Source organism: Streptomyces sp. NPDC088725, assembly GCF_044751305.1.
Taxonomy (GTDB): domain Bacteria; phylum Actinomycetota; class Actinomycetes; order Streptomycetales; family Streptomycetaceae; genus Streptomyces.
The window spans coordinates 558,275-614,213 of the sequence record NZ_JBIVLO010000005.1 but is presented as its reverse complement, the minus strand read 5'-3'; the positions used below and the strand labels follow the sequence as shown (position 1 = coordinate 614,213).

Annotated in this window: 52 protein-coding genes, 1 tRNA gene, 1 pseudogene and 1 riboswitch (2 of these 55 cut by a window edge); of the genes and pseudogenes, 22 read left to right on the top strand and 32 right to left on the bottom strand. The window is 70.2% G+C overall.

Annotated elements, in window-relative coordinates; translation table 11 throughout:
• Positions 1 to 910, bottom strand: the 5' portion of a protein-coding gene (locus ACIP6N_RS16155; protein WP_401816095.1) for a 5-(carboxyamino)imidazole ribonucleotide synthase. It extends 230 nt beyond the left edge of the window; 910 of the gene's 1,140 nt are visible here — the first part of the coding sequence; its start codon is at positions 908 to 910; the stop codon falls past the left edge of the window.
• Positions 911 to 1,035: 125 nt separating this feature from the next.
• On the opposite strand from ACIP6N_RS16155, the gene ACIP6N_RS16150 reads away from it, so the two are divergent.
• Positions 1,036 to 1,539 carry a GtrA family protein gene (locus ACIP6N_RS16150; RefSeq protein ID WP_401816247.1) on the top strand — a complete coding sequence of 168 codons (504 nt, stop codon included), beginning with the start codon at positions 1,036 to 1,038 and terminating at the stop codon, positions 1,537 to 1,539.
• A gap of 309 nt (positions 1,540 to 1,848) precedes the next feature.
• On the opposite strand, the gene ACIP6N_RS16145 is transcribed toward ACIP6N_RS16150, so the two are convergent.
• Together ACIP6N_RS16145 and ACIP6N_RS16140 are read right to left on the bottom strand one after the other, a co-directional pair.
• Positions 1,849 to 3,123 (bottom strand): ATP-binding protein, encoded by a 1,275-nt coding sequence (locus ACIP6N_RS16145; protein ID WP_401816093.1) that lies wholly within the window; start codon positions 3,121 to 3,123, stop codon positions 1,849 to 1,851.
• Between the two features lie 6 nt (positions 3,124 to 3,129).
• Positions 3,130 to 3,807: a response regulator transcription factor gene (locus ACIP6N_RS16140; protein WP_401816091.1), complete on the bottom strand. Its 678-nt coding sequence runs from the start codon at positions 3,805 to 3,807 to the stop codon at positions 3,130 to 3,132.
• A 249-nt stretch (positions 3,808 to 4,056) separates the two neighbouring features.
• Between ACIP6N_RS16140 and ACIP6N_RS16135 the strand changes: the two genes are divergently transcribed.
• A complete protein-coding gene (locus tag ACIP6N_RS16135) occupies positions 4,057 to 5,607 on the top strand; it encodes a peptide MFS transporter (RefSeq protein WP_401816090.1) in 1,551 nt (516 codons plus the stop codon).
• Between the two features lie 112 nt (positions 5,608 to 5,719).
• Here ACIP6N_RS16135 and ACIP6N_RS16130 read toward each other — a convergent pair whose 3' ends face one another.
• Both ACIP6N_RS16130 and ACIP6N_RS16125 read right to left on the bottom strand, forming a co-directional pair.
• Positions 5,720 to 6,247: an ATP-binding protein gene (locus ACIP6N_RS16130; protein ID WP_401816089.1), complete on the bottom strand. Its 528-nt coding sequence runs from the start codon at positions 6,245 to 6,247 to the stop codon at positions 5,720 to 5,722.
• A gap of 235 nt (positions 6,248 to 6,482) precedes the next feature.
• Complete coding sequence (locus ACIP6N_RS16125; RefSeq protein WP_401816088.1) at positions 6,483 to 6,851, bottom strand: STAS domain-containing protein; 369 nt, start codon at positions 6,849 to 6,851, stop codon at positions 6,483 to 6,485.
• Between the two features lie 254 nt (positions 6,852 to 7,105).
• Here ACIP6N_RS16125 and ACIP6N_RS16120 point away from each other — a divergent pair, with 254 nt between their 5' ends.
• Complete coding sequence (locus tag ACIP6N_RS16120) at positions 7,106 to 8,011, top strand: RNA polymerase sigma factor SigF (RefSeq protein WP_401816087.1); 906 nt, start codon at positions 7,106 to 7,108, stop codon at positions 8,009 to 8,011.
• A 119-nt stretch (positions 8,012 to 8,130) separates the two neighbouring features.
• Here ACIP6N_RS16120 and ACIP6N_RS16115 read toward each other — a convergent pair whose 3' ends face one another.
• Positions 8,131 to 8,463, bottom strand: coding sequence for an SH3 domain-containing protein (locus ACIP6N_RS16115; RefSeq protein ID WP_401816085.1), 333 nt, complete (start codon positions 8,461 to 8,463; stop codon positions 8,131 to 8,133).
• Between the two features lie 243 nt (positions 8,464 to 8,706).
• The gene (locus tag ACIP6N_RS16110; protein ID WP_401816084.1) at positions 8,707 to 9,144 is read right to left on the bottom strand and encodes a signal peptidase I; all 438 of its coding nucleotides are present in this window, start codon (positions 9,142 to 9,144) and stop codon (positions 8,707 to 8,709) included.
• 117 nt (positions 9,145 to 9,261) lie between these two features.
• Between ACIP6N_RS16110 and ACIP6N_RS16105 the strand changes: the two genes are divergently transcribed.
• Positions 9,262 to 10,560 carry a cytochrome P450 gene (locus tag ACIP6N_RS16105; RefSeq protein WP_401816083.1) on the top strand — a complete coding sequence of 433 codons (1,299 nt, stop codon included), beginning with the start codon at positions 9,262 to 9,264 and terminating at the stop codon, positions 10,558 to 10,560.
• Here ACIP6N_RS16105 and ACIP6N_RS16100 read toward each other — a convergent pair.
• From ACIP6N_RS16100 to hutU, 5 genes are all read right to left on the bottom strand, one after another.
• Positions 10,541 to 11,101 carry a GNAT family N-acetyltransferase gene (locus ACIP6N_RS16100; protein ID WP_401816082.1) on the bottom strand — a complete coding sequence of 187 codons (561 nt, stop codon included), beginning with the start codon at positions 11,099 to 11,101 and terminating at the stop codon, positions 10,541 to 10,543. The two genes, ACIP6N_RS16105 and ACIP6N_RS16100, sit on opposite strands and share 20 nt — an antisense overlap.
• Before the next feature lie 82 nt (positions 11,102 to 11,183).
• A complete protein-coding gene (hutI, locus tag ACIP6N_RS16095) occupies positions 11,184 to 12,356 on the bottom strand; it encodes an imidazolonepropionase (RefSeq protein WP_401816080.1) in 1,173 nt (390 codons plus the stop codon).
• A 134-nt stretch (positions 12,357 to 12,490) separates the two neighbouring features.
• Positions 12,491 to 14,014 (bottom strand): formimidoylglutamate deiminase, encoded by a 1,524-nt coding sequence (locus ACIP6N_RS16090; RefSeq protein ID WP_401816079.1) that lies wholly within the window; start codon positions 14,012 to 14,014, stop codon positions 12,491 to 12,493.
• Positions 14,011 to 15,306 carry an allantoate amidohydrolase gene (locus tag ACIP6N_RS16085; protein ID WP_401816245.1) on the bottom strand — a complete coding sequence of 432 codons (1,296 nt, stop codon included), beginning with the start codon at positions 15,304 to 15,306 and terminating at the stop codon, positions 14,011 to 14,013. The genes ACIP6N_RS16090 and ACIP6N_RS16085 overlap by 4 nt, the downstream gene beginning before the upstream one ends.
• Before the next feature lie 125 nt (positions 15,307 to 15,431).
• Entirely contained in the window at positions 15,432 to 17,150 is a 1,719-nt protein-coding gene (hutU, locus tag ACIP6N_RS16080; RefSeq protein ID WP_401816077.1) for a urocanate hydratase, read from the bottom strand.
• A 173-nt stretch (positions 17,151 to 17,323) separates the two neighbouring features.
• On the opposite strand from hutU, the gene ACIP6N_RS16075 reads away from it, so the two are divergent.
• A complete protein-coding gene (locus tag ACIP6N_RS16075) occupies positions 17,324 to 18,724 on the top strand; it encodes a diaminopimelate decarboxylase (protein WP_401816076.1) in 1,401 nt (466 codons plus the stop codon).
• A 54-nt stretch (positions 18,725 to 18,778) separates the two neighbouring features.
• Here ACIP6N_RS16075 and ACIP6N_RS16070 read toward each other — a convergent pair whose 3' ends face one another.
• From ACIP6N_RS16070 to ACIP6N_RS16060, 3 genes are all read right to left on the bottom strand, one after another.
• Positions 18,779 to 19,345 (bottom strand): hypothetical protein, encoded by a 567-nt coding sequence (locus ACIP6N_RS16070; protein ID WP_401816242.1) that lies wholly within the window; start codon positions 19,343 to 19,345, stop codon positions 18,779 to 18,781.
• Positions 19,346 to 19,432: 87 nt separating this feature from the next.
• Positions 19,433 to 20,269 (bottom strand): MurR/RpiR family transcriptional regulator, encoded by an 837-nt coding sequence (locus ACIP6N_RS16065; protein ID WP_401816074.1) that lies wholly within the window; start codon positions 20,267 to 20,269, stop codon positions 19,433 to 19,435.
• The gene (locus tag ACIP6N_RS16060) at positions 20,266 to 20,607 is read right to left on the bottom strand and encodes a hypothetical protein (RefSeq protein ID WP_401816072.1); all 342 of its coding nucleotides are present in this window, start codon (positions 20,605 to 20,607) and stop codon (positions 20,266 to 20,268) included. Before ACIP6N_RS16060 ends, ACIP6N_RS16065 begins: the two co-directional genes overlap by 4 nt.
• 161 nt (positions 20,608 to 20,768) lie before the next feature.
• Between ACIP6N_RS16060 and ACIP6N_RS16055 the strand changes: the two genes are divergently transcribed.
• The 4 genes from ACIP6N_RS16055 to ACIP6N_RS16040 all read left to right on the top strand — a co-directional run bounded on the left by ACIP6N_RS16055 (position 20,769) and on the right by ACIP6N_RS16040 (position 24,461).
• On the top strand, positions 20,769 to 21,938 hold the full coding sequence (locus tag ACIP6N_RS16055) for an ABC transporter ATP-binding protein (protein WP_401816070.1): 1,170 nt from the start codon (positions 20,769 to 20,771) through the stop codon (positions 21,936 to 21,938).
• A complete protein-coding gene (locus ACIP6N_RS16050) occupies positions 21,935 to 22,600 on the top strand; it encodes an ABC transporter permease (protein ID WP_401816068.1) in 666 nt (221 codons plus the stop codon). The genes ACIP6N_RS16055 and ACIP6N_RS16050 overlap by 4 nt, the downstream gene beginning before the upstream one ends.
• A 6-nt stretch (positions 22,601 to 22,606) precedes the next feature.
• Positions 22,607 to 23,272: an ABC transporter permease gene (locus ACIP6N_RS16045; protein ID WP_401816067.1), complete on the top strand. Its 666-nt coding sequence runs from the start codon at positions 22,607 to 22,609 to the stop codon at positions 23,270 to 23,272.
• 184 nt (positions 23,273 to 23,456) lie between these two features.
• Positions 23,457 to 24,461, top strand: coding sequence for an ABC transporter substrate-binding protein (locus tag ACIP6N_RS16040; protein WP_401816066.1), 1,005 nt, complete (start codon positions 23,457 to 23,459; stop codon positions 24,459 to 24,461).
• 302 nt (positions 24,462 to 24,763) lie between these two features.
• Here ACIP6N_RS16040 and ACIP6N_RS16035 read toward each other — a convergent pair whose 3' ends face one another.
• Positions 24,764 to 26,161, bottom strand: a complete 1,398-nt coding sequence (locus ACIP6N_RS16035) for a cystathionine beta-synthase (protein WP_401816064.1) — start codon at positions 26,159 to 26,161, stop codon at positions 24,764 to 24,766.
• Positions 26,162 to 26,302: 141 nt separating this feature from the next.
• Here ACIP6N_RS16035 and ACIP6N_RS16030 point away from each other — a divergent pair, with 141 nt between their 5' ends.
• The 3 genes from ACIP6N_RS16030 (at position 26,303) to ACIP6N_RS16020 (ending at position 29,813) form a co-directional block, all read left to right on the top strand.
• Entirely contained in the window at positions 26,303 to 27,292 is a 990-nt protein-coding gene (locus ACIP6N_RS16030) for an SGNH/GDSL hydrolase family protein (protein ID WP_401816241.1), read from the top strand.
• A 169-nt stretch (positions 27,293 to 27,461) separates the two neighbouring features.
• Positions 27,462 to 28,682 (top strand): acetyl-CoA C-acetyltransferase, encoded by a 1,221-nt coding sequence (locus ACIP6N_RS16025; protein ID WP_401816063.1) that lies wholly within the window; start codon positions 27,462 to 27,464, stop codon positions 28,680 to 28,682.
• A 243-nt stretch (positions 28,683 to 28,925) separates the two neighbouring features.
• Positions 28,926 to 29,813 carry a hypothetical protein gene (locus tag ACIP6N_RS16020; RefSeq protein ID WP_401816239.1) on the top strand — a complete coding sequence of 296 codons (888 nt, stop codon included), beginning with the start codon at positions 28,926 to 28,928 and terminating at the stop codon, positions 29,811 to 29,813.
• On the opposite strand, the gene ACIP6N_RS16015 is transcribed toward ACIP6N_RS16020, so the two are convergent.
• A complete protein-coding gene (locus ACIP6N_RS16015) occupies positions 29,797 to 30,129 on the bottom strand; it encodes a hypothetical protein (protein ID WP_401816062.1) in 333 nt (110 codons plus the stop codon). The two genes, ACIP6N_RS16020 and ACIP6N_RS16015, sit on opposite strands and share 17 nt — an antisense overlap.
• Positions 30,130 to 30,254: 125 nt before the next feature.
• A complete protein-coding gene (locus tag ACIP6N_RS16010; RefSeq protein ID WP_401816060.1) occupies positions 30,255 to 31,136 on the bottom strand; it encodes a Bax inhibitor-1/YccA family protein in 882 nt (293 codons plus the stop codon).
• 133 nt (positions 31,137 to 31,269) lie between these two features.
• Between ACIP6N_RS16010 and ACIP6N_RS16005 the strand changes: the two genes are divergently transcribed.
• Positions 31,270 to 31,602: an HAD family hydrolase gene (locus ACIP6N_RS16005; protein ID WP_401816238.1), complete on the top strand. Its 333-nt coding sequence runs from the start codon at positions 31,270 to 31,272 to the stop codon at positions 31,600 to 31,602.
• A 3-nt stretch (positions 31,603 to 31,605) separates the two neighbouring features.
• Here the strand turns inward: ACIP6N_RS16005 and ACIP6N_RS16000 are convergent.
• Positions 31,606 to 31,692 (bottom strand) — tRNA-Leu (locus ACIP6N_RS16000).
• A 426-nt stretch (positions 31,693 to 32,118) separates the two neighbouring features.
• On the opposite strand from ACIP6N_RS16000, the gene ACIP6N_RS15995 reads away from it, so the two are divergent.
• Positions 32,119 to 32,907 (top strand): ABC transporter ATP-binding protein, encoded by a 789-nt coding sequence (locus ACIP6N_RS15995; protein WP_401816058.1) that lies wholly within the window; start codon positions 32,119 to 32,121, stop codon positions 32,905 to 32,907.
• 83 nt (positions 32,908 to 32,990) lie between these two features.
• The gene (locus ACIP6N_RS15990) at positions 32,991 to 35,534 is read left to right on the top strand and encodes an ABC transporter permease (RefSeq protein ID WP_401816056.1); all 2,544 of its coding nucleotides are present in this window, start codon (positions 32,991 to 32,993) and stop codon (positions 35,532 to 35,534) included.
• A 72-nt stretch (positions 35,535 to 35,606) separates the two neighbouring features.
• On the opposite strand, the gene ACIP6N_RS15985 is transcribed toward ACIP6N_RS15990, so the two are convergent.
• Both ACIP6N_RS15985 and ACIP6N_RS15980 read right to left on the bottom strand, forming a co-directional pair.
• Entirely contained in the window at positions 35,607 to 36,902 is a 1,296-nt protein-coding gene (locus ACIP6N_RS15985) for a class I SAM-dependent methyltransferase (protein ID WP_401816054.1), read from the bottom strand.
• Positions 36,903 to 37,506: 604 nt separating this feature from the next.
• Entirely contained in the window at positions 37,507 to 38,925 is a 1,419-nt protein-coding gene (locus ACIP6N_RS15980) for an NAD(P)/FAD-dependent oxidoreductase (protein ID WP_401816052.1), read from the bottom strand.
• Positions 38,926 to 39,632: 707 nt separating this feature from the next.
• Here ACIP6N_RS15980 and ACIP6N_RS15975 point away from each other — a divergent pair.
• From ACIP6N_RS15975 to ACIP6N_RS15960, 4 genes and pseudogenes are all read left to right on the top strand, one after another.
• A complete protein-coding gene (locus ACIP6N_RS15975) occupies positions 39,633 to 40,070 on the top strand; it encodes a VOC family protein (RefSeq protein WP_401816050.1) in 438 nt (145 codons plus the stop codon).
• A 185-nt stretch (positions 40,071 to 40,255) separates the two neighbouring features.
• Complete coding sequence (gene hemC, locus ACIP6N_RS15970) at positions 40,256 to 41,242, top strand: hydroxymethylbilane synthase (RefSeq protein ID WP_401816048.1); 987 nt, start codon at positions 40,256 to 40,258, stop codon at positions 41,240 to 41,242.
• Positions 41,243 to 41,282: 40 nt separating this feature from the next.
• A pseudogene (locus tag ACIP6N_RS15965) lies at positions 41,283 to 41,429 on the top strand (transcriptional regulator); the annotation flags it as partial.
• A gap of 713 nt (positions 41,430 to 42,142) precedes the next feature.
• The gene (locus ACIP6N_RS15960; RefSeq protein WP_401816046.1) at positions 42,143 to 42,388 is read left to right on the top strand and encodes a CGNR zinc finger domain-containing protein; all 246 of its coding nucleotides are present in this window, start codon (positions 42,143 to 42,145) and stop codon (positions 42,386 to 42,388) included.
• 101 nt (positions 42,389 to 42,489) lie between these two features.
• Here ACIP6N_RS15960 and ACIP6N_RS15955 read toward each other — a convergent pair whose 3' ends face one another.
• The 8 genes from ACIP6N_RS15955 to ACIP6N_RS15920 all read right to left on the bottom strand — a co-directional run bounded on the left by ACIP6N_RS15955 (position 42,490) and on the right by ACIP6N_RS15920 (position 50,401).
• On the bottom strand, positions 42,490 to 43,440 hold the full coding sequence (locus ACIP6N_RS15955) for an exopolyphosphatase (RefSeq protein WP_401816044.1): 951 nt from the start codon (positions 43,438 to 43,440) through the stop codon (positions 42,490 to 42,492).
• Entirely contained in the window at positions 43,437 to 43,985 is a 549-nt protein-coding gene (locus ACIP6N_RS15950; protein WP_401816042.1) for a DUF501 domain-containing protein, read from the bottom strand. The genes ACIP6N_RS15955 and ACIP6N_RS15950 overlap by 4 nt, the downstream gene beginning before the upstream one ends.
• A gap of 85 nt (positions 43,986 to 44,070) precedes the next feature.
• Positions 44,071 to 44,580, bottom strand: a complete 510-nt coding sequence (locus ACIP6N_RS15945) for a septum formation initiator family protein (protein ID WP_401816040.1) — start codon at positions 44,578 to 44,580, stop codon at positions 44,071 to 44,073.
• A gap of 204 nt (positions 44,581 to 44,784) precedes the next feature.
• A complete protein-coding gene (gene eno / locus ACIP6N_RS15940) occupies positions 44,785 to 46,077 on the bottom strand; it encodes a phosphopyruvate hydratase (RefSeq protein WP_401816038.1) in 1,293 nt (430 codons plus the stop codon).
• A 272-nt stretch (positions 46,078 to 46,349) separates the two neighbouring features.
• Positions 46,350 to 47,033, bottom strand: coding sequence for a transglycosylase family protein (locus tag ACIP6N_RS15935; RefSeq protein ID WP_401816036.1), 684 nt, complete (start codon positions 47,031 to 47,033; stop codon positions 46,350 to 46,352).
• A 3-nt stretch (positions 47,034 to 47,036) separates the two neighbouring features.
• Positions 47,037 to 47,212: riboswitch (cyclic di-AMP (ydaO/yuaA leader) on the bottom strand.
• A 276-nt stretch (positions 47,213 to 47,488) separates the two neighbouring features.
• Complete coding sequence (locus tag ACIP6N_RS15930) at positions 47,489 to 48,508, bottom strand: transglycosylase family protein (RefSeq protein ID WP_401816034.1); 1,020 nt, start codon at positions 48,506 to 48,508, stop codon at positions 47,489 to 47,491.
• A gap of 212 nt (positions 48,509 to 48,720) precedes the next feature.
• Positions 48,721 to 49,986, bottom strand: coding sequence for a cytochrome P450 (locus tag ACIP6N_RS15925; RefSeq protein WP_401816032.1), 1,266 nt, complete (start codon positions 49,984 to 49,986; stop codon positions 48,721 to 48,723).
• An 88-nt stretch (positions 49,987 to 50,074) separates the two neighbouring features.
• Complete coding sequence (locus tag ACIP6N_RS15920; protein ID WP_401816030.1) at positions 50,075 to 50,401, bottom strand: hypothetical protein; 327 nt, start codon at positions 50,399 to 50,401, stop codon at positions 50,075 to 50,077.
• 201 nt (positions 50,402 to 50,602) lie between these two features.
• Between ACIP6N_RS15920 and ACIP6N_RS15915 the strand changes: the two genes are divergently transcribed.
• Positions 50,603 to 51,448, top strand: a complete 846-nt coding sequence (locus ACIP6N_RS15915) for a helix-turn-helix domain-containing protein (protein WP_401816028.1) — start codon at positions 50,603 to 50,605, stop codon at positions 51,446 to 51,448.
• Between the two features lie 67 nt (positions 51,449 to 51,515).
• On the opposite strand, the gene ACIP6N_RS15910 is transcribed toward ACIP6N_RS15915, so the two are convergent.
• Together ACIP6N_RS15910 and ACIP6N_RS15905 are read right to left on the bottom strand one after the other, a co-directional pair.
• A complete protein-coding gene (locus ACIP6N_RS15910) occupies positions 51,516 to 52,535 on the bottom strand; it encodes a nucleoside triphosphate pyrophosphohydrolase (protein WP_401816026.1) in 1,020 nt (339 codons plus the stop codon).
• An 82-nt stretch (positions 52,536 to 52,617) separates the two neighbouring features.
• Positions 52,618 to 53,277: a SurA N-terminal domain-containing protein gene (locus tag ACIP6N_RS15905; RefSeq protein ID WP_401816024.1), complete on the bottom strand. Its 660-nt coding sequence runs from the start codon at positions 53,275 to 53,277 to the stop codon at positions 52,618 to 52,620.
• Positions 53,278 to 53,663: 386 nt separating this feature from the next.
• Here ACIP6N_RS15905 and ACIP6N_RS15900 point away from each other — a divergent pair, with 386 nt between their 5' ends.
• Positions 53,664 to 54,818 (top strand): acyltransferase family protein, encoded by a 1,155-nt coding sequence (locus ACIP6N_RS15900; protein ID WP_401816022.1) that lies wholly within the window; start codon positions 53,664 to 53,666, stop codon positions 54,816 to 54,818.
• On the opposite strand, the gene ACIP6N_RS15895 is transcribed toward ACIP6N_RS15900, so the two are convergent.
• Entirely contained in the window at positions 54,815 to 55,276 is a 462-nt protein-coding gene (locus tag ACIP6N_RS15895) for a GtrA family protein (protein WP_401816236.1), read from the bottom strand. The two genes, ACIP6N_RS15900 and ACIP6N_RS15895, sit on opposite strands and share 4 nt — an antisense overlap.
• A 411-nt stretch (positions 55,277 to 55,687) precedes the next feature.
• Between ACIP6N_RS15895 and ACIP6N_RS15890 the strand changes: the two genes are divergently transcribed.
• Positions 55,688 to 55,939: the 5' portion of a class I SAM-dependent methyltransferase gene (locus tag ACIP6N_RS15890; RefSeq protein WP_401816020.1), read on the top strand. 684 nt of this gene lie beyond the right edge of the window; only the first 252 of its 936 coding nucleotides appear in the window; it begins with the start codon at positions 55,688 to 55,690; its stop codon lies off the right edge, out of view.

Genomic DNA, 55,939 nt, shown 5'->3' with positions numbered 1-55,939 from the left:
CGCGCGGGCGCGGGTCGCCGAGCGGCAGGTCGAGGACGGCCCGTACGTGGTTGGCGAACTGCGAGGTGATCGCGCCGTCCTGCGTCCAGTGGCCGGAGTTGTGCGGGCGCATGGCCAGTTCGTTGACGAGGATGCGGCCGTCGGCGGTCTCGAAGAGTTCGACGGCGAGATGGCCGACGACGCCGAGTTCGGAGGCTATGCGCAGGGCGAGCTGCTGGGCCTCGGCGGACAGGTCCTCCGAGAGGCCGGGCGCGGGCGCGATCACCGTGTCGCAGACGCCGTTGACCTGCTGCGATTCGACGACGGGGTAGACGACGGCCTGGCCGTGCGGGGAACGGACGACGTTCGCCGCCAGCTCCCGTACGAAGTCGACCTTCTCCTCGGCGAGGACCGGGACCCCGGCGCGGAAGGGCTCCTCGGCGTCCGCCTCGGAGCGTACGAACCAGACGCCCTTGCCGTCGTAGCCGCCGCGCACCGTCTTGAGGATGACGGGGAAGCCGCCCACCTCCGCCGCGAAGGCCACGGCGTCGGCGGGATCGCTCACGATGCGGTGGCGCGGGCAGGGAGCGCCCAGCTCGGTGAGCCTGGCCCGCATCACGCCCTTGTCCTGGGCGTGGACGAGCGCGTCTGGCCCCGGCCGGACGGGGATGCCGTCCGCCTCCAGGGCCCGCAGGTGCTCGATCGGCACATGCTCGTGGTCGAAAGTGATCACATCGCAGTCGCGGGCGAAAGCGCGCAGGGTCTCCAGATCGCGATAGTCGCCGACGACGACATCGTTGACCACCTGCGCCGCCGAGTCCTGCGGGGTGTCACTGAGCAGCTTGAATCTCAGGCCGAGGGGGATGCCCGCCTCGTGGGTCATACGGGCGAGCTGACCGCCGCCGACCATGCCGACTACCGGGAACGTCACGCTCCCAGGGTATCCGCAGGCCACCGGAGGCCACCCCCTGCCCGGCACGGCTCTCCGGGGGCGGGCCCGGAAGGCGCTGGTTAGCATGGGTGAACATGACACCGACCGATCGGGCTGACAGACGGATGAGCGAACGAGGCGCGGCGCGCACGCGGCTGAACGGGCTCGTACGCGAAGCGGCCAAGTTCGGCGCGGTGGGTGGCGCCGGGGTGCTGGTCAACCTGCTGGTCTTCAATGTCGTGCGGCACGTCACCGGCATCCCCGTGGTGCGGGCGAGCGTCCTGGCGACGATCGTCTCGATCGTCTTCAACTACATCGGCTTCCGGTACTTCACCTACCGGGACCGCGACAAGAGCCGCCGCACCCGGGAGCTGTCGCTCTTCCTGCTGTTCAGCGCCGTCGGTCTGGTGATCGAGAACGGGATTCTCTACACCGCGACGTACGGCTTCGGCTGGGACACCCCGCTCCAGAGCAACGTGTTCAAGTTCGCCGGCATCGGGATAGCGACGCTCTTCCGCTTCTGGTCGTACCGCTCGTGGGTGTTCCAGGCGCTGCCCGTCCCGGCGTCCGGAGAACCGCTCCCGGAGGACCGCGACGCCCAGTCGGTGCGGCGCGGTCCTTCCCGCTGACCGCACCCGCCCACGGGCGGTGGCCGAGTGGACCGAGCAGACAGGGCCGGAGCCATGGCACCCGCGGAGGGAAGGGGGCCGTGGAGAGGCCATGTCCAGAACGTAAAGCGTTACTTTGCGGCGCGGACACCACCGGCCCGGTGTCCACCACGCGTCAACGCGCCGAAAATAATGCAGTGGCGGACACGGCCTCTCCACGGACCCCGGCACCAACAGCAAGCACAACGCACAACACCCCGCCGGACACCACCCCGCACCCTTCCGGCTCCGCACCCGTCCGGCGCCCGACGCCACTCGTCGCGGCACACCTCAGCGGACCGGCCGCTCCGGCGGTGTCAGCCCCTTGCGGCTGTGTGCCTCCCGGCTGAGGAAGAGCGCGAAGACCGGCGGATGCTGCTGGAGCAGTTCGAGCCTGCCGCCGTCCGCCTCCGCGAGATCGCGGGCGACCGCGAGCCCGATCCCGGTGGAGTTGCGGCCGCTGATGGAACGCTCGAAGATCCGCGCCCCGAGGTCCGCGGGGACGCCGGGGCCCTCGTCGGTCACCTCGATGACCGCCTGGTTGCCGGTCACGCGGGTGCGCAGGGCGACCGTACCGCCACCGTGCATCAGTGAGTTCTCGATCAGCGCGGCCAGCACCTGGGCGACGGCGCCCGGGGTGGCGACGGCCCGCATCTCGGGCCGCCCCGAGCAGACGATCGCCCGTCCCGCGCTGCGGTAGGCGGGGCGCCACTCCTCGATCTGCTGCTTGACGACCTCGTCGAGATCGAAGCCGACGGCGGAGCCGGTACGGGGATCGCGGGCGTTGGTGAGCAGCCGCTCCACCACGTCGGTCAGCCGCTCCACCTGCGTCAGGGCGATGGTCGCCTCTTCCCTGACGGTGTCCAGGTCGTCGGTGACGGTGATCTCCTCCAGCCGCATGGACAGCGCGGTCAGCGGCGTACGGAGCTGGTGCGAGGCGTCCGCGGCGAGCCGCCGCTCGGCGGTGAGCATCCGCGCGATGCGCTCGGCGCTGGAGTCCAGGACGTCCGCGACCCGGTCCAGCTCGGGGACCGCGTACCGCTTGTGGCGGGGGCGCGGGTCGCCGGAGCCGAGGCGCTCCGCGGTCTCGGCGAGGTCGGTGAGCGGGGAGGCCAGCTTGTTGGCCTGCCGTACGGCGAGCAGCACGGCGGCGACGACGGCGAGCAGGGCGACCGCGCCGATGATCAGCAGCGTGCGGACGACTTCGCGGTTGATGGACGAGCCGCGTTCCTCGACGGTGACCGTCTCGCCCTCGGCGCCTTCCGCGACCCCGCGGATGACGCTGCCGGTGGGGCGGGTGCCGATCTCGACGTTGCCCCTGCCCGGCATCTCGATACGGGCGTACCGCTCCGTGGAGATCTGTTTGGACAGGATCCCCGAGGTGATGTGCTCGCCGCCGAGCAGCCTGCTGTCGACGATGCTCATCAGCCGCAGCGCCTCGGAGTCGACACTCTCCTGGGCGCTGGTGGTGATGGTGCGGGTCTCGACGATGACGAGGGACACGCCGAACACGGCGATGACGACGAGCACCACGGCGAGCGTGGACTGGATCAGGCGACGACGCAAGGCGCGCTAGCTCTTCTCGAAGCGGAAGCCGACGCCTCGTACGGTGGCGATGTAGCGGGGGTTGGCCGCGTCGTCGCCGAGCTTCTTGCGCAACCAGGAGATGTGCATGTCGAGGGTCTTGGTGGACGACCACCAGGTGGTGTCCCAGACCTCGCGCATCAGCTGGTCGCGGGTGACGACCCGGCCCGCGTCCCGGACCAGGACCCGCAGCAGGTCGAACTCCTTGGCCGTGAGCTGTAGTTCCTCCTCGCCCATCCAGGCGCGGTGCGACTCGACGTCGATCCGTACGCCGTGGGTGGCGGGGGCGGGGGACGATTCCGTGGCGCCGCGCCGGAGCAGGGCCCGTACCCGGGCGAGCAGTTCGGCGAGCCGGAAGGGCTTGGTCACGTAGTCGTCGGCGCCGGCGTCGAGGCCGACGACGGTGTCCACCTCGTCGGCGCGCGCGGTCAGCACCAGGATCGGCACCGCATGGCCCTCGGCGCGCAGCCTGCGGGCGACTTCGAGGCCGTCCATACCGGGCAGGCCCAGGTCGAGTACGACAAGGTCGATGGAGCCCTGGAGTCCGGCGTCCAGGGCGGTGGGGCCGTCTTCGCGGACCTCGACCTCGTACCCCTCCCGACGCAGGGCGCGAGCCAGCGGCTCCGAGATGGAAGCGTCGTCCTCTGCGAGCAGTACACGGGTCATGGACTGATGGTAGTCCGCGCCGGGCATGCCTCGGGCGGCGATCGCCCAAGCCTGCGAGTCATCGGTCAGATCCCGTGAACGACCTTGGAAGCCAAGTAACCCATTCTATCGCTACCTGTGATCCATCTCTCAAGTCCTTTCATATAGGGCGCTGTTGTGCCGTATGGTGCTAGGACGCCTGCATTACCTCTTAATGGCCTTTGGCACGCAAGAAGCCGAAGGCCGGTTTTATGTAAGGATCGACCTCCCATGGCGTCCAGCCTGACAACGGAATCACCCAGCGCCCCCGAGCCCGGCCCCGGCTCGGGCTCCGGCACCGGCACCGAGAAGACCTTCTTCGGGCAGCCGCGCGGCCTGGCCACGCTCTTCATGACCGAGATGTGGGAGCGCTTCAGCTTCTACGGCATGAGAGCGCTGCTCACCCTGTACCTGATCTCCGGCGGCCCCGACAGCTCGCACGGGCTTCAGGGAGGCGGTCTGGGACTGACCCTGGCCTCGGCCACGGCCATCTACTCCATCTACCTGTCCATGGTCTATCTGCTGGCCATGCCGGGCGGCTGGCTCGCGGACAGGCTCTGGGGGCCGCGCAAGACCGTCGCCGTCGGGGCGGGCATCATCATGCTGGGCCACCTGAGCCTGGCGGTGCCGGGCTCAGGGATGTTCTTCGTCGGTCTGGCGCTGGTGGCGCTCGGCTCGGGTCTGCTGAAGGCCAACATCTCCACGATGGTCGGCCATCTGTACAAGGGCCCGAACGACCCGCGCCGTGACGGCGGCTTCACGCTCTTCTACATGGGCATCAACATCGGTGCCTTCTTCGCTCCGCTGGTCATCGGAACCGTCGGTGAGAAGTACAGCTGGCACCTCGGCTTCGCTCTCGCCGCCGCCGGCATGGCGCTCGGCCTGATCCAGTTCCTGATCGGTACGAAGCACCTGAGCCCGGAGTCCAGCGTCGTCCCGACCCCGCTTTCCCGCGAGGAGCGCGTCGCCTGGCTGCGCAAGGGCTTGAGCTGGCTGATCGTCGCCGCGGCCTTCTACGGCATCGTCGGCATCAGCGGTCACTTCACCCCCAACTGGGCGCTGATCCCGCTGACCGTGGCGGGGCTCGTGATACCGGCCGGGGTGCTGATCCGCATCAAGCGCGACAAGGACCTGTCACCGGGCGAGCAGAACAAGATGACGGGATACATCTGGTTCTTCGTGGCCGCCGCGGTCTTCTGGATGATCTACGACCAGGGCGGCTCGACGGTCCAGGCCTTCGGTACGACGAAGGCCGCGGACCAGATCTTCGGGTTCGGCTTCCCGACGTCCTGGTACCAGTCGCTGAACCCGGTCTTCGTGATGGCGCTGGCACCGGTCATCGCGTGGATGTGGCTGTGGCTGAACCGCAGGGGCAAGGAACCGAGCACGGTCGCGAAGTTCTCCGCCGGTCTGTTCTTCATCGGCGTCTCGTTCTTCTTCTTCCTGATCCCGATGCTCATGGCGGGAGACGGCACGCTGGTCAGCCCGATGTGGCTGGTGGGGATCTACCTGATCCAGACCGTCGGCGAGCTGTGCCTCTCGCCGGTCGGCCTGTCGGTGACGACGAAGATGGCGCCGGCGAAGTACGCGAGCCAGATGATGGGCGTCTGGTTCCTCGCGGTGACCGCGGGCGACTCCGTCACCGGTCTGCTCTCCATCGGCGGGGTCAACCTGAGCAAGACGGGCGTGGTGGGCCTGGAGGCGGCGCTCGCCGTCATCGCGGGGATCGCGGTCTTCATGTACCGCAGGAGGGTCAAGGACCTGATGGGCGAGATCCACTGACGCGCGGCGCGTGAGCGCCCGCGCAAAGGCCGCCACAGCCCTGTCGGGTTGTGGCGGCCTTTGCGTATGAGAACGCTTTGAGCGGATGCGTAGGCGGTGCGGGCGCGGTGGCCTACGCGGGCGCGGCCAGCTCCGCCCAGACCGTCTTGCCCGGCGTACCGGGTGCCCGTACGACACCCCAGTCGAGGCAGAGCCGCTGGACGATGAACATGCCGTGCCCGCCGGGCCGTCCCGCCCGGTGCGGGGTGCGTGGCGCGGGCTGCCCGGCGCCGCGGTCCGTGACCTCCAGGCGCAACACCTTGGCCGTGCACGAGACGCGCAGTTCCTCGGGCCCCTCGGCGTGCAGGCAGGCGTTGGTGACCAGCTCGGAGATGACCAGCAGGACATCTTCCGCCGCCGCCCGCCGGTCGGCGGTCGAGGCGGGCAGCCATCCCCAGTCGTAGAGCGCCTGGCGCGTGAAATCACGGGCGAGCGGCACGACACCGCTGGCGCCGGACAGCGTGAGCGAACGTACCCGCCCTTCGGGCGTCACCGACGCCACGGAGGACACGTCGGACGCCTCGGCCGTCAAGGAGGAAGGTCCGGCGCCGTCCGGCTCTGGGCCGAAGTCGCCCGGCGGAGGCTGCCGGGTGGTGCTCATCAGCGCTTCACCTCACCGATTCACCAAAGTGCCAGTTCATGGATCCATCAATACAGAGAGTGTCGGGTCGTGCGGGCGGGGTGGTGCTGTGTCGGTACAGGATCCCCTGTTGCCCGCGGGGGTCTTCTGCCCCTCCGAATCGTGACAACACCCACATCACCGCATGGAAGTCGTGACGCAGGCAACACCTGAGATTTTCCGGGCGCGGCCGACGGGGTGGGCGGGGGGCACGGACTCAGTCCGCGAGGGCGTCTTGGAGCGAGGCATGGACGGTGAACACGGCGTCGGCCCCGGTGATCTCGAAGACCCGCGCCACCACGGGCAGCATGCCCGCCAGATGGACCCCGCCCCCGGCGGCGTCCGCCTTGAGCCGGGCTCCGAGCAGGACATTGAGCCCGGTGGAGTCGCAGAATTCCAGGTGCGAACAGTCGATGACCAGGCGTGCCCGGCCCTTTTCGAGCGCTTCGTCGAGAGGCGCGCGCAACAACTCGGCGGTGTGGTGATCCAACTCGCCGGCCACCGTCACGACCTCGCTGCGGCCCTCGGTCCGCACCTCGACCTGAAGCCGGCCCCGGTTCGCACTGCCGACCGTCTGGCGGTCCATGCCCGTCCGTCCCTCTTCGCCGTGTTGTACGCCGTCTGACGTCGCTGGAACATTACGCCTTTCAACGGCCGACCGGTAGCCGAAGTCCCCCGCAATAAGGGCATACAGGATAATTAACACTTGCAACTGTCCGTGCCGACCGGGTAGGTCTAGTAGGGACACACCCGAGACGGCCGGCTATTGGAGGCGCGGCAAAACCGTAGCAACGCGTATTGGCATCGGCAGCCATATGCCGAGAACGATGGAGGAGACCCATGTCACCCCGGCTCGACGAGACGCGTACCCAGAACGCGGCGTCGACAACATCGCCCGCACCGTACGAGACCGGCGTCACGTACACGCCCGGCACCGAGGGCCTTGAGGACCTGCCCGAGATCCCGCCCTTCGACGAGGTGGGAGCGGTGGATGCCCGGGCCCTGTCGAAGACGCTCTTCGCCCGTCTCGAATCCCTCCAAGAGGGCACCCACGAGCACGCGTACGTCCGCAACACCCTGGTCGAGCTGAACCTCGCCCTGGTGAAGTTCGCCGCCTCCCGGTTCCGCACACGAAGCGAACCGATGGAGGACATCGTCCAGGTCGGCACGATCGGACTGATCAAGTCCATCGACCGCTTCGAACTGAGCCGCGGCGTCGAGTTCCCCACCTTCGCGATGCCGACCATCATCGGCGAGATCAAGCGTTTCTTCCGCGACACGTCGTGGTCGGTACGGGTGCCCCGCCGGCTCCAGGAGCTGCGGCTCGATCTGGCGAAGGCGACCGACGAGCTGGCGCAGCAGCTGGACCGCGCGCCCACGGTCGACGAGCTGGCCCACAGGCTGGGCATCGCCAACGACGAAGTCGTCGAGGGCATGGCCGCGAGCAACGCGTACACCGCCAGCTCGCTGGACGCGCAGCCCGAAGAAGACGACAGCGAAGGCGCGCTGGCGGACCGGATCGGCTACGAGGACAACGGACTTGAGGGCATCGAGTACGTCGAATCCCTGAAGCCCCTGATCGCACGGCTCCCGTCGCGCGACCGGCAGATCCTGTCGCTGCGCTTCGTCGCGAACATGACGCAGTCGGAGATCGGCGAGGAGCTGGGCATCTCGCAGATGCACGTGTCCCGGCTGCTCTCGCGCACCCTGGTCAAACTCAGAAAGGGTCTGACCCTGGACGAGTAGGCGTGCCGCCGCCCCCGCCCGTACGCACGGGCCCCAGCACGCAGGCACCACCCGGTCACCCCGCCGGAACGCGCGAGCGATCCGACGGGGTGTCATGCTGTCCGGAGCCGGAATGAGCTCTAGCAGTTCAGGTAGGACACGTGGATCCACACGCCGGTACGCCCGCCCCACAGGTTGCCCTTGACCCAGTTGCCTTCCCGGCCGAGGTAGTCCAGGTTCTGCCCCTTGTTCACGGTTCCGAAGACTGGATAGTTCTCACCCGGACCGCCCCGGTAGTTGACGCCGTTGTCGTTGACGGTGCAGACGAGCTGGACGGCTCGCACGCCGGTGGGCGCGGCGGAAACGATCTGAGGGCTGCTGCCGGGAGTCGCGGTGGCAGCCGCCGCTCCCGCGAACGTGAAGGCGGCCGCGACAGCCACAACTGTCGCCAGGGCACGAGATGTACGGGACATCGGGGTCTCCTTGAGAACGAGGCATCCGCCGGACCGGTCGCCCGCCGGGCAAGGAGGGCAAGGCCGCACACACGGACCCCCGTCCTCGCTGCCTCCATTCGATCTGCGCCGGGGCGCCCGCCGCCATGGTGACACCGGAAGACCACCCGGTCGGCGGAGAGCGCACGGCACACACCCTCACCGAACGTGCCTCCACTTGTCCCAACGCTTCCGTTCCACCCCACCGGCCACCCGACCGACGTTTCAAACCGGCCGACGGGATTCACCGCCGGCCCGCGCCTGATCCGTCTGATCCGCTTGATCCGTCTGATCCACCGCATAACCGGCCGTGGACGGCCACCGGACCGTGAGCACGACCGACTCCTCCTCCGCGCGCCAGGAATGGTCCGCTCCGCGTCCCCACACGACGTAATCACCCTGCCGCTCCAACAGGACGCTCCGGCCCGGCAGCTCGACGCGGAAGCGACCGCTGATGAGCACGAGGAGAGCCGTCCGCTCCTCGCCCCTGACCCACCGCGCACGCTCCTCGCCGCGTGGATGGACGCCCCACTTGATCTCCACGGCGTCGCTGTGGCGAGGGTCGCCGGACTCCTTGAAGTGCCCGAGGAGCCATCCCCGGTCCAGTGCGGCGTCCTTGCCCGCGTTGCCCACGTACACACTGTCGTCCGCGCTGTCTTCCACGCGGCCGGACGCTAGCAGCCCGGATCTGCGGGCATTTACCGCCCCGGGGCGGGGGATTCCTCATACGATCGGGGGCGTCTCGCGGTCGGCGGGAGTGTCCTGACGAGGGGAGCTTCAATGTCCGCGCCTTACCGTATGGACCACACCGGCGGCTGTCCGCACGCCGCCAACGCCCGGCTGCTTGCTCAGGGGGCCGTCGCTGAGGTCGTGCTGCCCGGCGAGGTGCCCGGGATGGCGGTGCTCGGGCACGAGGCGCTGAAGGAATTCCTCGGCCATCCCGATGTCGCGAAAGACGCACGGCACTTCACCGCCCTGCGGGAGGGGCGGATTCCGGACGGGTGGCCGCTGAAGACCTTCGCGACCGTGCAGGGCATGGTCACGGCGGACGGCGAGGACCACCGGCGGGTGCGGTCGCTCGTCGGCAAGGTGTTCACGCCCCGCCGGGTGGAAGCGCTGCGGCCCAGGATCGAGAGGCTGGCCACCGAGCTGCTGGACGGCGTGGAGGCGGTGGCCGCCGGCGTGGCGGGCAACGACCCCGTACCCGACGGCGGCTCAGACAACGGTGGCTCAGACAACGGTGGCTCAGGCAACGGCGTCGTGGATCTGCGCCATCACTTCGCGATGCCGCTGCCGATGGGCGTGATCGGTGAACTCCTCGGCGCCGATCCGGAGTTCCTGGACCGGCTGCACGCGCTCTCCACCCAGGTGGTCAGCACGGACATCACCCCCGAGGAGGTGGCGGCCGCCAACCGTGAACTCGTCGACGTGCTCGGCGCGATCGCGGCCTCCCGCAAGGAACGTCCCGGCGACGACCTCACCAGCGCCCTGATCGCCGCGCGCGAGGAGGACGGCGACCGGCTGAGCGCGCACGAACTGGTCGGGACGATGATCGTGATGGTCGTCGCCGGTCACGAGACCACTCTCAGCCTGATCACCAACGCGGTACGCGCGCTGCTCGGCCATCCCGAGCAGTCGGCCGCGGTCAGGGACGGCCGGGCCGGGTGGGCGGACGTGGTCGAGGAGACGCTGCGCTGGGACAGCCCGGTCAGCTACTTCCCGTTCCGCTACCCGACCAGGGACCTGACGCTCGACGGCACGGTGATCCCCCGGGGCACCCCCGTACTGGCGGCGTACTCGGCGGCGGGCCGCGACCCCTCGGCCCACGGTCAGGACGCGGACCGCTTCGACATCACCCGGTCGCGCGCCGTGCGGCACCTTTCCCTCGGACACGGCGCGCACTACTGCCTGGGCGCGCCGCTGGCGAGGCTGGAGGCGACGATCGCGCTGGAGCAGCTGTTCAGGCGGTTTCCCGACCTGTCGCTCGCGATGCCGGAGGCGGAACTGCCCCGCCATCCCAGCTTCGTCGGCAACAGCGTGCGGGAACTCCCCGTATATCTCAGGAAGCAGGCTCGGTAGGGCTCGACTCGGTGGGACGGGACTCGGCGAAGCCCGACTGTGCGGGGATGTCCGGGCCCGGCAGCGGCCGGAGGTTCTTCTCGTAGCAGCGTGAACGCGCGGTGTGCTCGTGCGGCGGGTAGTTGGGGATGCGCAGATACCCGGCGCGCTCGTACAGCCGCATCGCGTTGGGCTGCCGGTCACCGGTCTCCAGCCGCAGGGCGACGCCGCCGAGCTGCCGTACGAATTCCTCGGCGTGCGCGAGCATCCCGGCGGCGACGCCCGTCCTGCGGCCGGACCGGGCCACGAAGACGCGGTTCAGCTCCCAGATCCCGGCGAGCGCGCCCCCGGCCGTGCCGTCCGTGCCCCGGGCCGGCCGTACCGCACAGCAGCCGACGGGCCGGCCCTCGCGCCTGGCGAGCAGGTACCGCGCGTCGGGGCCGAGCGAGTAGAGGCGCGCGTCGGGGCCCATCTCGTAGAGCGCGACTATTTCGACGTTCATCGCCTCGACCAGGGGCAGCAGCTCCGGATCGTCGGCGGCGCAGGGAGACACCGTGACCATGCGGTCATCCTCACACGCCGCCCGTCACGCACTCCTCACGGCCGTGGGAGAACCGCCCGGGGCTGCCGGAGAGCCGCGCCGCTCACCGCACGCGCTCGCCGCCCCGCCAGACGGCGGTCACCAGTGGGACCCCCGGGCGGTAGGCCAGGTGGACATGGCTCGGGGCGTCGAGGAGAGCGAGGTCCGCGCGGGCGCCGGGGGTGAGGCGGCCGGTGTCGGAGCGCCGCAGGGCCGCCGCGCCGCCCGCCGTGGCCGACCAGATCGCCTCGTCCGGGGTCATGCCCATGTCGCGTACGGCGAGGGCCACGCAGAACGGCATGGACGAGGTGAAGGACGAGCCGGGGTTGCAGTCCGTCGACAGCGCGACGGTCGCGCCCGCGTCGAGCAGCCGCCTGGCGTCCGGCCACCGCGCGCGGGTGGAGAACTCGGCGCCGGGCAGCAGCGTGGCCACCGTACGGCTGTGGGCGAGCGCGTCGATGTCCGTGTCGGTCAGGTGGGTGCAGTGGTCGGCGGAGGCCGCGTCCACCTCGACGGCGAGCTGGACGCCAGGGCCGTACGAGAGTTGGTTGGCGTGGATGCGCGGGTGCAGGCCCTTCGCGCGTCCCGCGGTGAGGATCGTACGGGCCTGGTCACCGTCGAACGCGCCCTGCTCGCAGAAGACGTCGATCCAACGGGCGTACGGGGCGCAGGCATCGAGCATCGGGCCGGTGACGAGCGCGACGTACGCGGCCGGGTCATCGGCGAGTTCGGGCGGGACGATGTGGGCGCCGAGGTAGGTGACCTCGTCGGTGTGGTCGCGCGCGATGCGCAGGGAGCGCGCCTCGTCCTCGACGGTCAGGCCGTAGCCCGACTTGGTCTCCAGCGTGGTGGTGCCCTGGTCGCGCGCCTCGGTCAGGTAGCGCGCGACGTTGGCGCTCAGCTCGGCGTCGGTCGCGGCGCGGGTCGCGGCGACGGTGGTGCGGATGCCGCCCGCGGCGTACGCGCGGCCGGACATCCGGGCGTTGAACTCCCGGGTGCGGTCACCGGCGAAGACGAGGTGGGAGTGGGAGTCCACGAAGCCGGGGATCACGGCCCTGCCGTCCGCGTCGACGGCATTGTCAGTGGCGGGTGCTTTGCTTGATTCACCGACCCAGACGACGCGGTCGCCGTCGATGACGACGGCCGCGTCCTGGATCAGACCGATGGGGGTTCCGTCACCGAGGGAGGGGTCGTTGGTGACCAGACTGGCGATGTTGGTAATGGCGGTGGTGGTCATCGCGGGGGTGTTCTCCTTCGGCGGCGCGGGCGGTGCCGTCGCTCGGGGCGGTGCTGGGGGCAGCGCTCAGGACGACACCCGGGGCAGTGCTCGGCGCGGTGCTCGGGGCGGTGTTGGAGGCGGCTTCGGCGGGGTCAGGCGCGCAGGACCGCGATCGAGCGGGCGAGCGCGGCGGGGACGTCCGGGACCAGGGCGTGGGCTCCGTCGCGTACGACATGACGGCCGCCTACGACCGTGTGCCGTATGTCAGCGGCGGAGGCGGCGAATACCGCGGTCTCCACGCCGAGCAGGCGTTGCGGTCCCGCGGTTCTGACCGTGTCCAGGGCGATCGTCGTCAGATCGGCGAGCGCGCCCCGTTCGATCATGCCCGCCTCGGGCCAGCCGATCGCCGTGTGTCCGTCGGCGGTGGCGGCGCGCAGCAGGGCCGCGGCGGTCCAGTGGCCCCGGGTGCGGGAGCGCAGCCGTTCGTCGAGTTCCATCGCGCGGGCCTCTTCGAGCATGTCGATCACCGCGTGGCTGTCGCTGCCGAGCGACAGCGGGGAGCCGGCGCGCTGGAGGCGGAACGCGGGGCCGATCCCGTCGGCCAGATCGCGTTCCGTGGTGGGGCACATGCAGGTTCCGGTGCGGGTGGAGCCCAGCAGCTTGATGTCCTCGTCGGTGAGGTGCGTGTTGTGCACGCCGGTGGTGCGGGCGCCCAGGACACCGTGATCGGCGAGGAGCCGCGCGGGGGTGCGGCCGTGGACGGCGAGGCAGGCGTCGTTCTCCGCGGGCTGCTCGGAGAGATGTATGTGGAGCGGGGCGCTTCTGGTCCCGGCCCATTCCGCGACGGTGCCGAGCTGGTCGGCGGGTACGGCGCGTACGGAATGGATCGCCGCGCCGATCCGGGCGCGGTCGTTGCCCTTGAGCGCCGAGGCGCGCTCGGCCCAGGCCTGGGCCGAACCGTCGGAGAAGCGGAGCTGGTGCCGTTCCGGTGGTGCGCCGTGGCGCCGTCCGGAGATCCCGGAGGCGAGATAGGCGGTGTCGAGGAGGGTGATGCGGATGCCGGCCTCCCCGGCGGCCGCGATCAGGGCCTCGCCCATCGCGTTCGGGTTGTCGTAGCGCGCCCCGCCGGGTGCGTGGTGCAGATAGTGGAACTCACCGACGGAGGTGATGCCGGACAGCGCCATCTCGGCGTAGGTGGCGCGGGCGAGCGCGTAGTACGAGTCGGGTGTGAGCCGGGCGGCCGTGCGGTACATCAGGTCGCGCCAGGTCCAGAAGGTGCCGGAGCCGGTCTGGACGGTGGAGCGCAGGGCGCGGTGGAAGGCGTGCGAGTGGGCGTTCGCCAGGCCGGGGATGGTCAGTCCGCGCAGGACGGTCGCTTCGGGAGGCGGGACGGGCAGGCGGGTGCGTACGGCGCTGATCCGGCCGTCGATGACGTCGACAGCCACACCGGATTCGACGTACGGGTCGAGCCAGGCGTGCTCCAGCCAGTACGTACTGTCCGGCTCGCGTCGCGCCTCCTCGGTTCTCTCGTCTCGCTGCGGTTCCTCGGCGCTCCGCGGTCTCTCGGTCGTCCGCGTTCCGGTGGTCCGCGTTCTCTCGGTGGTCGGTGTTTTCTCGCTGGTCGGTGTTTTCTCGCTGGTCGGTGTTCCCTCGGTCGTCTGCGGTGCCTGGGTCATACGCACGCGAGCCCTTCCAGTACGTCGGCGAGCGCCAGGACCCCAGCCACGCAGTCGTCCTCGGCGGCGAATTCGGCCGGGGAGTGCGAGACGCCGGTGGGGTTCCGGACGAACAGCATGGCGGTGGGAATGGAGCCGGACAAAATACCGGCGTCGTGGCCGGCGCCGGTACCGAGAACAGGAAGGGAGGTGAGGGCGGCGCCGGATGCCCCGGCCCCTTCACCAGTGCGTACGCCGGTGCGTTCGCCAGGCTCCCCGGCGGGTTTACCGGCGTACGCGGCAGCGCGCGGACCGGTGGTGAGGATCCGGGCCAGCTCGTCGCGCAGGGCGTGTTCGAACTCGACCACGGGAGTGAAGGACTCCTGTATGACCCGTACTTCCACGCCGTCCAGCTCGGCGCGCTCACGGGCGGCGGCCTCGACCCCGGCGACGACCATGTCCAGGGAGGCCTGGTCGGCGGCCCGGGAATCCAGCCAGCCACGGACGAGGGAGGGAATGGCGTTGACCCCGTTGGGCTCGACGGAGATCTTGCCGAAGGTGGCGAGAGCGCCGACGATCTCCGCCTCACGGCGCGCGGCGAGGACGGTCTCGGCGTACGTCAGCATCGGGTCGCGGCGGTCGGCGAGGCGGGTGGTGCCCGCGTGGTTGGCCTCGCCGAGGAAGTCGAACCGCCAGCGGCCGTGCGGCCAGATCGCGGAGGCGATACCGACGGGCGCGCCCGACAGGTCGAGCGCGCGGCCCTGTTCGACGTGCAGCTCGATGAACGCGCCGATACGGGCCAGGCGTTCGGGGTCGGGACCGATGGTGGCCGGGTCGTACCCAGCGGCCTCCATGGCCCGGGGCAGCGAGACGCCGTCGCCGTCGCGCAGGGCATGAGCCTTCTCGACGGTGAGCTGTCCCGCCGTGAGCCGGGAGCCGACGCAGGCGAGGCCGAAGCGGGCGCCTTCCTCGTCACCGAAGTTGGTGATGGCGAAGGGCTTGGTGAACCGCGCTCCCCTGCGGCGCAGTTCATCGAGCGCGGCGAAGGACGACACGACGCCGAGCGGGCCGTCGAAGGCGCCGCCGTCCGGAACGGAGTCCAGATGGGACCCGGTCACGACGGCGTCCCCGGCCAGGGGGTCGCCGAGCCAGGCCCACTGATTGCCGTTGCGGTCGAGTTCGTACGTCAGGCCACGGGCCTCGGCCTGGTCGCGGAACCAGGCACGGCAGTCGCTGTCGGCAGCGGTCCAGGCGTAGCGGCGGTAGCCGTGGGTGCCTTCGTCGCGGCCGATGGGAGCCAGGTCGCGCCACATCTCCTGGAAGGAGGGCAGCCCGCCCGGACCGGCACCCGTGTCCGCGCTCCTGGCCGCGTCCGTGGCCGGGCCCGTGGCCGCGTCGCCCGCACCCGCGCCCCGCGCACGGGCTCCTTCGTCGGCGGTCACGCCGTGCCGTCCTCGGTCGTCGTCGGGGCGTCCGCGCCCGCACGCGTCGTCGGGGCGTCCGCGTCCTCGCGCATCGGGATGCGGACGCCGCGCTCCGCCGCGACCGATTCCGCGATCTCGTAGCCCGCGTCCACGTGCCGGATGACGCCCATGCCCGGGTCGTTCGTCAGCACGCGGCGGATCTTCTCGCCCGCGAGCTTCGTGCCGTCGGCCACCGTCACCTGGCCGGCGTGCAGGGAGCGGCCCATGCCGACCCCGCCGCCGTGGTGGACGGAGACCCAGGAGGCGCCGGACGCGACGTTGACCATGGCGTTGAGCAGCGGCCAGTCGGCGATCGCGTCGGAGCCGTCGAGCATCGCCTCGGTCTCCCGGTACGGGGAGGCCACGGACCCGGAGTCCAGGTGATCGCGGCCGATGACGACCGGCGCGGCCAGTTCGCAGCTCGCCACCATGTCGTTGAAGCGCTCGCCCGCCTTGTCGCGCTCGCCGTAGCCGAGCCAGCAGATACGCGCGGGAAGGCCCTGGAACTGGACGCGCTCGCCGGCCATCCTGATCCAGCGGTGCAACGACTCGTTCTCCGGGAAGAGTTCGAGGATCGCCTTGTCGGTCTTGTGGATGTCCGACGCCTCGCCGGACAGGGCTGCCCAGCGGAAGGGGCCCTTGCCCTCGGAGAACAGCGGCCTGATGTAAGCGGGCACGAAGCCCGGGAAGGCGAACGCACGCTCATAACCGGCGAGTCGGGCCTCGCCCCGGATGGAGTTGCCGTAGTCGAAGACCTCGGCGCCCGCGTCCATGAAGCCGACCATCGCCTCGACGTGCCGGGCCATCGACTCACGGGCGCGCCGGGTGAAGTCGGCCGGCTTCTCGGCGGCGTACGACTCCATGTCGTCGAAGTCGACGCCGAGCGGCAGATACGCCAGCGGGTCGTGCGCGGACGTCTGGTCGGTGACGATGTCGACCGGCGCACCCTCGGCGAGCATCCTCGGCAGCAGCTCGGCCGCGTTGCCGAGCAGGCCGATCGACAGCGGACGGCGCGCGTCGCGCGCCTCGACGGCCAGCCGGAGCGCGTGTTCCAGGCTGTCGGCCCGTACGTCCAGGAAGCGGTGCTCGATACGGCGCTCGATGGCGCGGGGGTCGCAGTCGATACAGATCGCGACGCCGTCGTTCATCGTCACGGCGAGGGGCTGCGCGCCGCCCATGCCGCCGAGCCCCGCCGTGAGGGTGATGGTCCCGGCGAGCGTGCCGCCGAACTTCTTGGCGGCGACGGCCGCGAAGGTCTCGTACGTCCCCTGGAGGATGCCCTGGGTGCCGATGTAGATCCATGAACCGGCCGTCATCTGCCCGTACATGGTCAGGCCAAGGGCCTCCAGCCGCCGGAACTCCTCCCAATTCGCCCAGTCGCCGACCAGGTTGGAGTTGGCGAGCAGCACGCGCGGCGCCCACTCGTGGGTCTGGAGCACCCCCACGGGCCGCCCCGACTGAACGAGCATCGTCTCGTCCTGCTTGAGGGTGCGCAGCGTACGGACCATGGCGTCGAACGAGTTCCAGTCACGGGCCGCCTTGCCGGTGCCGCCGTAGACGACGAGCTTGTCGGGGTGTTCCGCCACCTCGGGGTCCAGGTTGTTCTGGAGCATGCGCAGGGCGGCCTCCTGCTGCCATCCCAGGGCGCTCAGCTCCGTACCGCGCGGCGCCCGTACGGGGCGGGGACCTGACATGGCGATGTCTCCTCCGTGGTGAATCTCAAGCTGGATCTCGTGCCGGATCTCGTGCCATCTCGTGCCGGTGGCTCTCACGTTGGCCAAACTATTCACATCCTGGCGTGGTGAATAGTTGTAGTCAACAGTGACCGGCCGCGCACCGGAGACCGGGGAATGATTGGCTGGTGTGCATGGCTTCGGATCAGGAAAGCAGCACCAACGACACCGTCACCGCCGAGGGCGCGGACGCGCGGAACCGGCGCGACCTCGCCGTACGCGCGGCCGTGGAACAGGGCCTCATCAGCGAGGCAGCGCCCGTACTCGCCCTGCTGGACGTCGCCGGCATCCGTTCCTCCGCCGCCGCGCTGCGCGCCGCGTTCGACGGAATCACGCCACCGGGCACGCCTGTGCTGCACGCCTTCGCCGTGAAGGCCGCGCCTCTCGTGCCCGTCCTGCGCCTGCTGCGCGAGGAGGGCATCGGCGCCGAGGTCGCGAGCCCCGGCGAGCTGGCCCTCGCGCGCGCCGCCGGTGTGGGGCCCGGCAGAACCGTCCTGGACTCCCCCGCCAAGACCCCCGCCGAGCTGAGTGAGGCGCTCGCGCTCGGTATCGCGGTCAACGCCGACAATCCGCAGGAGCTGACGCGGCTCGACGCCCTCGTGCGCGGGACCGCGGACGGCTCGCCCAACCGCTCCCCGCTGGGTATACGCGTCAACCCGCAGATCGGCGGCGGCTCGATCGGGGCGCTGTCGACCGCCACCTCCACCTCCAAGTTCGGCGTCGCGCTGCGCGACGAGGGGGCCCGCGCCTGGGTCGTCCAGGCGTATCTGGACCGGCCGTGGCTGACGCGCCTGCACACGCACTCCGGCTCGCAGGGCGTCCCGCTCGCTCTCATGGCCGAAGGGGTACGCGCGGTGTACGAGCTGGCCGAGGAGATCAACGCGGCGGCCGGCCGGCAGCAGATCGACACCATCGACATCGGCGGCGGGCTCCCCGTCAACTTCGCCTCCGACGAGGAGACGCCGACCTACGCCACGTACGCCGGACTCCTCAAGGAGACCGTTCCCGGACTGCTCGACGGCCGCTACGGCCTGGTCACCGAGTTCGGCCGGTCGCTGCTCGCCAAGCACGGCACGGTCCTGGCGCGCGTCGAGTACGCGAAGTCCGCGGGCGGGCGGCCCATAGCGGTCACGCACGCGGGCGCGCAGATCGCCACCCGGACCGTCTACGCCCCGGACTCCTGGCCGTTGCGCATCGCTCCGTACGACGCCGGGGGGCGGCCGAGGACCGGGCCCGCCGTCGCCCAGGACATCGCCGGGCCCGCCTGCTTCGCGGGTGACCTGCTCGCCGAGAACCGGTCGCTGCCGCTGGTCGAACAGGGCGACTTCGTCGCCGCGCTCGACACCGGCGCGTACTACTTCTCCAACCACTACGCCTACAACAGCCTTGCCAGGCCCGCCGTCCTGGGCTTCACCGACGAGTCCGGGGCCTCCGGTGGCAAGGTCCGCTTCGCGACCGTACGGCCCGCCCAGACCGTCGAGGAGATCGTCGCCGAGTCGGGCGGCGCGCACGCGGACGCGCTGCTGGACGGCTGACGGGGCTCGACGGCCGGGCGACTGAACCAGCTCGACGGCCGACGCCCGTCCGGTTCAGCTTCGGCGCCGCGCCCCGCCGGGCGCGGCGTCACCGGCGCGGGCACCCGTCGTCCGGTACCCCTTGACCTGGTCGCCGACCGGGCGCCCGGTCCCGGCCCAGTCCGTACGCACCCACAGCAGCGCCTCGTCCCGGCGTTCGCGGCGGCCGAGCCAGAGCGCCTTGAGCCACAGCCCGGCGCCCGCACCCGCGAGCGCGAGCCCGCCGGCGGCGGGCAGCGCGAACGAGCTTCCCAGGGCGACGACAAAGCCGGCCAGCAGCCACCAGCGGTGCGCGCGGCGCCAGTTCAGCAGCGTCACACCGCGGTCCTGGAGGAAGTCGAACTTGCCGGCCCGCGTGGCGGCCGCCGTCCACGCGGTGTATCTGCGCCTGCGTATGAGCGCGACCACACCGGCACACACCACGAACAGCGCCACACCGGCGTACACACCGACCCTTCGGCCCGTCAAGCCCGGTACGAAGATCCCGATCGCGGCGGCCAGGACCCCGAGCCACCACAGCGGCACCGCACCCGCCCGTACGATCACCGCGACCCGCGCCAACGACTGCCCGCCACGCCCCACGACCTGCCTCCTCATGCCGACGATGGCGGGCAGATTAATGGCGTTCTCTGAGCTTTTCCTGAGAGCGGCCGACGCGGGGCCCGGCAGTCACTCGACGAAGAGTCCGCGCGCCACCGCGCCCGCGTCGAACTCCTCCAACCGCGCCTGTGCGTCCGGCAGGTCGTCGCACATGGCTTCCAGCAGCACCCGCCCGAGCAGCATCGGCGCGCACGCCGTGTCGAACGCGAGGCCCGTGCCGACCGCCGCCGGGATCAGCAGATCGCTGTGGGCGGCGACCGGCGCGAACGCGGAGTCGGCGACCGTCACCACAGTCAGTCCGGCCGCCCGCGCGTACGCCAGCGCTTCCACGACCTCCTTGGGATGGCGCGGCAGCGCGAAGCAGAGCAGCGTGCTCGCGCCCGCGCGCGCGGCCGCGTCGATACGGTCGGCGAGCATCGTGCCGCCCTCGTCCAACAGCCGTACGTCGGGGTGGACCTTGGCCGCGAAGTAGGCGAAGCCGCGCGCCTGGGAGGAAGCGGCACGCAGCCCGAGCACCGGCAACGGCCTCGACGCGGCAAGCAGTTGGCCCGCGCGCTCGATCGGCGCCGGGTCGGCGAGCAGTTCGGACAGCTGCCGCAGATTCTCGATCTCGCCGCGTACGGCCTGCTGGTACTCGTTGTACGCGGGCTCCCCCGCCGCCGGTTCGGCGGGCGTGACCTCCCGCAGATGCCTGCGCAGCGCCGGATAGCCGTCGAAGCCGAGCGCGACCGCGAAGCGGGTCACGGACGGCTGGCTGACTCCGGCCAGTTCGGCCAGCTCCACGCTGGACAGGAAGGGGGCGTCCACGGCCCGCCGCACCATGCTGTGCGCGATGCGCCGCTGGGTCGGGGTGAGCCGGTGGCCCTCGAAGAGCTGCTGGAGCCGGGCCGCGGGGCTGTCGCTCATGCGATCCCCCTTGTCGGATCGGTGTGCGGACGGGGCGCCGTGCCGGTCGCCGCCCCCGTCACCATGCCGGTCGCCGTGCCGGTCGCCGTTCCCGTCGCCGCGACGGACTCGGCGCGGTTGGCCCCGACACCGGCAGAGCACTCGCACACCCGTCCGGACGTGGCCGGCTCCCGCGCCCCGTTCCAGGCCGGTTCCGGACGCTTGATCCCGTCAATGCCGGGTACGGGATGAGCGGCGCCCCTGGCCGGCCGTACGACATCGGCTGCCCGGAGGCTCTGTCCGTCCAGCACGATGATGGCCGTGCTGCCGGTCGATGAGTCCACCCTTCGGGACGACATCACGCTCAACCGCCTCCTCATCCGGACGCTTCGCCTTACCCCTCGGCCATCTGCATCTGTCAACGCCGACTGTGCCCAGGGGTTCGCCTCGGGGCATGAGTCACCTATTCAGACACCCAGAACTCTGCATGACTATATGCAGGCCGGGCAAGGGACGAGTGATGATCAAGTTCGATGCCGTGAACAAACGGTTTCCCAACGGCACTACAGCGGTTCGCGACCTGACGCTGGACATGCCGGAGGGCGGCATCACCGTCCTGGTCGGCTCCTCCGGATGCGGGAAGACCACCACGCTCCGCATGATCAACCGCATGGTCGACCCGACCTCGGGCACGATCATGCTCGGCGGCAAGGACGTCCTGGAGCAGGACGCCGCCGACCTGCGGCGCGGTATCGGCTACGTCATCCAGCAGTCCGGCCTCTTCCCGCACCGCACGGTCCTCGACAACATCGCGACCGTGCCGCTGCTGCTCGGCTGGGGCCGCAAGAAGGCCCGTACGCGCGCGGCAGAGCTGCTGGAGACGGTCGGTCTGACGGCCGAGTCGGGCAAGCGCTACCCGCACCAGCTCTCCGGCGGCCAGCAGCAGCGCGTCGGCGTCGCGCGGGCGCTGGCGGCGGATCCGCCGGTGCTGCTGATGGACGAGCCCTTCGGCGCGGTCGACCCGGTCGTACGGACCCAGCTCCAGGACGAACTGCTGCGGCTCCAGAAGGAGTTGAACAAGACCATCGCGTTCGTCACGCATGACATAGACGAGGCGGTACGGCTCGGTGACCGCATAGCCGTCTTCCGCGAGGGCGGCCACCTGGTGCAGTGCGCCGAACCGGCCGAACTGCTGGCCCGCCCGGCGAACGACTTCGTGGCGGACTTCCTCGGCGCCGAACGCGAACTGAAACTGCTCTCGCTCAGCACGCTCGCGCAGATACCGCCCCGGCGCGCGACGACGGTACGGGCGGACGAGCCCGCGCCCCGGGACGGCGGCGGCCCCCGTCTGGTGATCTCGGCGAAGGGCGAACCGCTCGGCTGGCTCGACCCGGACGCGGCCCCGCACACCGGCCCCTGCGGCGAGGCGCGGCTGCGGCCCGTACGCCCGCTGCGCGACACGGACTCGCTGCTCGCGGCGCTGAACGAGTCGATCGCCTCGCCGTCGGGCCTGGTGGCACGGGTCGACGCCGACGGCGTACTGACGGGCGTCACCTCACGTGAGGCGATACACGAGCGCGCGGGCGACTGGCACCACGAGGCGGGAACGGGCCGCGCCCCGGCGGCCTCCGCGACCGCGACCGCAACCGCGACCGGCAGCGCGTCCGGAGCCGAAAGCCGTCCCGCGTGACCATCGAATGGTCGTGGATCTCCGACCACACGAGCGACCTCGTCAGCCTCTCCCTCTCCCACCTCCAGGCCGCCCTCACCGCCGTCTTCTTCGGCCTGCTGATCTCCCTCCCCCTCGCGGTCCTCGCCCACCGCGTCCGCCCCCTGCGCGGATTTCTCCTCGGGCTCTCGAACGTCCTGTTCACGATCCCGTCCATCGCGGTCTTCGTGCTCCTGCTGCCGGTCTCCGGCCTGACCCGTACGACCACGGTCATCGGCCTGACGATCTACACGCTCGTCGTCCTCCTGCGGAACACCGTGGAAGGGCTCGACTCCGTACCGGCCAAAGCACGCGAGGCGTCCGTCGCCATGGGCATGCGCCCCCTGCGCACGCTCCTGACCGTCGAACTGCCGCTCGCGCTGCCGGTGATCATGGCGGGCGTCCGGATCGCGACCGTCATGTCGATCTCGCTCGTCAGTGTCGCCACGTACATCGGCGACGGCGGCCTCGGCCAGCTCTTCACCGACGGCTTCCAGCGCGACTTCCCGACGCCGGTGGTGGCCGGTGTCGTCCTGACGCTGCTGCTCGCGCTGGTGGCCGACGCCCTGCTGGTGGCCGTGCAGTACGTCCTCACGCCCTGGACCAGGCGGCGCCAGCGGTACTCACAGCCTGGGAGGGCCTGACCCGCCATGTACGAACTCTTCAAGAACCTCGGCGGCTGGCTGGTCTCCGGCGAGCAGTGGACAGGATCCGACGGCATCCTGCACCGGCTCGCGGAACACCTCCAGTACTCCCTGCTGGCGACCCTGATCGCCGCCGTCATCGCGCTGCCCCTCGGCCTGCTCATCGGGCACACGGGCCGGGGCGCCTTCGTCGCCATCAACCTCGCGTCGTTCGGCCGCGCGCTGCCGACCGTGGGTCTGGTGGTGCTGGTCTTCCTGGCCGGCGGGCTGTCCATGACCCCGGTGTACGTCGCGCTGGTGGCGCTCGCGGTCCCGTCCATCGTGACCAACACGTACGCCGGGATGACCGCCGTCGACCCGGAGGTACGGGACGCGGCGCGCGGCCAGGGCATGCGCGGTCATCAGGTCCTCCTCCAGGTCGAGATCCCGCTCGCGCTGCCGCTGATCATGACGGGGCTGCGGCTCGCGCTGATCCAGGTGGTGGCGACGGCGACCGTCGCCGCGTACGTCAGTTTCGGCGGGCTCGGCCGGTACGTGTTCGACGGGCTGGCGCAGCGTGACCTCGTGCAGGTGCTGGGCGGAGCGGTGCTGGTGGCGGTCGTCGCGATCGTTCTCGACCTGGCGCTGTCCGGACTCCAGCGCGCCCTGTTCCGTCACCGCGAAGCCGCCTGAAGAAGCCCGCCACCGCGAAGCCTGCCTGACGGAAGCGCCCGCCTGAAGAACCCGCCTGACGCGGCCTCACGCAGCCTCACGAAGCCCGACCGGGCCGTCCGGCAGAGCCGCCCGAGCACGCCGCCGGACAACGCCGTCCGGCCACAGCCCTCCGACCTGATCCCGCCGCCCGAGGAGAACCCCCGTGACCCCGCCCCCGAACGCACCGCTCAACCGAAGGACCCTGCTCGGCGGCCTGTTCGCCGCCGCCTCCGTCCCCGCGCTCGCCGCGTGCAGCAGCGGCATCACCTCGCTCGACGGCCAGGGCAGCGGCGGTGGCGCAGCCGGCGGTTCCAGCGCCGACGGCCTCGTCATCGGCACCGCCAACTTCACCGAGAACCAGATACTCGGCTACCTCTACGCCGCCGTCCTCGGCGCCGCCGGTGTGAAGACGACCGTCCGCCCCAATCTCGGCACGCGCGAGATCGTCGTCCCGGCCCTGAAGGGCGGCGACATCGACCTGCTGCCGGAGTACCAGGGCGCGCTGCTGCACTACCTCGACCCGAAGGCGACGGCGAGCGAGGAGGGCGAGATGCAGAACGCCCTCGCCATCGCGCTCCCCGCCGGTCTGCAGGTCCTCCCGTACGGAGTGGCGGAGGACTCGGACGCGTTCGTCGTCACCCGCGAGACCGCGCGGAAGTACGGGCTCTCCTCGCTCGCCGATCTGACGAAGCAGAACGGCAAACTCGTTCTCGGCGCCGCACCCGAGCTGAAGACGCGCGATGTGGGCGTACCCGGGCTGCGGGACGTCTACGGTGTACGGCTCAAGGAGTTCAAGTCCCTCGACTCGTCGGGTCCGCTGGTCAAGGGCGCGCTGAAGAAGGGCGATGTGGACATCGCCAACCTGTTCACCACCGACACGGACATCGTCTCGGAGGACTGGGTGATCCTGAGCGACCCGAAGAATCTCGTACCCGGCCAGCGCGTGGTGCCGCTGATCGCGGACCGCAAGGCCGACTCGACCGTGCGCAAGGCGCTGGCCCGGCTGGGCAACGCGCTGTCCACCAAGGATCTGACCGAGCTGAATCGCCAGGTCGACAAGGACAAGAAGGACCCGGACGAGGTCGCCGGCACCTGGGCCAGGGACCACGGTCTGACGGGCGGGAACAAGGCCGGGAAAAAGAGCGCGAAGAAGTCCGGGGACGAGTAAGTCGCGGGGACCGCCGCACCCCCGTTGCCGGGGGGCGGGACGACGGCGGTCCCCGCGAGGGACACGGTCCGGGTCAGGGCCGGATGAGCGCGTCCTGGGCGTCGATGGAGGTCCGGGAGCCGCTCCGGTTGTCCGTGACGCCGACAACAACGACTGTGCCGGACGCGTGTTAAGCGTGTGCTGCGTCGACGTGTCGCGCTCGTACCGCTTGTACGAATCCGCGTGTCCTCGAATCCGCGTGTGCGACACGTCGGGCAGGCCGGTCACGGACAGCGGGCCTCCGCGACCGGCCTGCCCGGGTGCTAGTGGGTCTCCGCCGAGAGGAACGAGAGCAGGTCCTGCCTGCTCACCACGCCCGTCGGCTTGCCCTCGACCAGCACGATCGCCGCGTCGGCCCCGCTCTGGCCGCTCAGCGCGGTCATCAGGTCGGCGACCGGTTCGCCCGAGCCGACCTGCGGCAGCGGGGCGGACATGTGCTTCTCCAGCGGGTCGGTGAGCGCGGCGCGCCGGGTGAAGAGCGCGTCGAGCAGTTCCCGTTCGACGACCGAGCCGATGACCTCCGCGGCCATCACGTCCGGATGTCCCGCGCCCGGCTTGACGATCGGCATCTGGGAGACGCCGTACTCCCGCAGGACCTCGATGGCCTCGCCGACCGTCTCCTCGGGGTGCATGTGGACGAGGTGGGGGATCGTGCTGCCCTCCTTGTGCTTGAGCACGTCCACGATGGCCGCCACGCCGACGCCCTGCTCCAGGAAGCCGTAGTCGTTCATCCACTCGTCGTTGAAGATCTTGCTCAGGTAGCCGCGGCCACTGTCGGGCAGCAGCACGACCACGACGTCGTCGGGGCCGAGGCCCTCCGCGACCTTCAGCGCCGCCACGACCGCCATCCCGCAGGAGCCGCCGACCAGCAGGCCCTCCTCCTTGGCGAGGCGGCGCGTCATCTGGAACGAGTCCTTGTCGGACACGGCGACGATCTCGTCCGTGACCGTGCTGTCGTACGCCGAGGGCCAGAAGTCCTCGCCGACGCCCTCGACCAGATACGGCCGCCCGGAACCGCCGGAGTAGACCGACCCCTCGGGGTCGGCGCCCACGATGCGCACACCGCCGTCACTGACCTCCTTGAGGTAGCGGCCGGTGCCCGAGATCGTGCCGCCGGTGCCGACGCCGGCGACGAAGTGGGTGATCTTCCCGTCCGTCTGCGTCCACAGCTCCGGACCGGTCGTCTCGTAGTGCGAGCGCGGGTTGTTCGGGTTGCTGTACTGGTCCGGCTTCCAGGCGCCGGGCGTCTCCCGCACGAGGCGGTCGGAGACGTTGTAGTACGAGTCGGGGTGGTCGGGGTCGACCGCCGTCGGGCAGACGACGACCTCGGCTCCGTACGCCCGCAGCACGTTGATCTTGTCCATGGACACCTTGTCGGGGCAGACGAAGAGGCACTTGTAGCCCTTCTGCTGCGCGACGATGGCGAGACCGACGCCGGTGTTGCCGCTCGTCGGTTCGACGATCGTGCCCCCCGGCTTCAGCTCGCCGCTCTTCTCGGCCGCTTCGATCATGCGCAGCGCGATGCGGTCCTTGACGGAACCGCCGGGGTTGAAGTATTCGACCTTGGCCAGGACGGTCGCCTGAATGCCCGCGGTCACGCTGTTCAGCTTCAGCAGCGGGGTATTGCCAACGAGACTGATCATCGAGTCGTGGAATTGCACCGTATGTCTCCGGGATCTCCGTAATGGTCCGGCCAGCGTATGCGCAGCCGGGCGGGATTGGGCGACCGTCCTTTCGGGGCAGTTAGCTGAGGAGTCGGCTGATGGACGCGGAGAGGGGCTCGGACTGTGTCGAGAGCGAGGGTGGCACGCCGCATCGCGGCGGGCGCCGCGTACGGCGGCGGGAGCATCGGCCTGATCGGTGCGGCGGGGGTGGGCATTCTGCTGGCCGAGGTCCAGCTGGCCAAAAGGTCGGTCGGCGCCGGGGAGGCGCCCGTACCGCCGAGCGGCGACGGCTGGTACGGCATGGCCTTCGGCCACACGGAACCCCTGCGCATGGGCATGCTCGGCGACTCCCTGGCAGCGGGGCAGGGGGTACGGCGTACGGGGCAGACGCCGGGCGCACTGCTCGCGTCGGGGCTCGCGGCGGTCGCGGAGCGGCCGGTGGAGCTGCACAACGTGGCACTGCCTGGCGCGAGGTCGGACGATCTGGACCGGCAGGTGTCGCTGATGCTCGGAAACCCGGCCTGGATGCCCGATGTCTGCACGATCATGATCGGCGCCAATGACGTCACGCACCGGATGCCGGCCACGGAGTCCGTACGGCACCTCTCGGGCGCGGTCCGCAGGCTCCGTACGACGGGCGCGGAGGTGGTCGTCGCGACCTGCCCGGACCTCGGCACGATCGAGCCGGTGTACCAGCCGCTGCGCTGGCTGGCCCGCCGTACGAGCAGGCAGCTGGCGGCGGCGCAGACCATCGTGACGGTGGAGCAGGGCGGCCGTACGCTCTCGCTGGGCGATCTGCTGGGGCCCGAGTTCGAGGCGCACCCGAGGGAGCTGTTCGGCCCCGACAACTACCACCCGTCGGTGGAGGGATACGCGACGGCCGCGATGGCGGTCCTGCCGACGCTGTGCGCGGCGCTCGGCCTGTGGCCGGAGACGGACCACCTGGACGTGGCACGCGACGAGGACGTCCTGCCGGTGGCGAAGGCGGCGTCGGCGGCCGCGTCGGAGGCGGGCACGGAGGTCTCGGGCGCGCGTGCGCCCTGGGCCCTCCTCAAGCACCGCCGGCGCAGGCACCTGCCGGAGGAGACAGAGGAGGCGGCCACGTCGAAGGAGGCGCGCCGGGCGTAGGGGATCCCGGACCGCTCCGCGTCACGGGCTGTTCCCGCTCCGCCACCGGTGACAGAATGAGCAAGCGCTTAGAAAAGAGGCCCGCATCACACGTCCACCTCGGTGACCTGAACGCTACGTGCGGGTAACTTCCGAACCAGTCCTGCTTTCCCGTCCTCTTGGAGCCGTGATGCCCGAAGCCGTGATCGTCTCTGCCGCCCGCTCACCGATCGGCCGGGCCTTCAAGGGCTCGCTCAAGGAGCTGCGGCCCGACGACCTGACCGCCACGATCATTCAGGCCGCGCTCGACAAGATCCCCGGGCTCGACCCCCGCGACATCGACGACCTGATGCTCGGCTGCGGCCTGCCCGGCGGCGAACAGGGGCACAACCTGGGCCGGATCGTCGCCGTCCAGATGGGGATGGACCACCTCCCCGGCTGCACCATCACGCGTTACTGCTCCTCGTCCCTCCAGACCTCCCGGATGGCGCTGCACGCCATCAAGGCGGGCGAGGGCGACGTCTTCATCTCGGCGGGTGTCGAGATGGTGTCCCGATCGGTCAACGGGTCGAGCGACGGCATGCCGGGTACGCACAACCCGCTGTTCGCCGACGCCGAGGAACGTACCGCCGCCGTCGCGCAGAGCGAGGGCGCGCAGTGGCACGACCCCCGCGAGGACGGCCTCGTGCCGGACGCGTACATCGCGATGGGGCAGACCGCGGAGAACCTGGCCCGCTCCAAGGGCGTCACCCGCCAGGACATGGACGAGTTCGGCGTGCGGTCCCAGAACCTCGCCGAGGAAGCCATCAAGAACGGCTTCTGGGAGCGCGAGATCACGCCGGTGACGACCCCGGACGGCACGGTGGTCGCCACGGACGACGGACCGCGCGCCGGAGTGACCATGGAGGGCGTGGCAGGCCTGAAGCCCGTCTTCCGGCCCGACGGACTCGTGACGGCCGGCAACTGCTGCCCGCTCAACGACGGCGCCGCCGCACTCGTGATCATGTCGGACACCAAGGCGCGCGAGCTGGGCCTGACCCCGCTGGCCCGGATCGTCTCCACCGGCGTGACGGGCCTCTCGCCCGAGATCATGGGATACGGGCCGGTCGAGGCGTCCCGTCAGGCACTCTCGCGCGCCGGGCTGACCATCGGCGACATCGACCTCGTCGAGATCAACGAGGCGTTCGCCGCCCAGGTCATCCCCTCCTACCGGGACCTGGACATCCCGCTGGAGAAGCTGAACGTCAACGGCGGCGCCATCGCCGTCGGCCACCCCTTCGGCATGACGGGCGCCCGCATCACCGGCACGCTGATCAACAGCCTCCAGTTCCACGACAAGCAGTTCGGCCTCGAAACCATGTGCGTGGGCGGCGGCCAGGGCATGGCGATGGTCATCGAGCGGCTGAGCTGACAACGCGATCACCGACCGCGCCAACCGTACCGATCTCCAGTCGTGACTGAATCTCCCCCAGGATGTGATCTTCCTCTGGGGGAGATTAGTTTCCGCAGGTCAGGCGGTTAACGATGGGAAACCGCGGGCCTAAAGACCTGTCCATTTCATGACGTAATGCACTGACGCCGGGCGCACCACCCACGAGAAGCTGATGTAGGAAGTCGGGGGTATCGATTGCACCGGGAGTAGTCAGTGAGCGCCATGTCTCTTGCCCTGCTGCTGACCACGGCCGCCGCCACGGTCGTGGGCGCGGCGGCCCTGCACGCCGTCCACGGGCTGCGCGCCCAGGTCAGCGCCCTGCGCGACGAGCTGGCCTCGGCGAACCCGGGCGGTGCGACCGCCGCCGTACCGCAGGCCAGAAGGGCTTCCGCGACGCAGACCGAGGAGATACGCACCGCCGTCGCCGAAGCACTGGCCGACGAGCGTGAACGCGAGCTGGCCGAGGCACGTGCCTTCTGGGCCGCTCAGGAGGCACGGGACGTCTCCGACACCCCGACGCTGCTGGGCAACCTCGGCGCTCCCGACACGGAGCCCCCGTTCTACGTGCCCCGCCAGCCGGATTTCGCCGGGCTGGGGTCACTGGACTTCGACGCGACCGACACGTACGACGACGACGGACTCCCCGACCTCTCCGACGTCAGTGAGGTGAGCGAGGTCAACGAGTTCGCCGAGGACTCCCCCGAGCTGGCCGCCGCCCGCCGCCGGCACCCCTCGCACCCGGACTTCGTCCCCGTGCAGGCCCCGGTGGTCACCGATCACGAACGTACGGTCGCGCGTCTCGAGGAGCTGGCCGGAGCCCGTACGGCGCTCTCCGACGTACGTCCGGGACCGCTGGGCACGCTCGACGTCTACGTCTTCACGGACGGCACGACGCTCTGCATGACCCCGGGCCACCGCGAGACCGCCGAACGGCTCGCCGAGGCGCTGCGCGAGGGCGACGCCCCGTTCCTGCTCGGCGGGTCCGGCGTCTCCGGCGCGTACACGCTGACGTTCTCCTGCGGGAACGCCGAGGAGGACGGGTCCGCCGGAGCCGACGGCTCCGAGGAGCACGTCTACATCCTCGCGGACCGCGTCATAGCCTCGCTGTAGCCGCCACCCGCTCAACCGATCCCACGGCCTCGTCCAGCTCCACCGCGGACGGGGCCGTTCGCAGTGCCTCCGCCAGATCGCCCGCCGCGACGGCGAGTTGGTCCGCGACCGCGAACACTCCCAGGTCCGGCATGATCCGCAGCTCCTGGCAGCCCTCGCCGCCCGCGCCCTCCAGCCGCTGGGCCCGTACGGACAACTCCCGGGCCAGCGCCAGCGCCTCGGCCGCCACTCCGCGCTGGAGCCGGCTCTGCGGGGCACCCCGCAGCCGGTCGGAGAGTCGGTCCACGGCGTCCGTCAGAGGCGTTGTATCGAGCACGCGGCGACCCTACGCGCCCCGGGCCCGGCGCCGCCACCGCCGGTGACCGGAACCGGAAACGCGGAAGGGGCCCGCGGGCACAAGCCCACGGACCCCTTCCACGTACGATTCCGGCGACCGAAAGGTCAGTTGTCGCCCTGGAGGATCGACAGCAGCCGCAGCGCCTCCAGGTAGATCCACACCAGCGTCAGCGTGAGACCGAAGGCGGCGAGCCACGACTCCTCGCGCGGAGCGCCGTACGCGATGCCGTCCTCGACCTGCTTGAAGTCGAGCGCCAGGAAGCACGCGCCGAGGATGATCCCGACGATGCCGAAGACGATGCCGAGGCCACCGCTGCGGAAGCCGAGGCCGTCACCGCCGCCGAAGACCGAGAAGAGGAGGTTGACGACCATCAGCAGCACGAAGCCCATGGCCGCGGCCATGACGAAGCCGTAGAAGCGGCGCGTGACGCGGATCCAGCGCATCTTGTACGCGATCAGCACACCGGCGAAGACCGCCATCGTGCCCAGCACGGCCTGAATGACCACACCCGGCGCGATGTACGTGCTCACCACGGCGCTGAGGACGCCGAGGAAGACACCCTCGAACGCGGCGTACGCGAGGATCAGCGCCGGAGTCGGCTTGCGCTTGAAGGACTGGATCAGCGAGAGAACCATGGCGACGACAGCGGCGCCGATGGCGATGCCGTACGACTTGCCGACGTTCGCCTCGTCCACCGGAAGCAGCAGCCAGGAGAGGACCGCGGTCACGATGACAGTGCCGAGCGTCATGGCCGTACGGGCCACCACGTCGTCGATCGTCATCACGGCGGGACGCGTCGGCGCCTGCGGTCCGCCCGGCTGGGCGTCGCCCTGCTGCGGGGCGTAGGGGTTGGTCGCGTACGGATTTGTCGCGTACGGATTGGTTCCAACGGCTGGGCCCCCGGCCTGCGGCGCCGCGTTGAAGCCCGCGTAACCGTTGTCGCGGCTGAAGCCCCGTCGCGAGAAGACCGGGTTACTGCTCCTCATCTCACTCCTCCATGGCCACCCTGCGCGGCCTTGGAAGTAAGAGTAATGCGGGAGCAAAGCGAACACCCTAGTGCCCGGGGAGGATCTTTCCTGGATCGTCACACCGGAATGAGGAGGACGGTGCGAGTTCGCACTGCTCACGCACCGGGCGCCGCCTCATCCACCGACAGCGGTACGGATTGGCGACACCGCCGCGGACATCGAAGGTGCGCGTGAGAACGGCGTGCGGGTGATCGCCGTCGCGACCGGCCGTAGCTCTGTGACCGAGCCGCGTGCGGCCGGCGCCGAATTCGTTCTGGACGACCTCACCGACACCGCTCGGCCCGTCGAACTCGTCACGAGCCGGCAGGCCGACCCGCGCACCAGGACCAAGGTGGCCCGGCGAGGCATACACCCGCGGCGCCCACCGGGCACGAGGAGCGGCTGTGGCAACGGGGCGTTTCCGCCCGTCACTCACTGTTCCTGACATTGGTGCCCGGAGCCGGACTTGAACCGGCACGCCCGCTGAGGGGCAGCGAGGTTTAAGCTCGCCGTGTCTGCATTCCACCATCCGGGCGTGGCGCGCGGCTCCGCGTTGGCACACGAGCCTATCGGGATGCGCCTCTTCAACAGAGGCGGGATAGCCCGATGTTGTCTTATTTTATTGACGTCTGAGGGTGCGTCAGTACCTGGGTTGCATGGTCGGCACGTGCCGGGGCCGGTCAGAGGGTCCGTACCGCGCGGTACGGAAATGACGAAAAGTCGCCGTCCGGTCACGCATCCGGACTGCCCCGCCCCGCCCCGGGCCTCCGTCCCCGCCGTCCGCGCGCCCGTCAACCAGGGCTCCGCCTCAGGGACGCCGTCATACCGCAGGAGGAGACGAACGGCCCCGCTGTCACTCCCAAGAAGGCCCCGGAACGGGTACCGGGAGTGACGACCCGGGCAGGGCCGAGCCCTGACGATGGAAGAGTCCACCGCGCCCCGAACCAGGAGTTGTTCGCCCATGACCACCACCACGACCACGCACCACGACCTCACCGTGGACGGTACGGACGCCGTGGCCGCCCGCGCGTCGGAACTGTCGAAGGTCTACGGGGAGGGCGAGACCCAGGTCGTCGCGCTCGACCGGGTCAGCGTGGACTTCCGGCAGGGCGAGTTCACCGCGATCATGGGCCCGTCGGGGTCGGGCAAGTCGACGCTGATGCACTGCGTGGCCGGTCTGGACAGCTTCAGCAGCGGCTCGGTACAGCTCGGGAACACCGAGCTGGGCAGCCTCAAGGACAAGCAGCTCACGCGGTTGCGCCGGGACAAGATCGGCTTCATCTTTCAGGCTTTCAATCTGCTGCCCACGTTGACGGCGCTGGAGAACATCACACTTCCGATGGACATCGCGGGCCGCGAGCCCGACAAGGAGTGGCTGGAGCAGGTCATCACCATGATCGGCCTCGCCGGCCGGCTCGGACACCGTCCGACCCAGCTCTCCGGCGGCCAGCAGCAGCGCGTGGCGGTCGCCCGCGCGCTCGCCTCCCGGCCCGAGATCATCTTCGGTGACGAACCGACCGGGAACCTGGACTCGCGCTCCGGGGCCGAAGTGCTCGGCTTCCTGCGCAACTCCGTGCGCGAACTCGGCCAGACCGTCGTGATGGTGACGCACGACGCGACGGCGGCCTCGTACGCGGACCGCGTGATCTTCCTCGCGGACGGCCGGATCGTCGACGAGATGCACGCGCCGACCGCCGACGGAGTGCTCGACCGGATGAAGGAGTTCGACGCCAAGGGCCGCACCAGCTGACGTACGCCAGGTCAGCGCTCTTCCCCCCGCCGGGCCCAACCCGCCCGGCTCATCCGTCCGGCCCATCCACCAGGACTTCCACCATGTTCCGTACCGCCCTGCGCACCGTGCTCGCGCACAAGGCCAGGCTGCTGATGACCGTGCTCGCCGTCATGCTCGGCGTCGCGTTCGTCTCCGGCACCCTGGTGTTCACCGACACCCTCGGCAGCGCCTTCCGCAACCAGTCGGCGAAGAGCTACAAGGACGTCGCCGTCGCCGTCACCTCGCACGACGGCACCGACTCCCCCAGAACCGACGGCAAGAAAGAGGATCCCGGCGTCAGCCAGGCGACCTTCGGCAAGATCAAGGCCCTCGACGGTGTCGCCTCCGCCACCGGCCGCGTCGAAGGCTTCGCGGGAGTCGCCGACCAGGACGGCAAGCTCATCGGCGACGGCTGGTCCACCAAGGGCGGAAACTTCGCACCGGCCAAGGACGGCAAGGACCCCGCGTACACCTTCACCCACGGCTCAGGACCGCGCGGGGACGGGCAGATCGCCCTCGACGCGACCTCCGCGGGCAAGGGCGCGTACAAGGTCGGAGACCGGGTGCGTGTCGCCACCAACGGCCCGGTGAAGGAGTACACGCTCTCGGGCGTCTTCACCACCGAGGACGGCGCGGTCAACGCGGGCGGCAGCCTCGTCCTCTTCGACACGGGCCTCGCGCAGAAGCTCTTCCTCCAGCCCGGCTTCTTCAAGGACGTCACGATCACCGCCGCGCCCGGCGCCTCCGACGCGACGATCCTCAGCCAGGTCAAGCCGCTGCTGCCGTCCAACGCGGACGCCCAGACCGGCAAGCAGCTCGCCGAGGACCAGGCGGAGAACATCGAGAAGGGCCTGTCGAGCCTCAATCAGATGCTGCTGGCCTTCGCCGGAATCGCCTTGTTCGTGGGGATCTTCCTGATCTCCAACACGTTCACCATGCTGGTCGCCCAGCGCACCAGGGAGCTGGCGCTGCTGCGCGCCGTCGGCGCCTCCCGCCGCCAGGTCAAGCGCTCGGTGCTGACCGAGGCCGCGGTGGTCGGCGTGATCGCCTCGGTCGTCGGCTTCGTCCTCGGGGTCGGGCTCGCGATGTCGCTGCGGCCCCTGGTCGGTACGTTCGGCGCGAAGATCCCGGCGGGACCGCTGGTCGTCTCGCCGACCGCGGCGGGCGCCGCCTTCGGTGTCGGCGTGCTGATCACCGTCCTCGCCGCCTGGCTCCCCGCCCGCAGGGCCGCGAAGATCCCCCCGGTCGCCGCGATGAGCAGCGTGCACGGCCTTGCCACCATGAAGTCGCTCGTCCTGCGCAACTCCTTCGGCGCCCTGCTGACGCTGGCCGGCGCCGCCGTGACCGTCCTGGGCGCCCGTCAGGGCTCGGACGGCCGGATGACGATCGCGGCCGGGGCGTTCCTGGCGCTGGTCGGCGTGATCGTGCTGATCCCGCTGCTGTCCCGGCCGGTCATCGCGCTCATCCGGCTGCCGCTCAACCGGGTCTTCGGCGTGGCGGGCAAGCTCGCGGGCCAGAACGCGGTCCGCAATCCCCGCCGTACGGGAGCCACCGCGTCCGCGCTGGCCATCGGGCTCACGCTCGTCACGGGCCTCACGGTGCTCGGTGTCACGATCGGCCAGGCCGTCGACAAGGCGACCACCGACACCATCAGCGCCGACTACATGGTGACGATGGCAAGCGGCGACGGCCTCGACCCGTCGGCGGTGACCGCGCTGGAGAAGGCCCCCGGCGTCAGCGCGGTCTCACCGCAGGTGGACACCGCCGTGAAGATCAACGGCGACTTCCACACCGTCTCCGGGGTCACCCCCGGAGACATCGAGAAGGTCTTCCACTTCACGACGGTCTCCGGTTCGCTGGACGCCCTCGGCGAGGGCGAGATCGCGGTCGACGCCAAGACCGCGAAGTCCAACGGCTGGAAGACCGGTGACACGCTGCCCGTCACGTACGCCGACGGGAAGGCGGCCCGGCTGAAGCTCGGTGCCACGTACGACGGGATCAACTTCCTCTCGCCGGTGCTGATCCCGAAGGACCTGGTCGCCGCTCACGACGCCAAGCCGCGCATTTCCCAGGTGTGGGTGGCCTCGGACGGCGGCGCGAGCAAGGCCCACGAGCAGGCGCTGGTGGACGCGCTCGGCGACAACCCGGCGATCAGCATCATGAACCAGGAGGACATCAAGAACACCTTCAGCGGCTTCATCAACACCGCGCTGAACATCATGTACGGCCTGCTGGCGATGGCCCTGCTCATCGCGGTCCTCGGGGTCGTCAACACTCTCGCGATGTCGGTGTTCGAACGGCAGCAGGAGATCGGCATGCTGCGGGCGATCGGCCTCGACCGCACGAAGGTCAAGCGGATGATCCGGCTGGAGGCGGTGGTGATCTCGGTCTTCGGGGCGGTGGTCGGCGTCGGGCTCGGTACGTTCCTGGCCTGGGCGATCGGCCAGACCGTCAAGTCCGACGTGCCGGGGTACGCGCTCGTCGTCCCGTGGGACAGGATCGGGATCTTCCTGGTGCTGGCGGGCCTGGTGGGGGTGCTGGCCGCGCTGTGGCCGGCGCGCAGCGCCGCGAGGCTCAACATGCTGACGGCGATCCAGACGGAGTAGTCGGCCGCCGGTACGTACGTGAACGGGCCCCGCGGCCGGATAGCCGCGAGGCCCGTTCACGTCGTACGCCGGTCAGCGCCAGTCGCGGGCGCGCAGCGGCAGTCCCGACGCACCGCTCTCCGGGGGCTTCACGGCCAGGATCTGGTTCACGCCGATCCGGTTGCGCTCGAAGGACAGCGCGGACGCGGCCATGTAGAGACGCCAGACGCGGGCGCGGCCCGGGGAGGTCAGGCGGACCGCGTCGGCCCAGTGGTCCTCCAGGTTGGCCACCCAGCGGCGCAGGGTCAGGGCGTAGTGCTCCCTGATCGACTCGACGTCCCTGGCCTCGAACCCGGCCTCCTCCAGCGTGGCGACGGTCCGGCCGAGGGGGGCCAGCTCGCCGTCGGGGAAGACGTACGCGTCGATGAACTCGTCGATGTGGTAATCGGCTTCGTTCGTCTCCGGGCGGCGGGCGATCTGGTGGTTGAGCAGCCGGCCGCCCGGCTTGAGCAGCGCGTACAGATCGTCGGCGTACTCGCGGTACTGGACGGAGCCGACGTGCTCGGCCATCCCGATGGAGGAAATCGCGTCGTACGGGCCGTCCCTGACGTCGCGGTAGTCCTGCACCCGGATCTCGATGCGGTCGGTGAGGCCTTCCTGCGCGATGCGCTTACGGGCGTACGCGGCCTGCTCGCGCGAGAGCGTGATGCCGGTGACCCGGACGCCGTACTCGCGCGCGGCGTGGATGGCCATGGAGCCCCAGCCGCAGCCGACGTCGAGAAGACGCTCGCCTTCCTTGAGTGCGAGCTTGCGGCTGATCAGGTCGAGCTTGTCGCGCTGGGCGTCTTCGAGGCTGAAGCCGGGAGTGTCGTCCCAGTAGGCACACGAATAGACCATGGACGGGCCGAGAACCAGCTCGTAGAAGTCATTGCCCACGTCGTAGTGGTGGCTGATCGCCTCTTTGTCACGGCGCTTGGTGTGCAGCGGACCACTTCTGCGTCTGAGCTCTTCGGCGGGCGGAGCGGGTGGCGGCCACGGGCCGGCGATCTGGAGTATGCCGCGCGCGGCGGCGCGCATGCGCGGGTCGAGCGCGGGATGGGCCGCGCCCCTGGCCTCGCCGTCGCGCTCCCAGATGAGCCCGGCGAGGCGGCCGAGCAGCTCGTAGAGATCGCCTTCCACGTCGATCTCCCCGGCCACCCAGGCACGGGCGAGGCCCAGTTCGCCCGGCTTCCACAGGAGACGGCGCAAGGCACGACGGTTGCGGATGATCAAGGCCGGAGCGTCCGGCGGCCCCGATTCGCTGCTGTCCCAAGCCCGGATGCGTACCGGGAGCGGAGCCCCCAGCAGCTCTTCGGCAAGAGTGGTCAGCCGCAGCGCGGCGTCGGCCATGGCGCACACCTCCGTGAATGGTGAAACCCAGAATGCTCAGCACCACGTAAACACCGGACGGGCGCCGACGCAGTCCCGACGGCGCGCAACGGTACGGCAAAATACCTGCACCCACCACGGATATTTCAGTCACACCGCCTTGCCCGCCTTGCCGTGCGCGCCCCGCCCGAGGGGCTGCGGGCTGCGGTCCGGGAGGCGCCAAGGGCGTTCCGCGGGAGGGGAGCTGTTGAGCCGCCAGGGCGATCGCTGTACGCCGGGAGGTGGAGGGCGGGGGTGGACGGCGAGGGGTGGACAGCGGCCGGCCGTCGCAGACAACGCCGGACAGCGGCCGGCCGTCGCAGACAACGCCGGACGGTGACGGACATCCGCGGAACGTTCCGAACAGCGCCGGAGGCGGCCCCGCCGCCCCGCCGGTCGCGGCCCCGGCGTCGTACATGTCGCAGCCCCGGCGCCGCGCAGCACGTCCCGGCCCCGGCGCCGACTCGGACCGCACCCCTCGTTCCGGAAAACCGAGAGGGCCGCCCGCACCACGGATGGCGGACGGCCCTCTCGGGTCGGTCAATCGGCCGGCCGACCGGTGGGTCGGCCGACCGTCACAACGGGGTCAGGAGGCTTTCGCCGTCTCCTGCGCGGGCTGCTGCTCGCCGGCCGGGGCCGGGACGGGCGCGGCGACCGGAGCCGCCTTCGGCTGCGGCTTGGCCGCCTCGTAGAACTCCTCGCGCGGCGTCTCCATGGCGCCGAGGGAGACGACCTCGCGCTTGAGGAACATCGCGAGCGTCCAGTCGGCGAAGACGCGGATCTTGCGGTTGAAGGTCGGCATGGCCATGCCGTGGTAACCGCGGTGGGCGTACCAGGCGAGACGGCCCTTGAGCTTGATCTTCATCTTGCCCATGACGATCATCGCGACGCCCTTGTGCAGGCCGAGACCGGCGACCGCACCCTTGTTGGCGTGGCTGTACTCCTTCTGCGGGAAGCCCCGCATGCCGGAGACCACGTTGTCGCCGAGGACCTTGGCCTGACGCAGCGCGTGCTGGGCGTTCGGCGGGCACCAGGCGTTCTCGACGCCGGCGCGGCGCGAGACCATGTCCGGGACCTGGGCGTTGTCGCCGGCGGCCCAGATGTAGTCGGTGCCCTGCACCTGAAGCTTCTCGCTGGTGTCCACGTGGCCACGGGGGCCGAGCGGCAGACCGTAGCGGGCGAGCGCCGGGTTGGGCTTGACGCCGGCGGTCCACACGATCGTGTTGGAGTCGACCTCAAGGCCGTTGTTGAGCTTCACGTGACCGTCGACACAGGAGTCCATGCCGGTCTTCAGGTAGACCTCGACGCCACGGCCCTCGAGGTGCTCCTTGCCCCAGGCGCCCAGCTTCGGGCCGACCTCGGGAAGGATCTTGTCGGCGACGTCGACGAGGACGAAGCGCATGTCCTCGCGCTTCACGTTCGAGTAGTACTTCGCGGCGTCGCGCGCCAGGTCCTCGACCTCACCGATGGTCTCCGCGCCGGCGAAGCCGCCGCCCACGAAGACGAAGGTCAGCGCCTTGCGGCGGATCTCCTCGTCCGTGGTGGAGTCAGCCTTGTCCAGCTGCTCCAGGACGTGGTTGCGGAGGCCGATGGCCTCCTCGACGCCCTTCATGCCGATGCCCTGCTCGGCGAGGCCGGGGATCGGGAAGGTGCGGGAGACCGCGCCGAGTGCGACCACCAGGTAGTCGAAAGGCAGCTCGTAAGCCTCGCCGACGAGCGGCGAGACCGTGGCGACCTTGCGGTCCTGGTCAATGGTCGTGACCCGGCCGGTAAGAACCTCAGCCTTGGGCAGCACGCGTCGCAGCGGGACGACGACATGCCGAGGCGAGATGCTGCCGGCAGCAGCTTCGGGGAGGAAGGGCTGGTACGTCATGTACGAGCGAGGGTCGACAACCGTGACGGTCGCCTCCCCGTAGCGCATCTTCTTGAGAATGCGACGAGCTGCGTACAGGCCTACGTACCCACCGCCTACAACGAGGATCCTGGGACGCTCCGTGGTGCTCATGGCATCGAGTATCCACCCACTCGGGAGGGGGACCTCGTGAGCCCCTTCACAAGATGTTGGGCCCATGGTGTTACACTGCGCGGCTCACTTGCCCAAAACGGACAGCGCGGGCGGACGATCAGGCCACCCACCGCCCGCCACGGAGGGCCGTCCACCCCTTGTGAGCTGGCCCTCGAGCCCCGGCGGCCATCCACCGGATCCACCTGCCCGCAACGCCTGCGGAACCGCCCGGTTGAGCACCCCCGGGAAACGTCTGAGCCCTCTGGGAAGGCCCGCGGAGGGGTACGTCGCACGGCGGGGCCGATTTCCTTGTGAAGAAGTTCACGATGTTTCTCGCGAAGGCGCGCCCAAAGCCCCCCGAAAGGCCGTTCCGGAGGGGCGGAACGGTCGCCCGGTGGGGGTGCGCGGCGAGCGGCAACTGGTGCGGGCGGGGGGCCGATTGCCCCTGGGAGCGATGTGCGCGGAGCCGGTCGCGCGGGCCCGCCCCGGGGATCGGATCGGGGACGGAGGGCGGCAGGGGCGGAACGGACCTCATGCGGCCGGCCCAGCCGCCCCACAAACGAGACATAAGCCACATAGAGGCGATGGTGCGGATCGGCTGATCGACCGGACGGCCGGCCCGGACGACGGGCACCCTCCGGAGCAGGTGCCGTTCCGGCGCGCGCCCTCCTGTGGCAGGATCCGCCCACCCGAACCGAGGAGGAACCGTGGCGGTCAAGTGGAGTCTGACGATCGACTGTGCGCACCCCGTGGCACTGGCGGAGTTCTGGGCGCTGGCGCTGGACTACGTCCGCAAGCCCCCGCCCGCCGGGTTCGGGAGCTGGGAGGAGTGGTTCGCGCACTACGACATCCCCGAGGAGGAGTGGGACGGGGCCGCTTATCTCTCCGATCCGGACGGAGTGGGTCCCGCGCTGTCGTTCCTTCACGTGCCCGAATCCAAGGTGGTGAAGAACCGCCTGCACCTGGACGTACAGGTGGGCGGCGGCCGTGACACGCCCTGGGAAGAGCGATGGCCGCGCGTGCTCGCGGCAGTTGAGCGATTGACCGCCGCCGGTGCGACCGCCCTGCGCACCTTCGAGCTGGAGGGCAGACCCGATCACGTGCTGATGGCCGATCCGGAAGGCAACGAGTTCTGTCTGGTCTGACACCCGCCTGTCAGCCGGACGTTGACCGCTCGTCAGCCGTGCGGCGGGCCGCGGCATTCGGCGTGCGCCGCCTCACGCTGCCCGGGGTCCCCTCCTGCTCCTCTACCGTGAGACGCAGACGGAAAACGACACCGGAACCGGCTCGGGAAACCGGCTCGGGAAACGGGAAAGTAGAGGTCGCCGCCATGGCCAGCCACCCCACGGGAGACACGGGACGGACCCTGCGCATCGGCACCCGCAGTTCGCCCATGGCCCTCGCACAGGTCGAGCAGGTCTCCGCCCTGCTGCGCAAGTACGAGCCCGACCTGCGGATCGACGTGGTGCCCGTCACCACGGAGGCGGATCTCTGGCGCGGAGACCTGTCCGAGCTGGGCGGGAAAGGGCTCTTCGTCAAGCAGATCGATCAGATGGTGCAGCGCGGCGACGTCGACATGGCGGTGCACTGCGTCAAGGACGTACCCGGCGACGTCCCCATGCCCGAGGGGCTGGTCTTCGCCGCGCATCTCCCCCGCGACGACGTCCGCGACGTCCTGCTCTTCCCCGAGGGTTCTCCCCGGCGGACACTCGACGATCTGCCCCCGGGCGCCACCGTCGCCACGTCCGCCGTACGCAGGACGGCGCAACTGCGCCGCGCACGGCCCGACCTCGACGTCGTACGGGTCAGGGGCGCGGTCGGATCCCGCGTACAGAAGCTCGACGGTGCGCAGCAGAGCGGCGACCCCAGGCCCGACGCGATGATCCTCGCCACCTCCGGGCTCGAACGGCTCGGCATCAGCGCGCGCGGCCGGCAGGTCTTCACCCTGGACGAGATGCTGCCCGCCGTCGGCGCCGGTGCGCTCGGGCTCGCCTGCCGCAGCGAAGACGAGCCGACAGCCCGCCTGCTCGCCCTGCTCGACGACGGGCCCACGACCACCGAGATCACCGCCGAACGCGCCATGCTGCGCGGCCTGCGAGGACACTGCAACAGCCCGATCGCCGGTCACTGCGTCACCACCCCCGAGGGCCGGCTCAGCCTGCGCGGCATGGTCTTCTCCCCCGACGGCTCCACCTTCGTCCACGCCCACCTGACGACCAGCGGCAGCAACCCGAACCCGGAAGCCCTGGGCGACCGCGTATGCGCCGCGCTCCTGCGCCAAGGCGCCCGCGAGATCATCGAGAACATCCCCCACTGACCAGCAGCCCCGCCAACCGATCCCCCGGGTTGCGCATTTGCTGGAGACCTCCGAACGCATCGCCCCGCAGCTCATCCGGAACCACCCCATCGCCCGGTCGACCCTGCGGAGCATCGTCTACGCCGAACGGGCGACCACCCGCGAGAAGCTGCGCCGCATGTCAGACCGCTTTCATCTCGACGGATGAGGACCGATAAGGACGGATGAGGGTGGTATTCCTCCCGTTCATATTCGGCCTGCGGCTCACTCCTGTCTTCGGAGCATGGCCGAAAGAACCTTGAAGCAACCCCCGGCGCAAGCCGCCGGGTTAGAGGCGAGCGCCCCGTACCACCCGCGACTCGGGGACCTCGCCCTCGATCTCGCCAAGGGCGGGCAGATCGGGGTCGTGGTCGCCCTGCCGGGCGACAACTCAGCTTCTTACCAACTGCGTTTGCCCGGGGGCGGGGGGGGTGACTGGCGAGCGAGAGCCAACGGGGACACCTTGCGCCCAGTGCCCGTGCCCATCACCTACGTCACCCCTGCCAGAACAGGCGACGCGGTATACGACCACCGGGCTCAGCAGGCCGCACTACCCGTCACGGTTCACCACGAGGACGGGGGCACATCAGAGTCGCTGCTCATCCTCACTCCCGGTCAAGTTGAGCTGCACAAACCGCAATTCGCGCGGCTCATCGCGAAACGCGAGCAGGCGCGGGGCAGACGTTGAACCCCCGCGTTTCAACGGTCACGCCGGGCGCGGGGGGGGGTACCGCACACCACCTGTCCGGAGTCGCCCCGCCGAGCAGCGCCGACGCCCATCGGCTGATTTCCGTCGATGAAGCCCTGGAGCGGATCAACACCGCCGCCCGGCACGTACCGACAAGTCCGCGACTGGCGTGGCCGACCGAGGCTCCGCCGTCCGTGCGGACGGTCGTGGCCCACGCGTCCCCGGACCCGCTGGAAGCACTGAGCGCCGCTCTCGCCCGCTCCGCCATCGGCTTCCTGACGGGGCCTCAGTACGAGCGGCTCCGCGCCTGCACGGCCCCTCGATGCGTCCGCTACTTCCTCAAGGGGCATGCCCGCCAAGAGTTCTGCAAGCCCTCCTGCAGCAACCGCGCCCGCGCCGCCCGCCACTACCGGCGTCACCGATCGCCGAGCGGTACCTGAGGCCGGCGTTTTCCGCCCGCCGCTCCGGCCCCGCGCCCATATATACGCCGGCGCCCCCGCGAGGATCACTCCCCATGAGGGCGCCGGCGCGTTATCTCAGGTCAGGCAGCGTCTTCCGCAGTCTTCCACGCGATGCCGTCCAGGATGTCGTGTTCGCTGACGACCACCTCGCGTGCCCCCGTCCGCTCCATCACCGCGAGCAGGATCAGCGCGCCCGCGCCGATCACGTCCGTCCGGCCCGGGTGCATGACCGGGATCGCGGCCCGTTCGTCGTGGGTGGCGGCGAGCAGGCGGTCGGTGATCGCCTTGACCTGGTCGTACGGGATGCGGGAGTGGTGGATCGCCGTCGGGTCGTACTCCGTCAGGCCGAGCGCGATGGCCGCCACCGTGGTGACCGAGCCCGCGAGACCCACCAGCGTGCGCGGTTCGCGCAGCGGGACCGTCTTCTCCGCCAGGTCGAGCGCCGCTTCGATGTCCGCGCGGATGGCAGCGATCTCGTCGTGTGCCGGCGGGTCGCTGAGGACGCCGTCCTTCTGGAGGTGGCGTTCGGTCAGCCGTACGCAGCCGATGTTCACGGACTTCCCGGCCCTGACCTCGTCGTCGCCGACCACGAACTCCGTCGAGCCGCCGCCGATGTCCACGACCAAGTAGCTGTCGTGGCCCGGCAGTTCCTTCGTCGCGCCGGTGAAGGAGTACGCCGCCTCCTGGTCGCCGGTGATCACCTCGGGCTCCACGCCCAGGATGTCCACGACCCCGCGCACGAACTCGTCGCGGTTCTCGGCATCGCGCGAGGCGGACGTGGCGACGAAGCGGATCGCGTCCGTCCCGCTCACCCCGTGCGCCCTGATGATCCCCGCGTACTCACGGCACGCCGCGAACGTACGCTCCAGCGCCTCGGGGGCGAGCCGGCCCGTCCTGTCCACGCCCTGTCCGAGCCGTACGATCGTCATCCGCCGGTCCAGGTCGACCAGTTCACCCGTGGCGGGGTCCGCGTCCGCCACCAGCAGGCGGATGGAGTTCGTACCGCAGTCGATGGCGGCGACCCTGGTCATCCGGCGGCTTCCTCTTCCGTCTCGTCCTTGCTGAACGGGGTCACACACGGGCCCTTGCGCCACCACTCCGGCAGCATCGCCAGCGCCTCGTCGCCCAGCGGGTTCACACCGGGGCCGGCCGCGAGCGAGTGGCCGACCAGGACGTGCAGGCACTTCACCCGGTCCGGCATCCCGCCGGCGCTGGGGAAGCCGGCGAGCACCTCGATGGCGTCGCGGCGCGCGATGTAGTCCTCGTGGGCCCTGCGGTACGCGGCGGCCAGCTCGGGATCGGTCGCGAGGCGTTCGGTCATCTCCTTCATGACGCCGTTCGCCTCCAGCGTGCCGATGGCCGAGGCCGCGCGCGGGCAGGTCAGGTAGTACAGCGTCGGGAAGGGGGTGGAGTCGGGGAGCCGGGGGGCCGTCTCCACCACGTCCGGCTGGCCGCACGGGCAGCGGTGCGCGATGGCGCGCAGACCGCGCGGGGGCCGGCCGAGCTGTTGCTTGAAAGCCGCGACGTCGGCCTCGGTGGGCTCGGTGCGTTCGGTCGTGGGAGGAGGGGTGTCCATGCCTGCCTTGGTTCTGCCGGTCGTTCTACGGTTCTGCGGTTCTACAGCTTCACAGGGGTTCTACAGCTGTACAGCTTTGCAGGTTCTACGGTTCTTCGGACCCGGGGCGGTCCGCGGGGGTCACGGCGTCCGGGCGGTCGGCGCCGTCGACGCCGTCCATCAGGTTCGAGTACCAGGCGCGGTCCGCGGCGCCCTCGTCGTCCGGGTCCTGCTTCCGCGCGTTGGGGTCGATCACGGTGAAGCTGGTCTCCCCCGGCTTCACGTAGTGCAGGTTCTCGCGGGCGAGCCGTTCGATGTACGCGTCGTCCTGGAGCCGCGCCTTCTCGTCGCGCAGGTCCTCCACCCGCTGCCGCGCGTCACGGGCCGTCCGCTCCTGGTCGGCGATGTCGTTGCGCTGCGACACGTACTGCCGCATCGGATACGCCAGCGCCACGACCAGCGTGCAGACGACCAGCGCGAGGAAGGCCGCCCGGCCGGTGAGCCGGGAGCGGCGGGCCTGCCGGCGGTTCTGCGAGCGGTAGACCCGGGCGGCCGTCTGCTCACCGAGCAGCCGCAGCCTGGTCGAAGTGGAGAACCGGTCCCGGTTCCCGGCCATGGCTCGCCTCCGCTGTTCCCGTGTCCCTTGTCCGTGCCCTGCCATCGTGCGCGCCTGCCGCACCCGTACCGCGCGTTCCGTGACACACGTACGTCCCCGGACACGGTACGGGACCGAGGACGGGGACGTACGTACGACGGGCGGGTCGGACCTGACCCCTCTGTCTGCCTGCTCAGTTACCGATGCCGGTGACTGTCCGGTCGGCTACTCGGCCGAGCGGAACCGCGGGAACGCGCTGCGGCCCGCGTACACCGCCGCGTCGTCGAGGATCTCCTCGATGCGCAGCAGCTGGTTGTACTTGGCGACGCGCTCGGAGCGGGCCGGGGCGCCGGTCTTGATCTGGCCGCAGTTGGTGGCGACGGCGAGGTCGGCGATGGTGACGTCCTCGGTCTCACCGGAGCGGTGGGACATCATGCACTTGAAGCCGCTGCGCTGCGCCAGCTCGACGGCGTCCAGGGTCTCGGTCAGCGAACCGATCTGGTTGACCTTGACGAGCAGGGCGTTCGCGGAGCCCTCCTCGATGCCGCGGGCCAGGCGCTCCGGGTTGGTGACGAAGAGGTCGTCGCCGACGATCTGCACCTTGCTGCCGAGCTTGTCCGTGAGGACCTTCCAGCCGGCCCAGTCGTCTTCGTACAGCGGGTCCTCGATGGAGACCAGCGGGTACGAGGCGACGAGCTCCTCGTAGTACTCGGTCAGCTCGACGGCCGAGAGGGACTTGCCCTCGAACGAGTACGAGCCGTCCTTGTAGAACTCGGAGGCGGCGACGTCCAGCGCGAGCGCGATGTCACGGCCGGGAACGTAACCGGCCTCCTTGATGGCCTCGAGGATCAGGTCGAGCGCGGCGCGGTTCGACTCCAGGTTCGGCGCGAAGCCGCCCTCGTCGCCCAGGCCGGTGGAGAGGCCCTTCTGCTTCAGGACCTTCTTGAGCGTGTGGTAGACCTCGGCACCCCAGCGCAGCGCCTCGGAGAAGGACTCCGCGCCGATCGGGGCGATCATGAACTCCTGGATGTCCACGTTGGAGTCGGCGTGCGAGCCGCCGTTCAGGATGTTCATCATCGGAACGGGCAGCAGGTGCGCGTTCGGACCGCCGAGGTAGCGGAAGAGCGGGAGGTCGGAGGCCTCGGACGCGGCGTGCGCGACCGCGAGGGAGACACCGAGGATGGCGTTGGCACCCAGCGACGACTTGTCCGGCGTGGCGTCCAGGTCGAACATGGCCTGGTCGATCAGGCGCTGCTCGGTGGCGTCGTAGCCGACCAGCTCGGGGCCGATCTGCTCGATGACGGCGAGGACGGCCTTCTCGACGCCCTTGCCCTGGTAGCGGTTCTGGTCACCGTCGCGGAGCTCAAGGGCCTCGAACGCACCGGTGGAGGCACCGGAGGGGACAGCAGCACGGCCGGTGCTGCCGTCGTCGAGGCCGACCTCGACCTCGACGGTGGGGTTGCCTCGGGAGTCGAGGATTTCCCGGGCTACGACGACGTCGATGGACGGCACGAGCATCTCCTTCTGGGATGTGACGCTGGAAGTGCAGGGTCTCATTGGCCTTGCGGCATGAGCCTAACCGGCTCCCGGGCATCGACCGCCCCCGCCCGCCCCCTGGGACGAAAAGAGGGGCGAAACAGCGAGGAGCCCCGGCCCGGCGCGTACGGGGGAGAACGCGCGGGACCGGGGTGGTCCGTGAGATGCCCCTGCCCCTGCTTGACCTACTGACCGGACTACGGAGACGGGGGTGGGCCGGACCGGCGCGGTGGCGTCCGGCCCACAGCGAACCGTCAGCTCAGGTGGAGCCGCTGGCCCGGGAAGATCACGTCGGCGTCGCGGACGATGTCCTTGTTCAGGTCGAAGACCTTCTTCCATCCACCCTTGACGTGGTGGGCGGAGGCGATCTTCGACAGCGTGTCGCCGGACTTGACCTTGTACTCGCCGTCGCCCTTCTTGACCGGCGCCGGGCGGGTCGTACCGCGCGAAGCGGTCTGCTCGTGGCCGCGCGGGGTCTGCGTCTTCGCCTTCGGCTGGGCCTGGGAGGCCTGCGGTGCCTGCGGCTTCGGCTGAGCGGCGGCGCCGCTCGACGGGGAGGCGCCGGACAGGTTGACGCCGCAGCTCGGCCAGGCACCCTTGCCCTGGCTCGCGAGGACCTTCTCCGCGACGGCTATCTGCTGGTCCTTGGTGGCCTGGTTGGCCTGCGAGGCGTACGCGGTGCCGCCGTACGCGGCCCACGTGGACGGCGTGAACTGGAGGCCGCCGTAGAAGCCGTTACCCGTGCTGATCGCCCAGTTGCCGCCGGACTCGCACTGCGCGACCTGGTCCCACTCCGAGGTGGTCGCGGCGGACGCGGAGGTCGCGCCGAGCAGCGGCGCGGCGACGGCGGCACCGGTGATCCCGGCGAGCGTGGCGTAACGGACGGCCATGGACGGACGGCGGTGCTTGCCCTTGTCGAGCCTGTTCGAACGCAGCATGAAGCATCTCCTCACCGACGCCTCCGAGGTCAGCTGTCGGGTTCGGGCCAAGTGAGTTGCCCGGCCGCGTGCTTGTGGCACGCGGCTACACCCCAAGCCGGTCTTCGGCCGTCTCTCGACGGCCGGGGCCGGCTACTTACCTTTGGGTCCCCCGGTCCTGCCTTCGGCGCTTTACGCGACGACTACGCCCTTCGATCGCCGGCAGGACTCGGCGTGACGATCGACGGGGCCCGCGGTGCGAGCGGTTCAGACCGTAATCACAGGACTCCCGCTTGTTCAAAGACGAACATCAAGGAGAAATCGCCCGTTCCGCCCCTGGGGCGCGGACCATTTCCGCAGGTGAGAGGCGAAAGGGACGAACGCGGCGGCCAAAGCGCATCAGTTACGGCAAAGAGACGCTTGTCTCACTTAGACAGAAGCGGACATAGAACGTCGAACTACCCGCCTCGGAGCCTCTACTTCACGCTCAGATCAAGGGTCTGGCCAGGAAGGATGAGGTCGGGGTCGGAGCCGACGACGCCCTCGTTCGCGTCGTAGATCGAAGTCCAGCCGCCGGAGAGGTCATGCGCCTCGGCGATGCCCCAGAGCGTGTCGCCGAGCTGAACCTCGTACGCACCGTCCACATCGCCCGTAACGCCCGAATCTTCCACAACATCCCCGTCGCGTCCTGACGGACCGTCACCGCGCGATGCATGACGGCCCGATTCGCGCGTTTCATCCGCATTGCCGTGTCCGGCGCCCCGCGGGTCGGCCGGACCGCGGTGCCTGCCGGGGGTCTGGCCGGCCGAGCCGGCCGGGTCCGCGGCTCCGGGGTCGGGTGTGGCGGACGAGGAGGGCGAGGGCGTGGTGGAGGGGTGGGCGGAAGGCGTGGCCGACCCCTCTCCCGCGCCCTGGCCGCCGGAGCCGGTGGCAGCGCCCTGATCCGCGGACGGGGAATCCGAGGGCGTCTCGGAGCCGGGTGCGGCTCCGGTCCCACCACTACCACCGCCGGTGCCCGGACCCGCGTCCGGAGCGGACGAGGAAGCGTCCGAGGGGGCCGCGCCGCTCCCGTCCGGCACGGAACCCCTGGGCGCGGCGCCGGGGTCGACGTCCGGCGCGGTGCCGTCGTTCGTCAGGCGCGCGAGCGGCGCACAGGTCAGCCAGGCGGCCGGCCCCTGCGCCTTCAGGACCTTCTCGGCTATCGCGATCTGCTGGGAGCGGCTGGCGAGGTCCGGGCGCGACGCGAAGTCGGCCCCGCCGAACTGGTCCCAGATCTCCTGCGAGAGCTGGAGCCCTCCGTAGTAGCCGTTGCCGAGATCGGCGCTCCACATGCCACCGCTCTCGCATTCGGCGACGCGATCCCACGTGGAGGCGTCGGCGGCGCTCGCGCCCGATGCGGCGAGCAGCGGGATGGCGATCGCCGATCCCGTCACTCCTGCGGCGACGATCAGGGCGGGGGCCTGGCGAGGTCTGCGGTGTCGGCCGTTGGCGGACATGCGATTGCCTTCCGTGTGACGACTGACGCCGGAAGCGTCAGACATGACGAGACAGGACGAGACGGGTCACACCGGGCCATGCCGGTCATGAACAAGGCATGGCGAGGCATCAAACGTGACGTCGACTACAGCGTGTGGCCGCTGAGTTGTCGGTGAAGGTAGCGGTACTCAAACACTTGTCACAAGTCGATGCAGCGGAGATCACGTGAAAGTCACAGTCCTGACGGTCCGTCAGGACTATGGGCCGTGAACTGCACAGGAAGGGTGCGCAATCCCCGCATGATGAGCCCACCCCGCCACCGCAAATCAGCTGGATCTTCCGCAAGCCGCACATCCGGAAGGCGGGTCAGAAGGGTCGCGAGCGCGGTCTGCCCTTCGAGCCTCGCGAGGGGCGCGCCGAGGCAGTAGTGGATGCCGTGTCCGTATCCGAGGTGTTGATTGTCACGTCGTGCGAGGTCCAGGGTGTCGGGTTCGGCGAACCGCTCCGGGTCCCGGTCGGCGGCGGCCAGGACGACGAGGACGGGGTCGCCCGCCTCGACCCGCTTCCCGCCCAACTCCAGCGCCTCGGTGGCGTATCGCCAGGTCGCCAGCTCCACGGGCCCGTCGTAGCGCAGCAGTTCCTCGACGCCCGTGGCCAGCAGGTCCGTCTCTCCGGCGTCGAGCGAACGCTGGAGGCGGGCGCGCTGCTCCGGGTGGCGGATGAGCGTGTACATCCCGTTGCCGATCAGGTTCACGGTCGTCTCGAAACCGGCGAACAGGATGATGAAGGCCATGGCCGCGGCCTCGTTCTCGCTCAGGTGCTCCCCGTCGTCACTGGCCCGGATCAGCCCGGAGATCAGGTCGTCGCCCGGGTCGAGCCGCTTGCGGTGGATCAGCTCGGCGAGGTAGCTCCGCATCTTCTTGACCGACCGCGCCACCCCGCCGCGCGGCCCGCCGCCGTGCCGGATCATCATCCCGGCCCAGTCCCGGAAGTCGTCCTGATCCTCACTCGGCACCCCGAGCAGATCGCAGATCGCGTAGATGGGGAGAGGGAACGCGAAGTCGTGGATCAGGTCGGCGGTGCCGTCCGCGGCGAAGTTGTCGATGAGCCGGTCGGTCAACTCCTGCACCCGGGGCGCGAATTCAGCGACGCGGCGGGGCGTGAACGCCTTGGAGACGAGGCGGCGGAGCCGGGTGTGGTCGGGCGGGTCGATGTTCAGCAGATGCGTCATCAGGTCGGCGTTGCGCTCGCCGGGGATACCCGTCCTGCCCTTCGCACGGTCGGATCCCGCGTGGTGCGCGGGGTTCTTCGAGAGGCGCGGATCGGCGAGGGCCTGCCTGGCGTCCCCGTAGCGGGTCACGAGCCATGCCTCCACGCCGCTGGGGAGCGCGGTCCTGTACACGGGGGCGTGCTCGCGGAGCCAGGCGTAGGCGGGGTACGGATCGGTGGCGAACTCCCAGGTGAACAGTTCCGGGACGCCGTGCTCCTTGTTCTGCATGCGACGACCGTACGCAAAAGCACCCACCCCTATACAAGCGCCCACCCCCGGTACGGGGACGGAGCACGGGGCAGGCCCTACGTCTCGCCTACGCCGATCCTCCGGCCGCCGGCTGCGGAACATGGAGGTGGTAGCGCAGTTCCTGGTTGGAGTTCCGTACGGTCAGGCCGTCACCGGTCAGGCGCGCGTCCTCGCGCTGCTTGATCAGCGCGGCGCAGACATCGCAGTCGGGGGCCACGTAATCGGGGCACGTGGGCGAGCCGCAACGGCACAGGGGCCAGGGCAGATCGGCCCAGCGCACGAGGTCGGGGCCCTCGGAGCCGGGGCCGGGTTTCGGAATCATCAGAACCTCGTCCGTACCGAAGGCGTCGGACAGCCGGGACAGCGAACGCCGCGCCTCGCTGCGGGTCGTCACGCCAGTCTCCACAGGCCGCGCGGCACCCGCCCCGGCGATTGTCTCGAAACCGACGCACTCGTCTCAGTCGCGCAGTCGCACATCGGGCCTCGCCTTCCGTCATTGCACAATTACCGTCTGTGCTCAAGAATCGTTGGTCACGCGTACGCCCGACAGAGGCCAGCCGTAGCCGGTCTGTCAGAGGACACAGCGGGAGTTGTAGTGGCAACACGCAAGACCAGTTCAGGGCGGAAACCGTCCGCACGACAGATGCTCGCCCGGGAGATCGCGCGGCTCCGGGAGGAGTCAGGTAAATCACTGGCCACCCTGGCCGACGACACCACGTACGACCGGGCCTATCTGCACAAGCTCGAAACCGGCGCGCGGATAGGGTCCCCCGACGTGATCGCCGCGCTCGACGCGGCTTACGCGACGGGCGGGCACCTTTCCCTGCTGTGGGAGCTGGCCCGCGAAGACGCGTTCGCGGACAAGTACAAGCGGTTCATGGAGCTGGAGGCGATCGCCACCGTCCGGTACGAGTACGCGGTGGGCACCATCCCAGGTCTGCTCCAGACCGAGGGCTACGCGCGCGAGGTGCTTCAGGCGGCGCGGTACCGCGACGACCACGACCTGTCCGAACAGGTCGCGGCGCGGCTGGGCCGGCAGGAGCTGCTGACCCGCGAGGACCCGCCGTACTTCAGGGCGTTCCTCGACGAATCCGTCTTACGGCGCCAGGCGCGCGACCCCGACGTGTGGGAAGGGCAGTTGGAGCATCTGCTGAGCGTGGGCCAACTGCCCAACGTCACGCTGCAGGTGCTGCCGTTCGAGGCGGGACTGCACGGCCTCGTGGGGACGTCACTCACCCTGCTGTGGCTGCCGGACGGCACCGCGGTCGCGTATACGGAGGACGCCCACTCCGGCGAACTCATCGTGGACGCCAGTGATGTCGAGGACCTGCGCCTCTCCTACGACCTGATCCGGGACCTGGCTCTGACACCGCGCGATTCCGTGGTGTTCCTGGAGGCGCTGCTGAAGGGCGGCACACCGGAGGTGTCCGACGAGGTGTGAGGAGGGCGCTGGGCGGTGTCTTCGCGGGGCCCTGCGAAGACACCGCCCGGCGATGTCGGCGGACGGTTCAGCGGGCCGTCTCCGTCGCCCGGATCTCGTCCCTATATACGCGCGCCGCCGCGCGCAGCGCCGTCTCCGGGTCCACGCCCGCCGCTTCCGCCCGGATCGCCAGCGCCAGCAGCTCGTAGCCGATGCCCCCGGACGGCTCCACCGGGACGTCCAGGCCTGCCGCACGGACCCGGCTCGCGAGCTTGGCGGCGAGGGCCAGTCCCGGCTGACCCAGCGGAACGCCGTCCGTGACGGAGTCCCGCTGTTTTTCCTCCGCCTTCCTGGCCAGCCAGAGCGCCTTGACGTCCTCGGGGGTCTCGGCCGTCTCGTCGCCGAAGACATGGGAGTGGCGGTGGATCAGCTTGTCCACGATCCCGCCCGCGACATCGTCGATCGAGAACGCCTCCCGGTCCTCGTCCAGACCGTCCTGGGCGATGCGGGCGTGGAAGACGACCTGAAGGAGTACGTCGCCCAGCTCCTCACGCAGATCGTCCTCGTCGCCGTCCTCGATCGCCTCGACGAGTTCGTACGTCTCCTCGATGGCGTGCTTGGCGAGTCCCTCGTGCGTCTGGATCGACGACCACGGGCACTCCACCCTGATCCGGTCCATGACCTGGACCAGATCGAGCAGCCTGGCGCCGGGGAGGTCGTACGAGCCGGGCAGCAGCTCCAGGTCGGGCATCTCGACACGGCCCGAGCCGGCCAGCCTGGCGAGGCCGTCGGTGAGCGCGCTGTCGGTGCCTTCGCCGCCGGCGGCCGGCAGGACCACGACCGTACGGCCGCCTGCGCACGCCTCGACCAGTTCCTCCGCCGCCGGTGCGGCGTGCTCGACCGCGACACCGGCCTCCCGCAGGTACGGCAGTTGCGGGTGGGCGGCGTCGGCACAGAGCACGCGGTCTGCGGCGTGCAGCGTCTGCCATGCGGGCCAGGACAGCAGGCCGGGAGCGACCCGGTGGCTGGCGGTCAGCAGGACGATACGGCCGGTGTCGGCGTGCGCGTCGACGGCGGGAGCGTGGTCGGCGGAGGCTTCATCAGTCACCTCTCGAACCTACCTCGGCCCCACCGGCCGGTGTCGCGGCCGGTGGGGCCGGAGCAGGGCGGGCTGCCGGTGTCGCGGCCGGTCAGAGTCCCGCGGGCTGCTGCTGCGGCGGGACGTCCTGCGTGACCTGCTTCAGCCACGGGGTCTTGGTCTCGCCGAGGGTGACCTGCTTGTCGTTCCACTCGCCGTAGCGCGGGTTCACGTCGACGTGCAGCGCCTTCGACGTCTTGCCCAGGGCGGCGACGAGCTTCTGGAGACCGTCCGGCGTCGATGTGTTGCCGCCGACCGCGGTGGCGACCTTGGCCAGCAGGACGTCCCGGCGGATCGCATCGTCGATCTGGTCCGGCGTGAGCGCGCGCTGCTGGAGCAGCAGCGCGGCGAACTGCTTCTCGCCACCGGACTGCGCGGCCGCCTGCTTCCTGGCGGTCTGGATCTCCCGGGGGCTGACCTTCACGCCGTTGTCGTCCGCGGCCTTCTGCAGGACCCGGTCGAAGATCAGGCCGTTCAGCTTCTCCTGGCTGAGCTGGCCGGTGTTCTTGATCAGCTGCGCGGCCTCCGGCGAGCGCTCCTGCGCGGTGCGGGCGTCCCGCACCTCGGCCTGGAGCGCGGACACCTCGATCCGCTGCCCGCCGACGACCGCGGCGGCTCCGGGGTGGGCGTCACTGCCGCACGCGGTGAGAAGGGGAGCCCCGGCGAGGAGCGCGACGGAGACGGAGAGCGCGGTGCGACGGCGGCGGTGCAAAGGGGGCCTCCCGGCGTGATTGTGCGGCGATGCACAAGACCTTGCAGTGATCGATGTTAGGCAGTCGGCGTGGTCTGGGCCACTGATTCGACCAACGATTCGGAGGCAGTTGAGGTCTCGGGCGCGCTCCATGATCGTCCGGAGGCGTGAGCGGAGGCCGCCCCGGAGCATGACCGGAGCGTGACCCGAGTGCGCGACGAGGCGTGCCGGCGCGTGCGTACGGGCGCGTACGGGGCACACCCGTACGCTCACCGCCTCGCTCGAGCGCCGCCACCGCCCTGAACACACCGTCAGTTCACTTTCGGGCCACTCACAACGAACACCTGTTCATCTTCCGGATGTTTAAGCGTTCGATTCCCGCTTTCTCGTGTCCTTTTACTGTCGGGATGACTCAAGCGACCCTGGCTCGGACACCAGAGCCTCTTCCCGAGCCTGAGGCACCTCTCACGCCACCCGCGCCCGCACCGAAGCACAACAGGCTCCGCTCCCTCGACGGGCTGCGCCTGCTCGCGGCGCTGATGGTCTGCCTCTACCACTACGCGGGGCGAGGCGGCCAGGTCGCTGACGCCTGGGGCCAGTCCCCGAGGCACCTGTTCCCCGACCTGTCGGCGTTCGCCGCCTACGGCTCGATGGGCGTGCAGGTCTTCTTCGTCATCAGCGGCTTCGTCATCTGCATGAGCAGTTGGGGACGCACGCTCGGCGACTTCTTCCGCTCCCGCGTCTCCCGGCTCTACCCGGCCTACTGGGCCGCCATCGTCCTGGTCACCGCGGCGTGCTTCATCCTGCCCTCGGTCAGTGAGCCGCTGCGCCTGCACGAGGTGCTGGTGAACTTCACGATGCTCCAGCAGCCGACGGGCGTGAACCGGGTGCTCGGCGTCTGCTGGACGCTGTGGGTCGAGGCGCGTTTCTACCTTCTCTTCGCGCTCTTCGTCGTGTGGAAGGGCGTCAACTACCGCCGTGTGGTCATCTTCTGCTGCCTGTGGACCGTGGCCACCGCCCTCGCGCAGGTCGCCGACAACGACCTCGTCACCCAGATCGTGATGCAGGAGAGCGCGCCGTTCTTCATCGGCGGCCTCGCCCTCTACCTGATCCACCGTTACGGCAGCGACCTGCTGCTGTGGGGCATCGTCGCCACCAGCTGGCTGCTCGGCCAGCACTACTCGACGGTCGCGCTGTGGAGCCCGAACGCGGGCGACGTCTTCTACCAGCGTTCGCCGTACGTGATCCTGCTGGTCGTGACCTTCGCTTTCGCGTCGGTGGCGGCCGTGGCCCTGGGGTGGCTGCGCTGGGCGAACTGGAGCTGGCTCACGTTCGCCGGAGCCCTCACGTACCCCTTCTACCTGGTCCACGAGCACATCGGCTGGTTCGCGATCACCATCTACCACCGGAAGTTCGGTCTGGAGCCGAGGCTGACCCTGATCGTCACGGTCCTCTCGATGCTCGTGCTCGCCTGGCTGATACACCGGCTGGTGGAGAAGCCGTTCGGGCCGCGCTTCAAGCGGGCGATGAAGGTGCAGGCGGACCGGCTGAAGGCGGCTTAAGGGCCGCCCCGAACGGTGGCCCGGGAGCCTTGTCCCGTTCCCCCCCTGCTTTCGGCGCCGGACACGGAACTCTCGTGGCCGGCGCCTTTCGCGTGCCCGAGCCCGCCGTCCGGGCGCAGCATGATCGCCCGGGACACCAGGAACGTGACCGGGATGGCGAGGACCGCCGCGATCAGCGGGGCGTAGCGGCTGCTGAGGTGCGCCACGTCCACCAGCAGGTAGACACCGCAGGTGGTGATGAGGAAGTTCGCCGCGTTGCTGAGCGGGAAGAGCAGGAACTTCCGCAGGGTGGGCCGGGTCCGGTAGGTGAAGCGGCTGTGCAGGAAGAACGAGCCGGTCATCGCGAGCAGGAAGGCGACGACATGCGCCACGACGTACGGCAGCCAGGGCAGCAGGAGCAGGTAACAGACGTAGTACGTGACGGTGTTGACCAGCCCGACGAGCGCGAACCTCACCATCTGGCCGCTGATCACACGCCTGTTGATCGCGCGCCCGCTGATCACACGCCTGTTGATCGCGCGCCCGCTGATCGCACTCCTGCCGACCGCGCGCCCGCTGGCCGCGCGAAGACCATCCGCCCGGCCACCTGCCGCCGGATCCCCGCACGGATCCCCGCCGGTTACCCAGTCGCCTCCGACCGTCCGCCCTCCGACCGCCATACGCGTACCGGCCCCCTTGCTCCCCTTGGCGCTTCCGGCCTCTCGTGTCACGGCCGTCCCGCGGCAGGAGTCTGACACAGCCGCATCCGTACGCCCCCGCCTTCCCCCGTCACGCGTCCACCAGAAGGCCACCCGTGGCTCACCAAGTCTTCATCCACTCAGCATGCGCAGATAGTGCCCATGCCGGAAAAGGCCGCATAGGTTCCCCGCATGTCATCTCTTCTGAGCAACCGGCTGGCGAAGCGGATCCTGCGCCCGGCCGCCGCCCTGGTGGACAAGCGCATCAGGTGGTCAACCTCCGCACTGCGCGAGGACGTTGCCGCGCTGCGGAGCGAAGTGACAGAGCTGCGCGCCCGGCAGTCCGAAGCACCCGGTCAGCAGTACGCCTTCGGGCTGCTCTTCGACGGGACGGCCCGCAGCGGCCCCCGGCTGCCCACTCCGGCTCAGTTCGACAGGGTGGTG

Coding starts and splice junctions, on each gene's coding strand:
- ACIP6N_RS15945 (WP_401816040.1), bottom strand. CDS start 44,580: ATGGCCGGGAACCGGGACCGGTTCTCCACTTCGACCAGGCTGCGGCTG.
- ACIP6N_RS16125 (WP_401816088.1), bottom strand. CDS start 6,851: ATGGACCGCCAGACGGTCGGCAGTGCGAACCGGGGCCGGCTTCAGGTC.
- ACIP6N_RS15925 (WP_401816032.1), bottom strand. CDS start 49,986: ATGCAGAACAAGGAGCACGGCGTCCCGGAACTGTTCACCTGGGAGTTC.
- ACIP6N_RS16130 (WP_401816089.1), bottom strand. CDS start 6,247: ATGAGCACCACCCGGCAGCCTCCGCCGGGCGACTTCGGCCCAGAGCCG.
- hutU (WP_401816077.1), bottom strand. CDS start 17,150: ATGTCAGGTCCCCGCCCCGTACGGGCGCCGCGCGGTACGGAGCTGAGC.
- ACIP6N_RS16075 (WP_401816076.1), top strand. CDS start 17,324: ATGGCTTCGGATCAGGAAAGCAGCACCAACGACACCGTCACCGCCGAG.
- ACIP6N_RS15955 (WP_401816044.1), bottom strand. CDS start 43,440: ATGACCAGGGTCGCCGCCATCGACTGCGGTACGAACTCCATCCGCCTG.
- ACIP6N_RS15935 (WP_401816036.1), bottom strand. CDS start 47,033: ATGCTGCGTTCGAACAGGCTCGACAAGGGCAAGCACCGCCGTCCGTCC.
- ACIP6N_RS15930 (WP_401816034.1), bottom strand. CDS start 48,508: ATGTCCGCCAACGGCCGACACCGCAGACCTCGCCAGGCCCCCGCCCTG.
- ACIP6N_RS15900 (WP_401816022.1), top strand. CDS start 53,664: ATGACTCAAGCGACCCTGGCTCGGACACCAGAGCCTCTTCCCGAGCCT.
- ACIP6N_RS16140 (WP_401816091.1), bottom strand. CDS start 3,807: ATGACCCGTGTACTGCTCGCAGAGGACGACGCTTCCATCTCGGAGCCG.
- ACIP6N_RS16120 (WP_401816087.1), top strand. CDS start 7,106: ATGTCACCCCGGCTCGACGAGACGCGTACCCAGAACGCGGCGTCGACA.
- ACIP6N_RS15980 (WP_401816052.1), bottom strand. CDS start 38,925: ATGAGCACCACGGAGCGTCCCAGGATCCTCGTTGTAGGCGGTGGGTAC.
- ACIP6N_RS16150 (WP_401816247.1), top strand. CDS start 1,036: ATGAGCGAACGAGGCGCGGCGCGCACGCGGCTGAACGGGCTCGTACGC.
- ACIP6N_RS15895 (WP_401816236.1), bottom strand. CDS start 55,276: ATGGTGAGGTTCGCGCTCGTCGGGCTGGTCAACACCGTCACGTACTAC.
- ACIP6N_RS16020 (WP_401816239.1), top strand. CDS start 28,926: ATGTCTCTTGCCCTGCTGCTGACCACGGCCGCCGCCACGGTCGTGGGC.
- ACIP6N_RS16135 (WP_401816090.1), top strand. CDS start 4,057: ATGGCGTCCAGCCTGACAACGGAATCACCCAGCGCCCCCGAGCCCGGC.
- ACIP6N_RS16100 (WP_401816082.1), bottom strand. CDS start 11,101: ATGGTCACGGTGTCTCCCTGCGCCGCCGACGATCCGGAGCTGCTGCCC.
- ACIP6N_RS16065 (WP_401816074.1), bottom strand. CDS start 20,269: ATGAGCGACAGCCCCGCGGCCCGGCTCCAGCAGCTCTTCGAGGGCCAC.
- ACIP6N_RS15950 (WP_401816042.1), bottom strand. CDS start 43,985: ATGGACACCCCTCCTCCCACGACCGAACGCACCGAGCCCACCGAGGCC.
- ACIP6N_RS16010 (WP_401816060.1), bottom strand. CDS start 31,136: ATGAGGAGCAGTAACCCGGTCTTCTCGCGACGGGGCTTCAGCCGCGAC.
- ACIP6N_RS16115 (WP_401816085.1), bottom strand. CDS start 8,463: ATGTCCCGTACATCTCGTGCCCTGGCGACAGTTGTGGCTGTCGCGGCC.
- ACIP6N_RS16045 (WP_401816067.1), top strand. CDS start 22,607: ATGTACGAACTCTTCAAGAACCTCGGCGGCTGGCTGGTCTCCGGCGAG.
- ACIP6N_RS16085 (WP_401816245.1), bottom strand. CDS start 15,306: ATGTGGCGCGACCTGGCTCCCATCGGCCGCGACGAAGGCACCCACGGC.
- ACIP6N_RS16055 (WP_401816070.1), top strand. CDS start 20,769: ATGATCAAGTTCGATGCCGTGAACAAACGGTTTCCCAACGGCACTACA.
- ACIP6N_RS16025 (WP_401816063.1), top strand. CDS start 27,462: ATGCCCGAAGCCGTGATCGTCTCTGCCGCCCGCTCACCGATCGGCCGG.
- ACIP6N_RS16060 (WP_401816072.1), bottom strand. CDS start 20,607: ATGTCGTCCCGAAGGGTGGACTCATCGACCGGCAGCACGGCCATCATC.
- hutI (WP_401816080.1), bottom strand. CDS start 12,356: ATGACCACCACCGCCATTACCAACATCGCCAGTCTGGTCACCAACGAC.
- ACIP6N_RS15985 (WP_401816054.1), bottom strand. CDS start 36,902: ATGGCCGACGCCGCGCTGCGGCTGACCACTCTTGCCGAAGAGCTGCTG.
- hemC (WP_401816048.1), top strand. CDS start 40,256: ATGGCCAGCCACCCCACGGGAGACACGGGACGGACCCTGCGCATCGGC.
- eno (WP_401816038.1), bottom strand. CDS start 46,077: ATGCTCGTGCCGTCCATCGACGTCGTCGTAGCCCGGGAAATCCTCGAC.
- ACIP6N_RS16105 (WP_401816083.1), top strand. CDS start 9,262: ATGTCCGCGCCTTACCGTATGGACCACACCGGCGGCTGTCCGCACGCC.
- ACIP6N_RS15990 (WP_401816056.1), top strand. CDS start 32,991: ATGTTCCGTACCGCCCTGCGCACCGTGCTCGCGCACAAGGCCAGGCTG.
- ACIP6N_RS16090 (WP_401816079.1), bottom strand. CDS start 14,014: ATGACCCAGGCACCGCAGACGACCGAGGGAACACCGACCAGCGAGAAA.
- ACIP6N_RS15995 (WP_401816058.1), top strand. CDS start 32,119: ATGACCACCACCACGACCACGCACCACGACCTCACCGTGGACGGTACG.